The sequence below is a fragment of the Paenibacillus vandeheii genome (assembly GCF_030433635.1).
In the GTDB taxonomy this organism is placed as follows: domain Bacteria; phylum Bacillota; class Bacilli; order Paenibacillales; family Paenibacillaceae; genus Paenibacillus; species Paenibacillus vandeheii.
Genome location: NZ_JAROCD010000007.1, coordinates 288,358 through 340,385, shown reverse-complemented (window position 1 = coordinate 340,385; position 52,028 = coordinate 288,358). Strand labels below are relative to the sequence as shown.

The window sequence follows — 52,028 nt, the reverse complement described above, 5'->3', positions numbered from 1 at the left end:
CGTTACGATCACGGTCATTCACGCTGTTGTTGCGTTCAGATTGAGTCATTGTTTCACTCTCTCCTTCAGCTTTCGCGTTCAGACCCAGATCCAGCGCCCCACGGCTTTCGCTCGTGTAACTGCTGCTATCGTTACGATCACGGTCATTCACGCTGTTGTTGCGTTCAGTTTGAGCCATTGTTGCACTCTCACCTTCGGCTTTCACGTTCAGACCCAAATCCAGTGCTCCGCGGCTTTCGCTCGTGTAACTGCTGCTATCATTACGATCACGGTCATTCACGCTGTTGTTGCGTTCAGATTGAGTCATTGTTTCACTCTCTCCTTCAGCTTTCGCGTTCAGACCCAGATCCAGCGCTCCACGGCTTTCGCTGGCATAGCTAGTGCTGTCGTTACGATCACGGTCCTTCACGCTGTTGCTGCGTTCAGTTTGAGTCATCGTTGCACTCTCACCTTCAGCTTTCACGTTCAGACCCAAATCCAGCGCGCCACGACTTTCGCTCGCATAGCTGCTGTTCACGTTCCGAGTATCGCCGCCTCGTGAATAGTCGTTCATCGTTGTACCTTCTCCCGAAACATTGGTATGGAGGCCAAGGCCCAGGTTACCAGAACTGCTGCGTTCAGCAGCATAGTCGGAAGAATGATCATTGTAACGGCTTGTGTTCTCAGAGGATAGGGCGGCATTCAAACCGAGATCCAGATTCAATGCTCCAGATGCACTGGACGAACCACCATAGATGCCATTGTTGCCGTAACCTGCGTCACGGTGTCCTGACAGAAGAGATCCCAACTCCAGACGCAAACCTGCATTCAGATCCAGATTTCCGCTGCTGTTATTGCTATAGCTATCCGCGTAAGTGGCTTGCGAAGCTCCCAGCAATCCAGCGACCAACGTACCCGACAACACCGACAATTTTACCCAACGATTCACTTTTTTCATGATTATATACACTCCTTCTCCCCTGTCAGCGGAGTGACAAGTGTAATATTCATTAGTTCAATTTATATAGACGAAAAATGATTAAATTTAAATTGCTAAAAATGCAAATCTTGTGACATATCGCATGTTTTTCACACAAACAGACGCTTACAATAAAAACATGGCGACCCTCTGAATCGTCAAATGTCAGTTCATTATCAGCTTCAAACTAATCTGAAAAGGCGGGATCAGCATGCTGGAATTACAGGAAATCGGAACCGAACGTTCTCTTCATCTGTACCGCACCTTGGCCCAGACATTTAAGAGCGTGAATGAACACGCTGTATCCGGAAGCAAAGTGCATGGCTTCAATCCCACTGCTTACGGGGTGCTCGAAGTGTTATATATGAAAGGTGCACAGCCCATTCAACAAGTCGGCGCACAGCTTCTGCTGCAAAGCGGAAATGTCACTTATGTCATTGACAAGCTGGAGCAAAAGGGACTTTTACATCGCAAACACTGTCCGCAGGACAGACGCATTATTTTCGTGGAATTAACCGAGGAAGGCCAACGTACGATGGATGACATCTATCCAGGCTACGCACACAAAATAGATCGTGCTGTCAGTGGCCTTAGCGAGGATGATAAAATATTGCTCTCTGAGCTGTTGGAAAGGCTTGCACACGGTGCGGATCGTTTATCTGCAAACGGCTAAGACCAGAACCATATCACCTGTTCCACTTCAAATAACCGGTTTGCCTATAGAGGCAGTACCGGTTGTTCGTAGTTGTTCATCTAAGGTACCGAATCCACATCAACAACGTGAGGGCAGCGACGACCAATCCACCTGCAATCAGCAAATCGACAATATAACTGGACAGACCTGAGCGGCTGTGACCCTCAATCTCCCTTTGATTCTCTTCGTACTTGCGTTTGGCTTCATCTTCATTGGACGAATTCAGATTATTGGGAAACATCATCCGTGCCTCCATTCAGCATGAGTTGGCTATTTATCAATGATGCTATCTGATCTGTTCTTATCACGGCTCCTGCATAATAACCCGCTCAGCCCTAGTTGCCACAACAGAAAGACAAAGGTCATTATAACGATGTACTGATAATGACCTGTATACTCAAAGGCATCCAACTTGAATACAAAGATCGAGAACAACACTCCACTCCCCACTCCAAGGAGCAAATACGTTAAAATTGCAAATATCACTTGGTTACAAGTCCATTCATTCTTCGGGAAGCAAGCACATTATCCGCAAATAACGATAAAGGCAGAATCAGAAACAGAAGAATAGCCGAGCTGATAAGAATGCTTATGATCAATGTATACCAGAAGGGATAGTAATATGTATGTTCCGCTCGTTCCGCCAAGGGAACATATTCCATGATCCCAACAATCAGAGAAATTGAAGTGCTGGTCAATATGGCTGCCAGACATTTGATTGGGAAAGGTACTACCCAGATCGATCTGGTCCATTGATTTGTCATTTCAACCTGCCTCCCATTTATTGCAAACTCCCTTTTAGAAAATAATAAACCAAAAAAGGCAGCCGTGGAACAGCTGCCTTGATTCTTTTCACGTCACTGCCCGGAAGCTTGGACTTTTGGCGGAGCATCTGCATCTTCGGGAACGATTAGTCGTTTGCGCAAGGCCAGTGTCGTCACCCATGAGATAATGGCAATGACAAACATGATAACAAACAACGAATGCAGACTTCCTTCCAGCACGTTACGCAAAAGTGACCATTTTTCATCCGACAGGGCAGCTTCCGTATGCGGAGCAAGCAGTTGATTCAGGTCCCCATCCGAAATCCCCGCCTCCGCCAGATGCTGCTCGCTCGACAACGTTGATATTCGATAGTTCAACCAAGTGCCGAAGGCTGCTGCACCAATGGTTTGTCCTAGCGTACGCATGAAGGTATGTAACGCCGTGGACGATCCACGCTCTTTATATCCAACCGAAGACTGCGAAATAATCGTGAATATCGTAAAAGCAAATCCGAAGCCAAGTCCGTATATAAAGGTCAAAATAAACAGTACAGACTGGGGCGACGTTCCGCCGACCAGGAAGAGTCCTCCTGAGCCAATGGCGATCCCGGTTAATCCAATCACCGCCGTTAAGCGTGAACCAATCTTCATTAACAGACGGCCCGCAAGAACGCTGCCGATCAGCCAGCCGACTGACATTGGGGCAAGCAACAATCCCGATTCAGTCGCATTACCGCCCCGAACCCCCTGCACCCAAAGTGGCAAATAACTGGTTAGGCCAATCATCAGGGTACTGGTCAACAGTCCGGCGATATTCGCCACCCGGATGTCCCGAATACGGAACAGATGGAGGGGTACCATCGGGGCCTGGGCTCTTTTTTCCACCACAAAAAATAAAATAATAAACAAAATAGCCACAATGCTCAATCCCACAATAACAGGAGAATTCCAGGCGTAATACTGCCCACCCGCCGACAATACAAAGAGCAATGCTGTGATACCGACGGTAAAGGTCAACGCACCAACATAATCAATTTTCGCGGTACGCGGAGACATTTCTTCCTTCAAATAACGAAACACAAACCACATCGCCAGCAGTCCGAACGGCAAGTTGAACCCAAAGATCCACTGCCAGCCCAGATTATCTACAAAATAACCGCCCAGCAGCGGTCCCGCCAGAGAGGATATACCCCATACGGAGCTGATCCAGCCCTGTATTTTGCCTCGTTCTTCAATACGGTAGATGTCACCAATAATCGTAAACGTAACAGGCACAACCGCACCTGCACCAATCCCTTGAATCGCACGAAAAATAATTAACTGCTCCATGTTCTGCGAGAGGCAGCACAGGAGTGAACCTAGTAAAAATAAGGCACAGCCAATCAGGAATACCGGCTTACGCCCGTATATATCACTGATTTTGCCAAAAATCGGCGTACTCACGGCCATCGTGAGCAAATAAGCAGTGAAAATCCAGCTTAACAGCTGTACACTTCCCAGTTCACTGACAATGGTTGGCCCTGCCGGTCCAATTACGGTACCTTCAATGGCCGACAAAAAAGTCGCCAACAACAACCCCGCCAGGATGAAACTGCGGTTCAAACCTCCGGTTGTATTCACACAAACCCTTCTCTCTTCAATTCTCTATATAATTGAAACATTGATTTACACAGCCCGCTACGAACCAGAACAACCTTTCAATCGCTGTTATCCCCAGATTTTTCCATCCCCCTTCAAAGGGGAAATCCGGTGATAAATGCGAACGCTACGCTTCTCCAGCTTTGTTCTGCCCCTTCGTTATTGTGTAAATTTCAATGTAAAAAAATTACATATTGCTTTCTTTTATTTATCTCTCTTACGCAAAAACTCATCGTACAACAGGGAATACATCACCATGTCCTTATATCCGGTAGACGTATGCTGCACCTGACGCAGCAGGCCCTCCCGCGTGAACCCCCGGTTGGTCAGGAACTCTCCGGAAGCGAGATTACGCGGATCTACCAGCGCTTCGATCCGATTGAGACCCATCGTTTCATATCCGAAGGGCAGCAACACCGAGAATGCCTCCGTCATGTAACCGTGACGCCAGTGTTCACGCCCCAACTCATATCCAATTTCTCCCCGGAAGGCGCCTTCAAGCTGCCAGGTGTTATATCCACAACTTCCGATGAGCCGACCCGTTTCCTTCAGTTCGATGCCCCAGCGAATCGCCTCCTCTTCTCCTGCCATTTGGTTCAGCAGCCCAATCATATCTGCGGCCTCGCTTGTCCCAATCATGGGTGCCAGGTTCATATAACGGGTCACATCCCGGTCGGACCAGCAAGCGAACATCTGGGCCGCATCTCGGCGACGCATTTTGCGTAAACGCAGCCGCCCTGTCTCTAATTCGGGAATTCTCCCTTTGCATTTATACATGTAAAGACACTCCGATCCGATCCATCTACACAGACCATAAGATTCAATAGCCATCTAACCATAACCTGCACCGAATGGCAACTGTTCAATCATCTTAATCATGTCAAAAAACCGGGCGCTTCCGCTCCCGGTCTTGTTGTAGTATGGATTAACTCAAGTTTGCATGAAATTCCGGGAGACTTTGTCCGAATGTAGATTCAGGCTGTAGACGTCTTCTTGCCTGTCGCCAGCAATTCCTCACTAACCCGGCCGAGTACGGCTGTAATTTCCTTAAACTCCTCAATGCCAGTCCCGGTCAGACTCCATTGATCTCCATGGGCGGTCAGGAAGTTCTCCTGCGTCAGGTGCTCAAGCTCCTGCTTGATCTCCCGCTCTCCAACGCGGTATCCCCGTTCTTCCAATAGAGGCAATGCGTCGCTAATGGTTAAATCCTGATTTTGGGCCAAATATAAAAGATGAATTCGTACAAAAAGATTCTGTACCTCTGCATGCATAAGCCAAGCTCCTTCCCGGGTTGTAGCCCGCCGTGGTTGCTATGTAATTACCCCACGCAGGAAGATGAGAAACAGGAGGAATATGCAGGCATGACCTGCCTTTTCCGAAATCCTCCGCTTGACTAACCGCATGCTCTGCACTATCTTGAAAATAAGTACCATTTTTGCTCGGGAGGGTGATTCATCATGTTTCAAGCTGTTTCTTATGAAGGAACACGAAGCGAGCAGCAAACCGCCGTCCTGGGACAGTTAAGCGCTCTGATCCGCGATGAACCTAGCGCCATTGCCAATCTGGCAAACGCTGCGGCGCTGCTCAATGTATTTATGACCGATACCAATTGGGTCGGATTCTATCTGTATGATGGAAAAGAACTTGTACTCGGTCCATTCCAGGGACTGCCTGCCTGCATCCGTATTCCACTGGGACGTGGTGTATGCGGCACTTCTGCTGCGGAACGACGTACAATGGTTGTTGAAGATGTGCATGCCTTTCCAGGCCATATCGCCTGTGATGCCGCTTCGAACAGTGAGATCGTTGTGCCGATAATCAAAAACGGCGAATTGTACGGGGTGCTCGACATCGATAGCCCGCTCAAGAACCGTTTTGACGATGAAGACCGCGTCTTTCTGGAAAAGGCGGTAAGCCTGATTACAGAGCAGCTGGAATTATCCTGACTGCCCGAAGTACAGTCATTAAGCCGATGGAGTATTCAGCGGCCATACAATGATGTGCAATAACAAAGAGCGCACTCCTCCCTCGAGGATCTGCGCTCTTTGTTATGATTATTTTCTTCACACCCATGTTCTGCTCGCCCATGATATTTTATGCAATTAGGATATATCCTGTTCCGCCTTAATCATCATCCCGTCTCGTAAAAACTCAGCCAACTTCGGATGGTAGCCATCATACATCTGGCGAAAATTTTTGTGCTCAACATACAGATTGCCCAGATCCCGATAGATTTCGGCCGTGGGTGTGTAATAACCCTTGATCCACTCGAGATGTCTGCCGATAATCTGTTGCACTTCCAGGCTTCCTGGTTCCAATCCATCCTCAATCGCCTGCTGCAAATCCAAATGTATCCGATCAATCTTCGCCTGTGAATCGAGGTAATCTTCCTTAGACTTCATCTCCTGGCCTTGAGGCGTTGTGGATGGCTCCGAGGAATTGACGTCGTGCTTCGAACTAGCCTTTGTCTGCTTGTGTTCGTCATAATCATTCTTTGCGTCATGGTCAGAGGTCGTTCCATCCAAAAGCGGGTGACGCCCCTTATTCAAAAAGCCAGCGTACAGTTCAACCTCATCCAGTTCCTGCTCTCCTCGTAAATAGGAGATCGTTTTGTCCAGTGTCTGTATCATTCCGTGCAGATGAAGCGCCTTCTCCAGCATCTCGATCCGATGCTGCTGCATGATACGAATCATATCCCGGGGAGTATCCCTGAGCATGGGGCCGATTTCGTTCTCCTCCATGCCTACTTCTTTACAAAATAGAATCTGCTGTAATCTCAGCAACTCCGGCTTCTCATAATAGATATCCTCATCCTGACCTACGAAGGCAGGATTCAGCAGACCTGTCTCTGCGTACTGTCCCAATTCACTCAGACTTACACCGGACATCCCGGATACATCAACCATGGAATATGCCATTTGAATATACCTCCTGTCTGGCCTGTAACTTCTAGGTTCAGGCTTGTTTATACTGCATTTCATTTAAATTTAAGTGAGAGATTATAAAACTTTCAACAATTCTGTACCCTTGTAATCCGTTCATTTCTCTGGATGGATACACAACGCTTCAGTGATATGAACAGATGTAATTGGTAGATTTGCGGTATGATAAGTATTTATACCCTTCTCATCAGATGTGAACCCGGGGTCAGTGAAGAAAGGCTATGTATTTTTTTACGTTAAGGACTGATTGTAGAAAAGTAAAAAATCCTGCACCCGCTAACTTGGGCACAGGATCACCTTGTTCTATTTCATCTCGAATATCCGCTCGTCTTATAGGTCGATCTTAATTCTTGTTAAACATAACAAACTTCAATTCCGTCATTTCCTCCACGGCATATTTGACACCTTCACGTCCCATCCCGCTCTGCTTCACACCGCCATAAGGCATATGGTCCACACGGAATGTGGGAATATCATTAATCATTACGCCGCCAGCTTCGATATGGTCCGCAGCATGCAATGCAGTATGAATATCATTGGTGAATACACCCGCCTGAAGGCCATAGATGGAATCATTTACATGCTCAATGCCATCTTCAACCGAATCCACCACATTAATGACGACGATCGGGGCAAATACCTCCTGACAAGATACCTTGGCATCCCGAGGAACGTTAACCAGCACCGTTGGACGCAGTACGCCTCCCTCGGCCTCACCGCCTGCTGCAACCTCAGCGCCTGCCTGCTTCGCTTCATCAATCCAATCCAGCGTACGCTGTACATCTTTGGATGTGATGAGCGCAGAGACGACCGTATCCGGATTCAGCGGGTCTCCGACCACGACTTGTTTCGCTGCTTCAGCAAAACGCCGAATGAACTCATCCGCAATCTCGCTGTGCACATAAATCCGCTGCAATGAGATACATACCTGACCTTGGTAAGTAAAAGCTCCGGTCACACATCTCGGTACGACGTTGTCCAAATTGGCATCCCGATCTATAATGACGGCTGCATTGGACCCTAGCTCCAATGTTACCCGCTTCAGTCCGGCTTTGCTGCGAATGCTTGTGCCTACAGCGGGGCTGCCTGTAAATGTAATATGAGCCACGTCAGGATGCTCTATAAGCACATCACCAATCGTTTTGCCATCCCCACTCACCACGTTCAACGCCCCATCAGGTAATCCGGCTTCCTGAAGCAAGCTGGCGATATAATAGGCGGACAGCGGCGTCTGTTCCGCAGGCTTCAGCACAATTGTGTTGCCTGCCGCCAGTGCTGGACCAACCTTGTGAGCCACCAGGTTCATCGGAAAATTAAATGGCGTAATGGCTCCAATAACGCCCAAGGGCTGCCGCATTGTGTATCCTATTCGCCCTTCTCCACCTTTGGCTGCGTCCATGGGAACGGTCTCCCCCGTAAGGCGCTTGGCTTCCTCCGCAGCGAAACGATACGTTTCCACCGTACGATCAACCTCGGCGAGCGCCGCAGTGATTGGCTTCGCTGCCTCCTGCGCAATAATACGTGCTGCTTCTTCCTTCCGTTCTTCCAGCAGGGCTGACAGCTTATAAAGGATGTCTGCACGCTGATGGGCAGGCATTCTGCGCATCTCTTTACGAGCCTGAACTGCGGCGCCAATCGCTGCTTCAACTTCCTCTGCTGACGCCGAGGATACTTCTGCCAGTGTTTCTCCAGAGTACGGAGCCTGAAGTGCTATATAGTCTACTGATTCGGTGGGCTTGCCCCCGATGAACAGATGTTGTTTTTTCATTGCTGCATCCTCCATTCATGATTTCCGCAGAGTTTCCCCATACCTATTAATACACCACTTTAGCATCATCAACACAAGTCCTACCTTTACAAGTCTTACCTCTTACCTCTACTTGACAGTCATGACCGGACAGCCTGCATGTTTCAAGACGCCGTGGCTGACACTGCCCACCACAATCTCAGCGAGCATGTTTTTTCCGGCCGTTCCCATCACAATGAGATCACAGTCTCTATCCTTCGCTGCACGGCAGATCTCATTCACAGGATCACCAGCAATCAGCAATGTTTCATATTGAACAGAACGACCGGATAACAAGTCATTCACGGGTTGTATGATATGCTGCCCTTCTTCTGCGATCCGCGCTTCCAGATCCACGCCGAGTGCCGGCTCATTCAGCGAAACCGAGGGATTGATATGAACAATAATCAAGGTAGGCGGTTGTTTCATACTCTCTGCCAGAACAACAGCTTGCTCCAAAGCCTTGTGTGCGTGCTCCGACCCATCGACCGCAACGAGTATTCGTTTTAACATTTTCCATTCCTCCTGTTCATTAGTGGTGCGTAATAGCAGCATCGATATCGCGCAGATGTCTGCGGCGTACCAGAAGCACAACGACCCCGATCAGAACCATCAATGCGCCAAAATAAAACGGGGTCTCCGGCAGGAACCACTCGGACAATTTACCAGCAAGCCATGGTGCCAGTGCACCGCCAAGGAACCGGACGAAGCTGTAGGCAGCCGATGCCACAGAACGTTCCACGGGCGCAGCTTCCATGACTGCCGTGGTAATTAACGTATTGTTGATCCCGAGGAAGATCCCGGCGACGATAACGGCCACAATAACGGTTGTGGATGATCCCATCACTGTACCTACTGCCATCACCAGCAAATCTATGGCGAACAGGGTCAGCATAACGCTCATGGAAGGAACGGAGCCGAATCGACGTTGCAGTCTTGGTGCTACGAATACAGACGTAATCGCCAGCATCAGACCCCAACCGAAGAATACATAACCGAGTCCGTGCTCATCCAGGTTCATGACATAAGGTGAATAAGCCATCAGGGTAAAGAAACCAAAGTTATACAGGAAAGCTGTGATTGCCAATGTTTTCAGTGAAGGATAACCCAAAGCCTTGAACGGATCGGACAAGGAGCTGCGTGTTTTGGGTTTGGCCATCTTAGGCAGCATAAACGTAATACTGATAAAAGCAATCGCCATCAGAACAGCTACCCCATAGAACGGGCCACGCCACGAGATGGAACCCAGTTCACCACCGAGCAATGGACCAACGGCAATCCCCAGACCAAGAGCTGCTTCGTACAAAATAATTGCTTTGGCTGTCCCCGACGTGGACAGTCCCACAATAGCGGATAATGCGGTTGCGATGAACAAGGCATTCCCCAGTCCCCAACCGCCACGGTAACCGACCAGTGCACCTACGGTATCAGAGGTTCCGCCCAGGAAAGAGAAAACAATGATTAGCAAAATCCCGCTGAGCAGTGTCCACTTCACACCAATCCGGCTGGATACAACACCCGTAATCAGCATGGCAACCCCGGTAACCGCGTTATAACTTGTAAACAACAGAGATACCTGACTTTTGGAAGCATGCAATTGATCTGCGATCGCAGGCAATATCGGGTCAACCAGTCCCAGACCCATAAAGGAGATAATACAGGCAAAGGCTACCGCCCATACCGCTCTAGGTTGGGACAGCAAACCTCCACGTGATGACGGCAATTCGTCAGGTAATGAGGGTTCTCTTTTCATACGTGATTCCTCCTGATTCAAGATTAATTAATATTGTGAACCATGTTTTGAAAAGCAATGAAATTCTCATCTTTATTTTCAGAAATAAAGAAACAAAACGGCACAAATGACACCGGATCTCCCGGTGCTTGTTGTGGAATACGGATTGAACATTTTGCATCATTTGGTTCAAATCAAATGCTCAGTTATGTGTCATTCTGCTGCCCTTCCAACCGTCGTATGCCGTTCTGAACCCGTTCACGCAATTCCTCCAGTTCCTCCTGCACGGCATGAATGCTCTGAAGTTTCTGCTCAATGAGTTGCAGTTGGTCATCCAGCGTCGTTTCTATCTTGGCGAGCTTCTCAATCCGCTCTCTCACCTCAGTGGTCTGCTGGTAGTCAAAACGCTGCTCGTTCAGCGCATCCGCCGTTGCCACATAGGTATGCAGCTCCTGAAGGGAGAAACCCAGCACTTCCTTCGCACGAACCACCTTTTTCAGATACTCTATATCTTCCCGGGTATATAACCGTGTACCACCATCCGTCCGCTGAGGCGAAGGCATAACCCCAATCTCTTCGTAATACCGAATGGTACGCTTGGTCAAACCACATTCCTTGGCTACGTCATCAATTTTATATAAACTCATTTCCTTCACCTCACTTTCATTATATGTCTATAATGTTATGTACATAATTATATATACTATTAACGTTAACGTCAACGTAAGATTTCCAACTCGAATATGTAGTATGTCTCAAACATGGACGGATTATCTCTATAAATACATTACAATATGTTGTTAAATGCAGTTCCTGTTGTCCTCTGTCTCTATAAGATGCAAAAAAAGATCCGCTCTCGCGGATCTTTCGTTCAGGCCCTATTCACATCATGCGTCTAGGCGCCTTGTTTCTTCTGCCCCTGCTGCTGGACACGCTGCATTTCCTTCAAGCGGCCTTCCACCTTGCTAAACAGTCGAATCGTATAAAATACAACAGCGAACAGACTCAGAACCAGTGCCTGTACATCGGTAAACCAGAAACCGAGAATACCAAACACCGTGATAATGACACCAAACTGCATCATCAGATTGGCGCTATACCGTTGTGCTTCTTCCCACAATTCCGGGTTACTCATCGCACGCGGGGTACGGTAACCATATATGCCATTAATTCTTTTAGGCGGTTTTTTGTAAACCATTAACCCCAGTACGAAATAACATACGCCACATATCAAACCAACAATTGCTCCTGCCACAATGTCCTCCCCTAACTCCATTAAAAATACACCACAGATATTAAAACAAAAAAAACGGCTCTACGTATATACGAAGAGCCGTCTGGATCGTTTCGTAAATCTTAAATGTCCTTCACCCGCAGTACACGCATGGCGTTCAGGACAGCCAGCACGGTCACCCCTACATCAGAGAATACCGCTTCCCACATGGTGGCAATTCCGAACACACCCAGCAGCAGGAAGATCGCTTTGACACCCAAAGCAAAACCGATATTTTGCCACACAATGGTTCGAGTCCGTTTCGCAATCCGGATTGCACTTGCCAGTCTGGATGGCTCATCCGTCATGATGACCACATCTGCCGCTTCAATAGCAGCATCCGAACCGAGTCCCCCCATCGCTACACCTACATCGGCGCGTGCCAGCACAGGCGTATCATTAATGCCATCACCGACAAATACCATTTTCTCTTTCGGTGATTTGGCAGCTTCAAGGCGTTCCAGCTGTTCCACTTTATGCTGCGGCAACAGCTCAGCGTATACTTCATCGACACCCAGCTCACGCCCCACAGCTTCACCAACAGCCTTGGCATCCCCTGTGAGCATCACTGTTTTGCGGATGCCGAGCTTCTTGAGTGCCTGTATGGCTGCCGCTGCATCATCCTTCACCTCATCGGCAATGATCAGGTGACCGACATACGAACCCGATTCGGCAACGTGCACCACCGTGCCCACAGTTTGCGGAGTCGTGTAGGAGATGCCTGCCTGCTCCATCCATTTGGCGTTACCAGCAAGCACTTCCCGTCCATCTACACCAACCTTGATGCCATGTCCGGCAACCTCATCATAATCTTCCACACCCTGGGTGCGAATATCTTTTGCCCAAGCTGTGCGAATGGATTCTGCAATTGGATGGTTTGAATGGGCTTCGGCAATGGCAGCAAGCTCCATCAATTCATCTTCCGTACGCCCAGCTTCTGGGCGAATAGCTGTTACTTTGAAAACACCTTTGGTTAGTGTGCCCGTTTTATCAAAAACAACGACTTTGACATCATTCAATGCTTCAAGGTAGTTACTTCCTTTGATGAGTATGCCGTTACGTGAAGCGGCTCCGATGCCGCCGAAAAAACCAAGCGGAATGGAAACAACCAGCGCGCACGGGCAAGAGATTACGAGGAACACCAGTGCACGATAGATCCAATCTGTGAATGTTGCACCACTAAGCACAAGCGGCGGAACGAGCGCAATCAACGCTGCAAGAATGACAACAACAGGCGTATAATAACGGGCGAATTTGCTAATAAAATGTTCCGTTTTGGCTTTGCGGCTGCTCGCATTCTGCACCAAGTCCAGGATTTTGGATACCGTGGATTCCCCAAAGGTCTTCGTTACCTCAATGGTCAGCATCCCGTTCTTGTTCACGAACCCACTCAGTACATCACTGCCAGGTTCCAGTTCACGAGGCACGGATTCACCTGTCAGAGCAGACGTATCTACCATGGAACGACCTGCCTTGACGATCCCGTCCAGAGGTACCCGCTCACCCGCTTTGACTACGATGCGATCACCAATGCGCACTTCATCAGGAGAAACCCGCTTGGTCTCTGCTCCCGCACCGATCAGCATATTGGCATAGTCCGGGCGAATATCCATAAGCGACTGGATCGACTTCCTTGATCGATTAACTGCCATTCCCTGAAACAGCTCACCGAGCTGATAGAAGAGCATCACCGCAACACCTTCGGGGTATTGACCAATGGCAAAAGCACCAATGGTGGCAACGGACATGAGGAAGTATTCATCGAATACCTGACCGCGAATAATATTTTTGAACGCCTGGAGAACGATATCTCCCCCTGCGATCAGATAAGCGACAACATAAAGTGCAAGCTGCGCCCATCCTTCCAGCGGAGACCAGAGCGCGGCTGCCACCAGAATGGAACCTGCCGCCAGGCGTGCCAGCAGCACCTTCGTCTGCCCAGCCCCATGTTCATGTGAGTGTCCGGCGTGCGCGTCATGGTCGTGACTGTCTGCATGATTGTGATCGTGCCCGGCATGACTTCCATGATCATGCGCTTGCTCTTGAATGCCGTGATGATGGCCGTGGTCATGTGCATGATCATGCGCTCCATGTTGATGGTCATGATCATGGGCATGGCCATCATGATCGTGCCCACTCGAAGCATGTTCATGCCCGTGGGCCTCACTACCTGCATGTGCGTGCACATTGCCGTTAGAATGCTTTAATAAATCGGCAGCAGCACGACTGCGTTGTGACGGTTTGCCTTTTTCCGATATACGAATATGCGGCTCCAACCGAAGGACCTTGCGCTTCGCTTCTTCCACCACCTGCTCATCCATATCGGATGTGGTGTGCATGGACAAGGTTTTGGTTACAAAATTGACCGAGCAATCGGAAATACCTTTAATTTTTTTGACGCCATTCTCAATCTTCAATGCGCAGTTGGCGCAATCCAATCCATCCAGCAGCAGTTCCCTTTTCACCTGTTCCTGTCCGGTTCCCATGTGAACTCTCCCCTTTGCAGTACGTAAAACAAATTATCCGTAATTTTTTCGATGTTACAACCAATATATGAGCAATCATTCATATGTCTTGTTAACCCTATTATATGCACGCTCAAACATGAGTGTCAACAATTCCTGTTGATTTTTCATACAGAATATGCTAATAGTAATCATTTCGCTTTAGACGTTTTTTGGATATAATAGGTTTATCGAAGAACAACACTTAATCAAGGTTGAGTTCATATAGGTGGTGATAGGAAATGGAACAACCGGTTAAAGCTCCTGCCGAATGCGACGCGGCCTGCTCTGGAACAGAGGCTGACGTGCAGACCCTTCGTGCTTCTCTCATGGATCGCGAGACCTCTTCCGAGATGGCGGATTGGTTCAAGGCTTTCAGCGACCCGACACGACTTCGTATTATTGATGCGCTGTTGCAGAAGGAATTATGTGTGCATGATCTGACGGTGCTGCTCGATATGGGACAGTCGGCCATTTCGCACCAGCTGCGGTCACTTCGCAACATGCGGATTGTCAAGCGGCGCAAAGAAGGCAAGACCGTGTATTATTCTCTGGATGATGCACACATTGAGCAGATCTTCCTGCAGACGCTCCAGCATATTAAACATGGCTAGGCATTAGCCTGCCTGTTCAACCAACAGAACCCCCGCCTGTCGGCTATTAGCCGATGGACGGGGGTTCTGTTGTATAAGGGCACCGTTTTGGCAGAAAAAGAAGTGTATTCTCGGGGTTCAGCTTAGGCTTGCCCACTCCGGTTACAATAAATTGTTATTGTTCGGATCATACAGGCCGGATCGTTCCTTGAACCAGTTGAAGATATGCGACACACATACTTTCAGCACCGCGTATCCCGGAACGGCCAGCAGAATGCCCACCACACCGAACAGATTGCCTGAAGTCAGAATGACAAAGATAATCGTGATCGGGTGAATCTTGAGCGTTTTGCCCATAATCTGAGGTGAGATGAATTTACCCTCAATTAATTGCACAATGGTCCACACGGCTACCATCTTCAGCAGCATCACCGGGGAAGTGACCAGAGCTACGATCAACGCAGGCGTAATCGCGATTGCAGGTCCCAGGTACGGAACGACACTTGTGAACGATGCGATAATCGCAAGAATCAGCGCATAGTCCAGACCAATAATCATATAACCAATGTAGAGCAGAATACCGATGCAGAAGCTGACGATAATCTGTCCGCGAATGAACGAACTGATCTGGTGATTGATATCTTCCAGCACATGCATAGCACCCGTACGGCTCTTGATTGGCAGGAATGACAGAATTTTCGCTGGAAGCTTCTTGCCGTCTTTCAGCAGATAGAACAGGATAAACGGAACCGTTACTATGGACAGCACCGTCTCGGTGAACGCTCCAAGGAATCCGCCCAATCGGGTCCAGGTCGAGTTCAGAATCTCAGTGGCTTTCTGGGAAATCGTGCCCCACCAGTCTTGGGAGTTCAGGTTCACCGCTTCCTGGAATTGGCTGAACAGCTGGCTGCCCGTAAGTTCCTCAAACTGATGCTTTACCGTCTCACTATACGTTGGGAAATTTTCGATCAGCCCCGTAATCTGGTTACGCACGACCGGAATGACTGCCAGTACAACGACTGTCAGGATACCTCCGATAGCGAGATACAAGATTAGAATGGACCATCCTCGCTTGATCTTCCACTTTTCCATGACATCCACAATCGGATTCAGCAGGTAATAGAGAATACCCGACAGAATAATTGGCAGCACAATCGTCTTGATCAGCACCGCAAGCGGGTGCAGAACAAAGGATACTTTGGTCAGAACCATCACGTTCAGTCCTACCAGCAGCAGAATTAACAGAAAAAGGACAAACTTGTTATTCAGAAAAAATCGCTTAAACCGATCCGGCCAAATGCGGGGTTGCTCAGGTTGCTCCATAGGCGTGTCTTCCTCTCTTATGTATCCTTTATCAAAGCATAAGCTGTAAACCAGCATGTTTCTTTACTGCACATAAAGTAGCTTGTACAAGCCAACATATGTATAACACATTGAGTTTATACGTACGGCGCTGTTTAACCGTTTCAAATTAGAGCGGTAAGATCATTTTACCCTAAAAAGATCCTTATGCCCCATAGGTCAAGTTGGGTTATCCTGTATATCTTTATAGACTCTCTTCTATTTTTCAAGTAACTTCTATTCTGCAAGGGCGATCGAGATAATTGATAGTATACTTGAATCATAATATCTCCACTCTCTATATGAGTTGATATGAATTACTTGAAGGCCTTCCAGTAACCGAGGTTCTTCTTTATGGTTCTGCTAGATGGAAATCCCGTATCGTTTCTTGCCTTCAGCTTACCTTCCCGATAAATATCATACTGAATCACTGTAAAATCCGAACCGAAGTGGTTTGCAGCTTCCCTTAATGCATCAACACAATTTTTAGGTGAATATAATCGGTTATTCATCTTATTGATTTCATGTACTGGCGCTCTTTGCTCCTTCCTTTCTATTAATTGTTCTCTCGGCTCGTTCGTTACACTCTTTGGGGTTTTTGCTAATATGCGTAAAACAAATGTATTTAGACTTGCCTTACCTTTCAAGAAATCCATAACATGAACATTGGTTTGTGATTTACCACTTTATCTGCCGATGATTAAGCTATATATTAGCTCATTGCTTGTGCCTACTAACTGAGTGAGATGTTCTGATAATTCTATTGAGTTGTCGTGAAGTAATTTTGCAGTTGATAGATGATCTATTATTACATCAACAGTATTCATAATTCCCATCCTTCGCATTGATCTTGATCTTTACAAAAAAAAGCACCTCGCACAGACAGAAAAAAATTCTAATTGTATGAGGTGCTTCCTCGCTTAATTTTGTATGTAATTTTGTACTATCATTGTATGAAAATCACGGGCAAGTGTAAAATCGTCAACTCTTGTTTGTACGACCTGTTATCCCCATGAAAAAATCCCCTCCAGCAGACAACATGTAAGTCCATCTTAAAAGATGTCTCTTTTTCGTTGTATACCATAAGGGGTGTTACCATAACTCAAGCTCTTTTTGATTGATTCGTAAAAACAAAGGCGAAGGCGATTTTTTAGAAGGACTAGCAATGTTAAGCAGAAGAGTAATGTACTTTTTATTCAAGATTAATGTCATTATTTTGACTGCGGCATTCCGAAATTGGCTTGGCTAAACTCTAATGTTTTTAAGTGTTTTCAACAAATCTCTACAATTTAAATAATAGCAATAAACAAACTATCCAAATATTCAAGGTGAAACCAAGGCTTATTATAACTCGATGCGATGTTTTAGTTTTTGTTTTTCGATTTTCATCTGTTAATAATTTTAATAACAAGTAGATACTAATGAATGTTAATACTGGAACAACTGTAAAAATAAAATAAGCCATAATATCAATCATTTATCACAACTCACTCTCTAGTGAAATCAGGTATAGTCTTGACTATATCATACCTAATACCTGATATTTAAGATCACATATCTTTGTGATACCAGTTTAGTGTTCGAGCGTCTGCATTGGATTCAGATACTCCAGCTGTTGTACTAAAAGTAACTGCTGGCGTTTTGGCAACATTCACTTCTCAAGTCAAATTCCACTCTTTATGAAAATACTTAGCTTCAAATGCAGTTACTTCTAATCTTCCTGATTTATCATGCTCTCTATACAGTTGGAAACCCGACCAACCCTTATGGCGATTGACTATATATCTGGCTGTTCCATAACAATGTAAACATTTTCATGAATTATGGTACTTAATGAGGTTTTAAGTGCATGTACCTAATGTTTAGATGCACATCTAATCGGAAATCGATGTCCTTGGCTCGGGACAAACTTGTACCGATAACATAAAAAAGCCGCTAAATTAGCGACTTCAATGGGACTATGTCCTTGTCCTCCGACAATAGGTCTCCTTTGAAAAATATCCCTACCAAAAAACGGCTCGTCTCCAAAAAGAGACAAACCGTTCATATGTCAGCTGCATCCGCATCTATGATTACGTTGGATGTTGCGCTTTAGCTTTTACTTATACTTTTACTTACGTTTATGCTTTTCCCGCCAGTTGAGCGATCAGCTCATACGAGTGTAAGCGTGCCTGATGATCATAGATCATCGACGTAATAATCAGCTCATCCGCTTGGGTCTGAGCGATGAAAGATTCCAGTTGACCGCGCACGGTCTCCGGAGAACCGTTCACAGCTGCTTTCAGCGTCTGCTCTACACCGGCTTTCTCACGATCCGTCCATTTGCCTTCCATATCGGCTGGTGGCTGCACCAATCCTGTTGTGCCACGAATAATGTTCAGGAACTGCTGCTGCATTGTCGTACCGAGCCATACTGCTTCTTCGTCAGTATCCGCAACGACAGCATTTACACCCACAATAACATGGGGTTCCTTCAAGTGATCGGATGGCTGGAAACTGCTCCGATACGTTTCAAGTGCAATCCGGGTGTAATCCGGTGAGAAATGGCTGGCAAAAGCAAACGGCAATCCCAGCTGTCCTGCCAGACGAGCACTGAAATCACTGGAGCCGAGCAGGTAAATCGGGATATTCAAGCCTTCACCGGGTACAGCGCGAACGGGTGCATGATACGATGTAGCAGAAGCATCAAAGTATGCTCTAAGCTCAGCCAGCAATTCTGGGAAATCTTCACCACTGTTGAGGTCTTTACGCAGGGCTAATGATGTGCGACGGTCACTTCCCGGTGCACGGCCCAGTCCAAGATCAATACGGCCTGGATACAGAGACTCCAGTGTACCAAATTGCTCGGCAATCACAAGCGGCGCATGGTTAGGCAGCATGATTCCACCTGAACCGAGACGAATGGTCTTCGTTCCTCCCGCGAGGTAACCAATCACAACCGAAGTGGCTGAAGAAGCGATGCCTGGCATGTTGTGATGCTCCGCTACCCAGTAACGGTGATATCCCCAACGCTCCGCGTGCTGAGCGAGATCCAGACTGTTGCGAAGCGCATCCGCAGGTGTGGCCCCTACAACAACAGGCGCCAGATCCAGAATGGACAATTTAACGTCGTTAATATGTTTTTTATGGGATGCAGCTGTGTTTTCGGTAGACATGATATATAGTCTCCTCTGTAGTTATATTTTTATTTTTGTATATCCAGATATATAGATGTAAAAGCGTGAAAAAATGATGTTCGGAGCTACTCCTCAAGCCGTTTACATCCGGACGGAATACCCGCTTGCACCTGCATTCTTGCTTCCGTCTCGGCGTCCGGCTTATAGCTCGTGCTGTACGTACTCGGCAAATTGACGAATGGTTTCTTCGTTGCGGCGATAATACGTCCACTGTCCTCTGCGCTCGGAGATCAGTAACCCGGCTTTGAGCATGGTCAGCAGATAGCTGGATATGACGGATTGAGCCAGTCCGGCCTTCACCTGAATCGTACCAACACATATGCCGCTCTTTCCTGCATCCGGATGCTGAGATAGCTCCATCGGTGGAAAGTGCTGCTCTGGGTTCTTGAGCCACAACAGAATCTGTCGACGTGTCTCGTTGGATAATGCTTTGAATATGAGTATAGGTTCCATGGGTAGATTATACCGCCTTTCTTTCATTTTGCAAACCAAACAGACCGATTCGACGAACGAACCGGCCTGCCATTAAATTCATGGGTATGCGTTTAGAATAGATTGGTAAGCCGCTGCCTCCAAATAACCGATACTGCTGAAGACAAGTGATCTACCGCTCCAATGCCTACAAAATCAAAGATACCCACACTCGGAAGTCATTTTTATGCCGGCAGTCATGCCGATTTGTTCGTAATCTTAATCAATCCACTGAGTGATTTTTTCCAAAGGCTGACGGGATTTCTCGCGTGGCGGGTCTTCCGCACGATAACCAAAGGCTGCCATAACGGAAACATCCCATAGTCCATCCTCCAGCAGACCTTCTTCTTCCAGAATCGAATGTACGCCCTCATAGTTAAACCCTTCAATCGGGCAAGAATCGATACCAATCAACGCTGCCGCCGTCATCATATTGCCAAGAGCAATGTAGATCTGTTTGGACGCCCAGTCCAATATAGTACGGGGGTTCTCCAGAATCCGTTGGTTATTTTGAAATTTGCCATAAGCTTCACGAGTCAACTCAAATACGTCATCCGGCATGCCCTTGATTTCTTTCAGCATGTATTCCGCGTATGGCGAGTTGTAACTCGCATCGGATCGCGCCAAAATAACAATAAAATGGCTTGCCGCCGCCAATTGTTTCTGTGCCCCGGAAGAGACTTCGGACAGACGCTTGCGCAAGTCCGGGTTCTGCACAATCAGAAATTTCCATGGTTCCAATCCGATCGAGCTTGGCGACAATCTTCCCGTTTCCAGAATATACTCAAAATCTTCTGCCGGAATGAGACGTGAAGCATCAAACTGTTTGGTTGCATGGCGAAAATGGTAAGCGTTCAAGACCGTTTCTTTTGTAATGGCTTTTGCCGAAGATTCCATATGATCTGCACATCCTTTTCTTGTTTATGTTCATGGTTTAAAACTGAATGCCTGAGTATTATTTTAGATTCTATAATCAAAATATAAAAGTACGCACAATGTTGTTTCTTAGTTCATAAAAGTAACTATAACTATCTAACAAGGTTTTTCTATGGTCAAGTGCATGCCCTGTTGTAACCAAAAACAAGTCGCCATGGATCTGCTGCTCCCCAAGGCGACTTATCTGTGGTTCATGTCAGCGATGATGATGATTACAGCTGCTGCATAAACTCATTTTCCGAGATGACCGTAAACCCCTCTTGCCGCAGCAAAGCAGAAGTAACCCCTTCGCCCACAACCTTGTGGTTGGCAAAGTTGCCATCGTAGATCATCTGTGTGCCGCAGGAAGGACTGAATTCTTTGAGTACTACACAGGAGACATTCAGTTTCTGCGCCCATTCAAGTGTCTGATAGGCTCCTTTAATGTATAGATCTGTTACGTCGTTGCCACTCTTCTCAATCACCTTGGCTGTACCTGACAGGACATCCTTGCCCGTACCGCCGATAATTTCAGCCGGCTCCCGCGGGGTGGAAAATCCGCCAAGCAGCTCCGGGCAGACCATCTTCGCCTGTTCCTGCTCTACAAGCTCCTGAATCTTTGCATCCAGACTCGCTGTTCCGTTGTAACGGCAGGCTACGCCAGCAAGACATGAACTCACCAAATATTTCATCGTTATGCTCCTTATGCTCGATCCATCTATTCAATTGATTGTACCATATGGGTCAGGCCTAGAGGTCAATTCTTGTAATCATTGTAATCCGTGCATCGTCTTCATATCGAACCTTAAAAGTATTGTAAATCTTTGTCTCTGCTGAACGAAATGTGACCATTCCAGGCGTATTTGGATCTCTTTCAAGTTTATAATGATCAAGGTCGATATTGAACATTTGTTTGATTACTGGTGCTGCGTTCTGCCTGATTACACTTTCCTTCATGTTACGTAACTTCTCAAAGTAAAGCTCATACTCTTCCCCAGTTTCAAGGTCTGGAATCCCCCTCTGGAAATCCATTACAGTATAGCCGTTGCTAAATCTCCCACCAATTCTACTTACTAAATACCGATCTCCAAAATATAGGTCCGTTATATCTTCAAGCTTCTTGCCATTTTGTTTAAAAATTATATCTTTCAAATCAGGTGCGGGCTCACCAGACAAGGCTTCAATCGACATTCTGGCTTCTGTTATTAATTCTTGTGATACAGTATCAGAACTCACACTACCAGAAACGCATACTGCTTCATCCCTCGTCCATTCGATACTGCCACTGCCCCTACTATTCTCCAAAAACAATGTGGTGAACCATACCGGTTTTTCCTGACCCTGCTTCATTTTTACATAACGTCTGGCTGAGATCGGTTTTAGCGTAGGGTCACTTTTTATCCCTTCAAGCAGTGACGGAATTTGACGGAAATACCGATGCTCAAGCTCATTAGCAGCCATCTCTCGTCCCATTTTCACCTCACGCAGATTGCCTGTTGCCGCATCAAGCCAGATCAACGCGTATTCTGCATCTCCTTCTTTTCCAGCCTCGACGGAGACTCTTCCGGAGACAGGCAGGTCCTTCACTTTGGTTATAAGTAGTTGTTTGCCAAGGTAGTCTCGCATCGTGACGGCTACATTTTTTTTCATCTTGTCTGTGAGCAGGTTCATGCCAGCATCATCCGTATATTGCAGCGCTGCTGTGGGATATACTTGTTCAATGATCGGCTCCACAATCTGTCCGTTCCAAAGAATGACCGCCGCTGCCACGGCTGCAATCGTCGTGCACGCTATAATGGCTTTGCGAGAGCGAAGACTGCGTCTACGCTGATTCGGCCGAACGTGTTGCACGGCAGGCTTACCCCCAGCATCACTCATTTTCTGTGCTGATCCCGATTTAAGCCAGGCTACCTGGCGAAGTACGTTCTGCTTATGCTCTTCGGTAAAAGGAGACGCCGCAAACGGCTCCTGTCTGACTACTTTTTCCCATTCGTCATCGATATGTTTCATTCGCTTCGCTCCTCCCACTGTTTCCGTACTTTGGCCTTCGCTCTGGACAGTCGCGATTTGACCGTTCCCGCGCTGATGCCCAGCATTTCCGCAATTTCCCCCGTCGTAAGCTCATACTTCAGATGCAGCAAAAGCAATTCCCGGAATTTGTTCGGCAGAGCCATGATGATGTCCCAGATTTCATGAACATGCTCCCTGCTGATCGCCTCGGCTTCGGCAGAAGGGTGAACAAATTTTTCGTGCTTCATCTCGCCTTGGCTCGCATTAACCTGTTCCGTGTGGATTGGCAGTGTCTCTCCCCATAAACTGCTGCGAAAAAATCTGGATTTTCGGTATGTAAATGTCGTGTTCCTAGTAATGGTCAGCAGCCATGTCTTCAATGAGCATTCTCCGCGAAAATGGGCGATCCCGGAATATGCCCGGATAAACACCTCCTGTGACAATTCATCCGCCTGCTCGGTACTTTTAGTCAGAAAGTACGCGTAGTTCCATACGTCGTTCCCGTACTCATCCATCATGCTGCTAAGCGTGTAATTGTCGATCGACTGAGCATGTTCCAGATATTGATAGTCCAACTGATGTTCACCTCACTTAATAAGACTGCGTCCATTCGGGTTTGGTTCCCAAACGGTTTATTTCTTCCCCCTCTCCTGCAAAATAAAATAAACCAGCAAGGTCCACATGTGCTGAACGCGCTGGTCTATCTATGATAAAGCTATTTCTCTTCTTTCTTCCTAATCTCGTAGCCACTTATGCCTTAACCGCAGCAATCATGAGAAACATCGGTCGACGACTTTCGTCTCGCATACCGGGAACCTGCTCAATCATCTCCGGGGATGGCTTGGACTCGGCAACCTGTTGAATGACAAACCCGGCCTGAATCAATTCATTCAGATGAGTCGCTACTGTCCGGTGGTATTTGACCACGTCCTGGTTCAAAAAGTTCGCTACCCGCTGCCCTTCCTCATGATAATGATCCACAGGCCAATGCAGTATCTCACCCTGAGGTCCATAATGCCAGTCCTGCTCCGCCCGCGCCGTGAAGATGGGATGTTCCGCAGACAGGACAAACGTGCCTCCTTGGACAAGACATGTATTGATTTTGGCGTATACCTGATCCAGACGCTCGATATAATGCAAAGCCAGTGAACTGATCACCACATCAAATTGTCCGGGTGCAAAATCAATATCCTCAATCGCCATCCGCTGGTACTCGATATGAGGGTCATCCGTCATCTCGCGGGCACGCTGCAACATATTTTCAGACAAATCCACGCCAACCACAGAACGTGCCTCTTGCTCACGTGCATATCGACAGTGCCAACCGAAGCCGCACCCCAGATCCAGTACGTTCTTGCCCTTTAATTCAGGCAGCATCGTTTGCAATTCATGCCACTCGCCAGCAGCCTCCAATCCTTCAGTCGATCGGGCCATCTGACTGTAATTGCCGAAAAATTCGGCTTCATCATATTTGTTTTGCTTCATCAACAAATCCCCTCCCGTGTCATAAAAGACGATCCTCTAACTCTACCATATAAACGATCATCTTTTGAAAAAGTTGCCAACCAAATTCATGGCATGTTATTATACAGAACGAACGTTCAGTATATTAACGGAGGTTCTCATGAACACAAATTGGACGCACCCACTGGAAAGGCAATCTGTAGGTAAGGCTTTTGTAAGCTACCTCGTGCCTTCCGTACTGGGAATGCTGGTTATCGCTTTTAATTTTATTATCGACGGCATTATGGTTGGACACAAACTGGGATCTACAGCGCTGGCCGGGATCGGGATTGCTTCCCCTGTTTACACGCTTTTTGTAGCCATGTCGCTATGGATTGGTATGGGCGGGGCGACCTTATATTCAACCTATATGGGCAAAAAGGATCTCACAACAGCGAAGCAGATTTTCACCAAATCCATTACTATTATTTTGCTGATTACGATGGTCATTGGATATACGGCCTATACATTCAAAGACAAGCTGGTCTACGCCCTTGGTGCCAATACCGAAACATTCCCGTTTGCTGCGGACTATATGAATATCATTTTGTTGTTCGGTTTTGTCTTCACCATTGAGAACGCACTGACTATTTTTGTTCGTAACGATGGAAATCCCAATACATCCATGTATGCTCAGATCACGTTTGCTGTAGCCAATATTGTGCTCAATTATGTAACGTTATACGTGCTGGAATGGGGCGTGCGGGGCGTCGCGATTGGTACAATTGTATCGGCATCTCTGGCGCTTCTTGTCCTGCTGACTCACTTTTTCAAAAAAACGAATAATCTCAAATTTACCCGCTTCAAATGGAATACCAAACTGCTGGCTTCCATTGTGCTCATTGGGTTCCCCAGCTTTCTGGCTGAACTGGGCATGTCCGTCTTCTCCATCGCTCACAACATCTCACTGGACCGGATTGCGGGCACGGATGGTGTGGCATCCTTTACAGTCTTAAACTATATTCATGGCGTTGTACTCCTGGCTTTTCTCGGTCTGGCGTCCGCTGCCCAACCTCTGGTCAGTTATTATCACGGGGCCAAACAGATCGAACGGGAAAAACAGACCATTCGCTTAGCCTCCAGAACAGCTCTGGCGTGTGGGGTGCTGCTGTTACTCGTTGTACAATTGGGCGCACCTTATTTTGTGCAAATCTTCGGAAACTTCAGTACCAGCGTGACGGATAACGCCGTGTACGGTTTGCGAATATTTACTTTTGCATACTTGTTCATGGGTATTAACTTTGTCATGAGCACATACTTCCAATCTGTCGGGAATGCCAAAATGGCCATCTGGATTACAGCTGCACGTGAGATGATTATTATGGTGGTCTTGATTGTTATCCTCCCTTCATTCTTCGGAGTCACTGGCGTATGGCTTGCCGTTCCGCTATCCGAGATGCTGGTTCTGGTCACTATTGGGATGTACTATAGAAAACGATCCATCTCTGAACGGATAAACGGTTTAACGATTGAATAAAACATGTGAACAACCAAAAGACCTGCTTGATCTAATACAGATCAGGCAGGTCTTTTGGCTAAGGCAATCAACTCAATTTTTATCGAATGGCTCGTTTAATATGTTCACATAAGGTTTTACATTAGGTTTAATATTACATCTATACCCGAATATCGAATCGGCCATTGCTGTCCGTCGTGGCATTTGCAATTTCTTGCGCGGATGCGGCTTGCATGCCATTGGTTGGTGGTTTGGCTGGCGGCGCTTCCTTGCTTCCGGTTGTACCGCTGCTCTGAGAGCTTTGCTGCGAGATTTGAGCTTCAATTTGCTTGATTTGCTGCTGCAGCTGCTTCGTTTTGGTCTCCTTGGTCTTCTCATCGTCCTTGCTGGATTGTACTTTCTCCAATTCGGCCTCAAGCTTCGTCTTTTGCTTCTCCAACTCGCTTGTGCTGTTCGAACTGGATGAAGACGTGGATATGTAGGATGTCGTGGAACTTGCTGCTGAAGAAATACTCATCGTTGATCTCCTCCTCTTTCTTGGTTCCACTATATCCCATCCAGACGAAAGGAACGTTAAATTCAACTGAAAGGTTGCTGAATGATTGGCTTCCGGTCGTCTTAAGGCTAACGTTTAAGTCCAGCGCATTTATTTACGCACAACGTTATACCCTTTATCTTTCAGCAGTTGGATAACCCCATCCTTACCCAGGAAGTGGCCTGCGCCCACTACGATGAAATATTCCTCTTTTTTGTCGGATTTCAGGTAGCCATCGATTTTGTCTGCCATCCCGATATTCCGATCAATAAGCATCGCTTTGTTATACTCCGGATCAACAGCCAAGCTATTGGTGAATTCAAGCAATCCTTGGTCATCTCCGGTTTTCCACATTTCAGCCATCTGGTCGACACCATCATCAAGAACAGCGAAATTATCGAGCACAGCGTTCAGATTCTTCTCTTGCAGTTCATTGGAGAAATGATCGAACATGCCTAACTGAGATTCATAGGATTCCAGCTCCAGCACGGGCAATTTTCGTTCAACGGCTTTCTGTATGAAATACAGATCGATACCCGCAGATGCTTCGTATCCGGCCTTCACTGATTTCAGACTGCTGATGGTCGTTTCCGCCACCCATGGTTTGAATGCATCAAGAGCATTGGCTTCCAAGCCACTTTGCTTCAAAATGCCACCGAGTTTAGCATACGTTTCCTTGGACACATGATCCTTCAGCGTTGTCCCGTCCTGATACATCCCCATATCCATAATCAGCTTCTGCTGCGCCTCATCGGCTGCTTTGCTGATATCAATCTCCACACCGAGATAGTCGGCTTCTGCAAAAGCTTCTTCAAATTCCTTACGCAGCGGGTAGAAGCTATCATCTGCAATATGCATGGAACCTACCAGATACACCGTATTTCCATTATGTTCGACTTCCCACATAAAACCACGTGCACCGGTTTGGATGGTTTCCGCTGCTCCACCTTTGGAGACCAGCAGAACGGTGCGCGTTGCCCCATCCCAGCGAACTTCGTAACCTGCTGCATCCCCGACGATACGGATCGGCGCATAGGTTACGCCATTGATACGTGTAAGTTTACTTTTAAGCGTAATTGTTTTGCCATCCACTACGGCCGTGATCATGTCATCCGCTGCAGTCGTCAGCTTCACATCCATCGCGTCAAGCGTGGTACGCAGCGGAACCAATGTCGTTCCCTTATCGATGATTGGCACTCCTGCAGCATATGCTACTGCCTGATCATTGACCTTGACGGAAGTCTCCTGTGTTGCAGCCATAGCCGGTACTGCAGATGCAAGCAAACCTATCGAAATTGTAAGGGACAAGAGCATTTGTTTCCAATTTTTCATATTATGTATTCTCCTTCATTCACAATATATTTCTTTTTTGGCAGCATTATCTGAATTATAACACAGCAAACAGACCGCTCTCTAATTTTAAATAACGGTCTTGGTTAAAAAATCTGCCTTTGTCCGGCGTCCTGAAGGACCTGCGGCAGCATTAATGACGGCAGCGCTTCCATCCTCCCAAAAAAAGGGTTGATAATTGAGAAATCATCCACTATGATAATGTCATTAGGCCGGCCACAAAAGTTAAAGCACTTTAACTTTCAATTACATAACATTAAATTAAACCTTTTATTTAGGTAAACTCTATTACGAAAGTTAAAGCGTTATAATTTTATAACAAATAGAAAGGTTGGTGTTTATGTGACCCATCGCGAAAGCCGACGGCAGACATTTTACATGTACCTCTTCATCTCTCCATGGCTTATCGGTTTCCTGGTCTTTGCCTTGTATCCGATTCTGTCATCCCTTTATTACAGCTTCACGGACTATGACATTATCCACCCGCCGAAATATGTCGGACTCGCGAATTACAACGAAATGTTTCACAATGATTTGTTTTGGAAATCTGTTGTCGTAACGGTGCGCTATACATTTATCAGTGTACCGATCCAGCTGGTGCTGGCACTTGGCTTTGCTCTCCTGCTCAATACGAAAATACCGTTTCGCGGATTTTTCCGAACCGCCATGTATTTTCCAAGCATGGTATCCGGTGTGGCGATGTCCCTCCTGTGGTACTGGATTTTCAACCCATCGATCGGTCTGTTCAATTATGTGCTGTCCTGGTTCGGCATCAGCGGCCCATCCTGGCTCATGAGTCCCGATTATGCGCTTTACGCTTTGATGATTATGTCCTTCTGGACGGTAGGCTCAGGCATGATTTTGTTCCTTGCAGGACTTCAGGGCGTTCCTGCCAGTCTCGTGGAAGCCGCCAAGCTTGACGGTGCGGGACGCTTCCGAATTTTCCTGAACGTGACGCTGCCCATGATTTCACCGGTACTTTTGTTCCAGCTGATTATGGGTGTCATTGATTCCTTCCAGGTATTCACACAGGCATATGTTATGACCCAAGGGGGTCCAAACTACTCGACCTGGTTCTACGTTTACAACCTGTACACCAGTGCCTTCAAGGAATACAGGGCAGGATACTCCTCGGCACTCGCGTGGGTGCTGCTGATCGTCGTCATGGCGTTTACGGCGCTCATTATTAAACTCTCGAACCGTTATGTTCACTATGAAGGAGGCGGACGCAAATGAGTACGATTCCGACTGCCGGCCCAGGGGCTGCACCTTCTGTGAGTAAACGCCGGCGCAAAATTGACGCGGTTAGCATGGCCAGCTTCATTGCCCTGGTGGTCACCACTTTTCTCATGCTCCTCCCTCTGTTTTTCATGGTCTCGACCTCGCTGAAATCGAAGAAGGAACTGCTGAAGTTTCCTCCGACCTTTCTGCCGGAGTCCTGGCAGTGGAGTAACTACAGAGAGATTTTCGACACGCTGAATTTCGGTCAAATGTATATGAACAGTCTCATTATCGGCATTTTGACCGTTGTTGGCACCCTGTTTTCGTCGGCGCTTGCAGGCTATGGTTTCGCCAGATATCGGGGCAAGGGCAGCAACTTGTGGTTCATGCTCATGCTCAGCACCATGATGCTTCCCTATCCGGCGATTATGATCCCGCAGTTCATTCTCTTTTCCAAGCTGAACTGGATCGATACCTTCCTGCCGCTGATTGTCCCTGCATTTTTTGGTTCAGCCTACAACATCTTTTTACTGCGACAGTTCTTCTCCACGTTGCCAGATGAGCTGTTTGACGCCGGACGCATTGATGGCTGCAGCGAGTTTCGGATGTGGAGACAAATTGCTTTGCCTCTGTCCGGTCCGGCGCTTGCAACTGTTGCGATCTTTGCCTTTATTTACAGCTGGAACGATCTTTTGACACCTGTGCTCTACTTAAGCTCATCGGATAAGTTTACGCTTCCGGTCGGTATGTCTTCCTTTACCTCTTCCCGTTTCCGGATTCCGCCATGGCACCTGCTCATGGTTGCCTCCGTGCTCGCCATGCTGCCAATCGTGTCCCTGTTTGCGATAGCCCAGAAGCGGTTTGTGGAAGGAATTGTACTTACAGGCATCAAGTAAAGGCTCCGCCGCAGGGGCGGCAAAAAACTTGAATATATGGGGGACTGTCATTCATGAAAAAGATAAGGATCAAAAAGACTTTTGCACTTTTGCTTGCGACCGGCATACTCGTCGTATTGGCACTGTCCGGCTGCAGCGGCGGTAAATCAGCGGGAGATGTAGTACCTGGTAACGATGGTGATAGCGCTAAATCCGGCTCCTCCGGCGAGCAAGTAACCATAACGCACTACACTATCGATTCCGAGGATCGCACCTTTATTGAGAAGCTGATTCCCGATTTTGAAGCCAAACATCCGAACATTAAGGTAAAAGTCGAAAAAGCTCCTTACGAGCAGTTCGATAGTAAGCTCCAAACGCTGATTGCCGGCGGCAAATCGCCTGACGTCACAAGCCACTATGGATACGGCGGTTTTGCGGAGTATTACAACAAAGACATGCTGCTCGACATGAACGACATGATTAAGGAAGACGGATTTAAGGGGTCCGACTACAGCATCCCGGATGACCTTATGAAAATCTATACTGTTAAAGACCATGTCTACGGTATTCCGGTCAACATGTACGTTACTCTGATGCTCTATAACAAAGACATGTTCGACGCTGCCAACGTTCCTTATCCTCCAAGCGATTACGAGGACAAGAGCTGGACGTTTGACAAAATGGTCGAAGACGCCAAGCAAATGACGCATGTGTCCAACGATATTGCCAAAACCCAATATGGCGTTGACTTCACATGGTCCGAGCGCGATATGCGTCCGCTTTATTTTGGTGCCGAACCTTACTCCCAGGATACCTGGACCAACGGCGGCGTACCATCCGAAACTTATTTCAATTCGCCGGAAGTCATCGCAGCCTATAACAAGCTGTTCAACCTGATCTTAAAAGATAAAGTGTCTCCGACAACGGAATGGAGCAAGAGTGTAGCGGGGCAAAACGGCGATGCATTCGTAACCGGTAAGGTGGGTATGACCGTCAGCGGCTCCTGGAGCCTTGCCGGATCTAATGATTTCCCGTTCAAGGTTGGCGTGGCAGCAGTGCCTGCTGGCGGCAATGACAAGGTCCGCAGCGTGCTTTTCGTCGATCCACTCTTGATTCTGAAGGGCTCCAAACATCCGAAGGAAGCTTTTGAATGGATCAAGTATCTGGTCAGCGACGAGGTTCAGGAAAAATCCATTGACCTGAGCGGCGGCAATCCTCCTGTAAATACGAAGGCAGCCGAGACCTATTACAAGCATTTTGATGGCATCGATCCAGCAGATGTGAAGAAGGTTTACGAAGGCGCTGTGAAATACGGATTTGAATCCTATAACCACCTGATCACCCACTATTCTCAGATTAACGACATGTTCATCAACGAGATGCAGCCGATCGATACCGGACACAACACCGTTGAAGAAGTGATGCCGACGATTCAGAAAAAGGTCATGGAGATTATCAAACGTTAACGCCAGACATTGTGCCGTCCCGAAAGGGGCGGTGCATCTACTAAATTAGCTTCGCGGCTAAGCCTCCGTACATGTATACTAGTGTTAAATCAATATAAAGTACGGAAAATCTGCCGCAAGGAGAATAAACAATGAAGGTTAGTATATTTGATGTAGCAAAAAAATCAGGATTATCCGTTGTAACGGTTTCCCGGGTACTCAATGGTGCCGAATCCGTTCGTGAGAAAAATAGACAAAAGGTACTCGACGCCATTAAGGAGCTTGATTACCATCCCAACGCTGCTGCGCGGAGTTTAGCCCGCGGCAAAACAGGAATCGTCGGTTTGATCATGACCACTCTTCAGGATTCCTTCTTTGACGCTGTCGTTAAAGAGCTGAACGAAGTGCTTTCGCTTCACGGCTATTTTCTCGCCGTTTCGATCTCTACCGGCATTGGTTCCGATGAAACCCATTACCTGATCCAGGAGGACCGGGTGGACGGTCTTATTCTGCTCTCGCCGATAGAAGAGGATAATTACATTGTGGAACTGAAGCGGCGCAATATCCCTTATGTCCTAATCGACAATCAGAAGCCGGAGAATGATGCTTTTTCCGTAACGATCGACAACTACAAAGGCGGCTATGCCGCTACGAAGCATCTGCTTGATCTGGGCCATACCTCCATCGCACACATAAGCGGAGATGACATGTTCCGCAGTACGAAAGAGCGCCGCAGTGGTTTCCTGCAGGCACTTAAGGAACAAGACCTGGCTCCGTTCGACATGATCACAGGCGATTTCGAAATCGATTTTGGTTATGACATCTGCCGCCAATGGCTGCGGGAGGGCCGCCTTCCCTCAGCGGTGTTTGCGGGCGATGACCATATCGCGCTTGGGGTCGTGAACGCGCTCATGGAAGAAGGCATCAAGGTGCCTGAACAGGTAGCCATTGTCGGCTATGACGATCAGTATATTTCATCCAAGCTGCACCCCCATCTGACAACGGTCCGGCAGCCTGCCGACCGCATTGGGATTGCTGCTGCGGATATGCTGCTGAAACGTATGGACGGTACGATGAAGCGCGGGGCTAATGTGCGAATCGACCCTGAACTAATCGTGAGAGAATCTACTGGATCGCCAACAGAAGATACGACCGGATAAAAAATATAACCTTATATATAGGAGTGACGACCATTGACTTACTACTTGGGAATCGATGGGGGAGGAACAAAAACATACGCCCTGCTGACTGATGACTGCGGCAATGTGCTTGGCAAAGGCGTTGGCGGCAACGGCAATCATCAGATTGACCACGCCTTGGCCTCGCAAAGCATACGGGAAGCTGCAGAAGGAGCCCTGAACGAGGCAGGGTTGCAGATTCATGAAATCTCGCACACCTTTTTCGGGCTTGCAGGCGCAGATCGGGAGATAGATTACCGAATTCTGCATCCTCTGGTTCAGGGAATCGGATTCACCCGGAATTACTCGATTGACTGTGACACGATGATCGGCCTGCGCGCAGGCACGAACCGCCCTTACGGGGTCGCATTGATTTGCGGCACAGGCACCAACTCCGCAGGCCGCAATCCGGCAGGAGAACATGTACAGATCGGCGGTTTTGATTATATGTACGGCGATTTCGGCGGCGGGGGTTCCCTCAATATTGAGGTGTTCCGCTCTGTCATCCGTTCTTGGGACGGCCGTGAGCAGACAACACTCCTGACTCCCCTGCTGCTGAACTTCCTTGGATATGATAGTGTCAGCGATATGTTCGATGATTTCCAGGATCACGGCAAGCATGTGCCTGTCCATGCTGCGAAGCTGCTGTTTGAAGCTGCCGCAGAGAACGATGCTGTAGCTCTGGAAATTCTGAACCGTCAGGGCGCCGAGCTTGGTAAATCAGCGACTGCTGTCATCCACAAGCTCGGAATGGAAAAGGACACCTTTGACGTGGTACTGGCAGGAAGTCTGCTAACAAGGGGTGATCGCGGGTGGATTCGCAGCAAGGTTGAACAGGCTGTCGCAAACGTTGCTCCAAATGCGACCATCGTAACCTTGGCCACAGAGCCTGTCGTCGGTGCTTTATGGTCTGCTATGGATGCGGACGGACATACGGTAAGCCATGATGTATATGACACAATGCGGGCCTTCCACGACTTCGAACATATTAAGCAAACAACAAGATAAACGTCCATAGGGACTGTCATCATAAAAAATTCTAAAAAGACTGGAGTGTGCAAAATGTCAAACGAACAAGGACTAAAAATAGCGGTAATCGGCGGTGGATCTTCCTATACTCCGGAGCTCGTTGAGGGGTTCATCCTTCACCATGCCGAGCTTCCGGTACGCGAGCTGTGGCTGGTAGATATTGAGCCGGGACAGCACAAACTGAATATTGTCGGCAACTTGGCCAAACGCATGGTGGAGAAATCCGGTCTTCCGATTGAAGTTCATTTGACGTTCGACCGCCGCGAAGCCATCAAGGGTGCGGACTTCGTCAGCACGCAAATGCGTGTCGGCATGCTTGACGCCCGTGGCCGCGATGAATCCATTCCCCTGAAATACGGCGTCATCGGTCAGGAAACCACCGGTCCCGGAGGCATGATGAAGGCGCTGCGGACGATTCCGGTCCTGCTTGATATCTGCCGTGATATTGAAGAACTCGCTCCTAATGCCTGGCTGCTGAACTTTACGAATCCGGCGGGTATGGTCACGGAAGCGATTCTGAAGTATTCCAACGTAAAAAGCATCGGTCTCTGTAATGCGCCGATCGGCCTGATCAAGCAGACCTCAGCCAAATACGGCGTAGAAGCGGACCGCATCTATGCCGAGTTTGTTGGCCTGAACCATCTGCACTGGATTACGCGTATCGATGTGAACGGAGAAGACAAACTGGATGAGATGCTGGCCGATACGGCCAGTTACAGCGCGAAGAACGTACCTGCACGGGAATGGAATCCGGAATTCCTGCAGTCCCTGCATGCCCTGCCTTCCTACTATCTGAAATATTTCTATATGACCGATGCCATGCTTGAAGAGCAGCTGGATTCCTTACAGAAAGGCGGCAACCGTGCGGAAGTAGTTAAACGTGTCGAGGAAGAACTGTTTGAGCTATATAATGACCCGGAGTTGAAAGATAAACCGAAGCAGCTGGAACAGCGCGGCGGCGCCTTTTATTCCGAAGCAGCCGTGAACCTGATGCGCTCACTCTACAACGGAACGAATGACATTCAGACGTTGAATGTAGCCAATCAAGGCATCATTGATTTCCTGCCGGATGATGCCAGCATTGAAGTCAACTGTGTGGTCACCAAAACAGGCCCGCTGCCCCTGCCGCTAACCAAGATTCCTCCAATGGCCGTCGGACTGATCCATGCGGTTAAAACCTATGAGCGCCTCGCCATCGATGCTGCCGTGACCGGCGATCGTCGATTGGCTATACAGGCATTGGCCCATCATCCTCTGGTCCCTTCGGTCGAAGTCGCGATTCAGATGCTGGATGAAATGCTCGAAGCCAACAAGGACTATTTGCCGCAGTTTTTTACTGAATCTACAGCTAATGCATAATTCGGCTATGGTCCACTCTTCCTGATGCCATTAGAAAAACATCTATCAACGTACTTTCACAAAAGACAGACCCTATTTAAATGTTATTTTTCTAGCGATTATAGAATGGTTATAGGATAGTTCAGCTTCGCTGATATTGATGCATTCTACAATCTTAAACGAAACCGCCATATCCCAGGATTTCCTGAGATATGGCGGTTTGTTGTTTATAGGTACTTGCCCATCTATATCGCTTGCTCAAATTAATCATTAAAACCTTTACTTCGCTCATCGTCGGATGAGTAAACAGTTTAATTCTCTTGTTCATTCCAGACACTTCTGTGGTAAGCTCCTTCTTCTCGCACTGTGAACCAAGAACAGGTAGCATAGTACAGAGCACACGCCTCTGCGCCAGCGATTACCTGGCCTCGTCATGCTTGCATATGAGCATGAATGAACCCATTTCAAATTGCTTAGTATGTCCACCAGTTGCCGGACATCACGATCATGGAGAAGAGCTTGATACTGTCTTCATAGTAGCCCTCATTGGAGCTGCCGGCCGTTTTGGTCCAAACGGAATTCAGCCAGCTTTGGTTCGTGGACGAGGTCATAGCGCTGACACCAAACGGTGCATAGAACGCGCCGCTGCCGCCGGAACCTGTGACCGTGCCGTTGAGTTTATAACCATCTTTCACACTGCTAGGGTTGCCGCTTACTTTGGTCGAGATCCAGCTATTCATTTGGTTGAGTTGATTTAGCGCCCGGCTGTCACCAGTCATCAGGTAATCCGTTGCGATCCGCCAAGGTGTACGACATGAATTGTAATCGTAGTTGCCGTCGTTCGCCCCTTCCAGAAAATCGGCTGCAGCCGGCTTGTACGTCGAGCCCGACAGTACGACGAAGTCTGGAAGCAATCCGGTTGAGGAGCTGTACCCGTTGTATAAGGAGTTGATGATGGTATAGGTTTTGTTGATCACGTTCGTCCATTTGGCATCACCCGTTGCTGCCTGGAACGCCTTCAAGTGATTCAGCATAAAGTCCGATGGACGGGTAGCATTTTTGAACGTGTTATCCGTTGCCCAGTCGCCAAGACGCAGTGTCCATTGCGACTGATTCACGTCACTTTGCATGATAGCATTGATGATGTCCTTGCCGGCCTGAAGGTAGTTAATACTGCCGCTGCTACCCCACTGCTTGTCCGCAAGCAGGAGCGAATAAGCAATGTCCATGTCTCCATCTGTGGCCGAGTCGGCGCCTTCAATGTTCTGGAAGCTGCTGTTTTGTTTCCATGCCATCAGTTTCGAATTGTTGTCGCTCGGATGAGCCTTATAATATTGATAAAGCCCGTCAAAATAGGTCTGCGCATTGCTGTCATAACCGGCCATTAGAACCGTTGCCAGCATTCCGTACCCATGTGCCTCAGATACGGTATCCCCGTTGGACTGATACTTCACATAATACTTGCCTGTGCCCGCCGTTTTCAGATAAGCCGATTTCCAGCTGTCCCATTTCGCTTTCACTGAGCTGTCCATCGCACTTTGCGTAACATGGTTCGGCTTGATCGAACCGTTGGTATATGTTGTGTGCTGCGGGAAAGGCTTGTTTGGAGCGGCGAAAGCAAAGCCCGCCGGAATTAGAAGAAAAGCGAGACAACACATCATAACAGCCTTGCTGCTAAACGAAAATCCCCTATTTTTTCTCATAAACTTACACTCCTTTTAGGTTCATATGGGTCTTGATCCATGACATAACCTTTAAGCCAAAAATTCAGTGCAGCATCTGGATGGTTAAACAATGATTTGATACTCGTGAGACACAATCACCTCCGCCTTAAAGTTTAAGCGCTTTAACTTTTAAAACGCTTACATTTATTTTATATGTTCTTCTAATATTTGTAAATAGATACTTCCACGATTGAATCTAAAGTCCTGAAACGACATTTAACAGTAAAAACCCCGGGAACGAATGTCCCGGGGTTTGCTTGCCTTTATACTCACTGTCTTACGTCCATTACTCATCATTGACGTTACTAACTGTCGTCCTACCACTGTTACTGCATTGTGGATTGTCTGTTCGTAAAATTGGATCAGATTTTATACGCCTTCATCGCTTTGAACAATTCCTTGAACGTTGGGCGTTTACCATACATCAGCACACCTGTACGATAGATTTTCGCTGCCAGCCAGCCGAAGATCATAATCGATACCACGAGAATGGCCAGGGACGTCCAGATCTGCCAGGTTGGCGCAACGCCTGCTCCGATCCGTACCAGAATTGCCGTTGGCGATGTGAACGGAATGAAGCTTGCTACTTTTAAGAGCAAAATATTCGGTGTAGCAATGCTGAAAATCGCAATATAGAAGGAAACCAGGGACAACATTGTAATCGGCAGCACGGCCTGACCCAGTTCTTCTGTCCGACTCACCATCGAACCAATGGCCGCAAACATCACCGCATACAGGAAGTAACCCAGAATGTAGAAGATGAGTCCATATACAATAACAGCGACGTTCACATCACTCAGGTTCATGTTGAAATCACTCAATACATCGCGATTATGCGGTAACAGCATATTACCGGCAACTACTGCACCGAAAATACCGATTTGCAGCAACCCTACCATGAAAATACCGATGATTTTACCAAACATCTGACTGAGCGGAGATACACTTGTAATCAAAATCTCCATAATACGCGAGCTCTTCTCGGCTGTAATCTCGGAAGCGATCATGTTACCTGTCATCATCGTTGATGTGAACAACAGGATAATCAGCAGGTAAACAACTACATAGTTTATGCCGCTCATGCCACCTTCCGACTCCGCAGCAGCTCCGCTTTGGTCAGAATCCAGACTGTGCTCCGTCAGTTTCACCGGCGTACTAATAAGCTGTTTTTGCTCCGCCGTGAGTGTATCCTTCACCACCACATCCAGCTTCACAATTTGCAGCGCAGCTTCAATGGGTGCTATAACCTGCGGGGAAATATCATCGCTTGAATATAAGACCGGCTGTGGGAAATCTTGCCCCGCCACAGGTTCGAACTTCAGGTACCCATCCAGAACCCCAGATTCCACATCGGCCTTGAGTGCCGCTTCATCTTTACTTGCGTCGTTAACGACTTGATACGTCTCATTTCCTTGTGCGGACGAATATGTCTCCAGTTTCTCGGCTACCTCTGTTTGGTTCGTGCTCAGAAGACCGATATTCACTGGCTGATTTCCGCCTGCACCTCCGCCAATGGGACCACCATTAAATAAGGTAATGAAATATGGAATATTGAGTCCAATCGTAATTAAAAGTGCAAGTACAATGGTCGTCACCATGAAAGACTTCGTCTTCACTTTGTTTTTGAACGTAAATCCGATAATCGTGCCCATTTTATTCATTCGACTCACCTACCTCACGAATAAAGATTTGATTAAGCGTTGGTTCCTTGATTTCAAAATGTTCAACGGTCGTCTGAGTCATGGCTGCTCTCAGAATTTCCTGAGCGGCTTCCATCTGACCAATATGGATCAGGTATCCACGCTCATTTTGTTCTACCTTTTTCACACCCGGCAACTGTTCCAGCCCGCCCACATTACCCGTTGTGCTCAGGAATACGTGCTCACGAGGATAACGACTCTTGATCTCCTTGATCTCTCCCTGTACCACAGTGTTGGAGCGATGCAGTATTGTTATCTGACGACATAATTCTTCGACGTGCTCCATTCGGTGTGTCGAGAACAGAATGGCTGTGCCTTCATCACGCAATTCCTTCACCGTGGACTTCAATAATTCCACGTTCACCGGATCAAGTCCGCTGAAGGCTTCATCCAGGATGAGAATTTGCGGTCTGTGGACCACTGCGGCTATGAAACCCATCTTTTGCTGATTTCCTTTGGATAGCTCCTCAATCTTTTTGTCGTAATACTCCGGCACTTCGAATCGGTCCAACCAGTACTTCAGACTTTGATCCGCATCCTTTCCATTCATGCCGCGCAGACGGGCCAGATAGTTGATCTGTTCACTAACCTTTACCTTTGGGTACAAACCGCGCTCTTCCGGGAGATATCCCATAATCTGCTGCAATTCTGTGCTATAGGGTTTGCCGTTGTACTGGATATTTCCGCCGTCCGGGTGGATCAGCCCAAGCACCATACGCATCGTTGTTGTTTTACCAGCGCCATTGGCTCCAAGCAGACCGTAAATCTCCCCTTCTTTTACATTGAGCGTTACACCATTAACTGCTGTTTTGTCTGCGTATTGCTTGACTACCTGTTTCAATTCCAATCGGTTCATCTTGTATCGTCTCCCCTCGGTTATCTCCACTGTGCCGGTGCATACCCGGCAATCCAGAATGCCAAGACTTCATCCAATTCCAGGTTACGGATTTTCAATACCCGGTTATTGGACAGCTCCAGCCTTTCCTGCGCTTCACTGACCCGGGTTGTAATGACGCGGACCAGCCCTCTCTCTTCAGAAGAAGATTCCACAACACCAGGAATACTCTCTGGTCGCAAATCTCCTTCATACCAGACTTCTTTCCACTGATCGAGCACCATATCTTTCTCGGCCATCCCCAGCGACTGACCACGGTGCATCAATACGATGTAATCTGCAAGCCTTTTGACTTCATCCGCAATATGTGTGGCAATCAGAATCGTGGTGTCTCCCTCAGCCATAAAGGTACGGAACTGCTCGACCATCACTTTCCAAGCAAAGGGGTCCAGACCTGATGAAGGCTCATCCAAAAGCAATAATCTTGGGCGAGCTGCGATTGCAGCAGCGATCTCGAATTTCCGCCGTTCACCCTTGGACATCTTGTTGAGCTTCACATCAACGGGTACTTCCATATCGCGAATCAGTTGGTTGAACAACTTCATATCCCAACGCGGGTACCAGTAGGCCCGAAAATCAGCTGCTTCCTGTGCAGTAATCCGGTTCTCTTCGAGCCCAGCGTTGTCAGCCACAAAACCGATCTGTTGTCTCAGTTCAATGGGAAGCGGCCCCTCATGTTCCTTCCCAAACCATATAATCTGCCCGGCATCAGGCAATACCACTTGTTGCAGCATGTTAAGAAGTGTGCTTTTGCCTGAACCGTTATGACCGAGAATAGCAACTACATATCCTTCCGGGATGGTCAGATCAATCGGGCCAATAACTCTGCGTTTTCGCATTTTGGACACGCCGTTCAACTGAACTGCTATGGGTTCCATGTATGAATCACTCCCTCACTTCGAGTAAACAGCCTTCAGAACTTCCCGGAACAGAGCTTCCATTTCTTCTTCCGTGCATCCTACCGATTTTCCAGACTGCACCGCTGCCTGCATTGCTTCCTGCGCGGCCTTCATTCTATAAGTTTCTCTGTCGCTGGCTTCTACCTGGGCCACAAATGTACCCGTCCCCTGCTTCGTACGAAGTAAGCCTTCATTCTCCAGATCCTGATAGACCCGTCTAACCGTAATGACACTGCAATTCAGCGCTCCGGCGAACTCACGAATGGACGGCAAATGTGTCCCCTCCCCCAACTGACCCGTAACAATTAACGATCTTAACTGATTTTCAATTTGGTGATATAAAGGTTCAGCGCTATTTTCATTAATCTGAATGGGTATTTTCACATCTTGCACCTCGCCCTCCGGTACACTCCAGTCTGTTACCTGTCCGTGCCGGTTTCATCCTGTATTCATTTTTTTTGCAATCATCCCTCATACCATTAACTCAAATCCCGAGTGGAAAGTTTCTTCAGCGTCAATCGACTGAAAAGCCATAATCCCGCTAGGCCAGCCACCAAAGCAGCCCACATAATCGGGGAAAGCAGCCCCCATGTTTTACTCATATCAATTACAATCGAAAATCCGTAACTGCCCGATATCCGGATCAGCAAGGATAAGATGATTGTAAGCGGCAAGAACAGCGAACTGAGAAGCAAATATTTTTTACCACTGTACAGAAACTCTCCGTAAATATATAAGCCTGTCATGAGAAGTCCGTAACCTGTACAAGTTATGCCAAAGGCCAGGTACTGATCCCACCGGAACCCTTCCTGATGTAACCCGACCACATACAGTGATCCATAGAAAAAGATACCATTATACGCAAACGCCATCAGAGACTGCTGAAGTCTCGACCACATCACCGTCTCGTTAGGAATGGGAAGTCTGCGATAGTAGGCCAGCATCTGTGTATAGGAATCCTCCTGTATGTAACGGAAAGATCGTCTGCTGAACACAAACCCCTGAAATGGCACCATGATTAAAAAGAAAGTATCTACAACAGGATTAATGAAATCTGTCTTCTGTTGTCCTAATAACATCACACCACTCATGCTGCCAGTGTATATCATAAAAATTGCAGTCCACAGCCATTGGAGCTTATCCTTGTTCATCTCACTACGGGTCAACCACCACGCCTGTTTCCATGCGTTCATATCGCCTGCCTGCCTTTCCATCTTGACTGTGCTCACTGTATCTACTGTATATATCAATATACACAGTATACAGACCACTCTCTTGTCCCGTCAACCCCTTATTTTCCTGAATCAGGAAGTACGGGTGGGATTCATATCAGAGTTACGATAAAATAAAACTTGATTCTGAACTTAAAATGATTCATTGTACATTCATTCGTTCAACTTATAGAGACACATAGAAAGGATTGATTCACCTTAAGATAACTCCTCAAACCCAAAAAAGAGCTGTATCCGATATTGTGCGAACACAATTCGGAACAGCTCTTTCCTGTTTCCCGTCACCTGAATACCAAGGAGGTCTAATCCTTAAATCAGCTCATAACCACTAGGCAGAGTACGATTCCTACGGATCGCACGAATCTCTTCCAGAGTCAGCCGCTGATTGGTAGAGATCAAGGATTCCACGTCATTGCCACGGATCAGGTCATCCAAATCTCTCAAATTGGTGTTCCCACGATAGACGCGGAATCCGCCTTGAAAGTTACGTCTCGTAAACACAACCAGCGTTGCGTTCGAATTTGTCGAGAAGAAACGCAGGCTCTCTACCCCACCCAGGATGTTATCCAGATTACGGAGACCCGTGTTACCACGGTATACCCTGCTCCTTCCACGGTAATCCTCTTCCGAATACACCGTGAGACGTGGATACGTCTGACTTACATGGACTGTTTTTTTCATTTGTTTTCCCCCTCTCGATCTCATTCTATGAAGGAACGAGAGAGGGAGCTTGGACCAATCAACGGATAGATTCATCCATTTTCATATTTTCAAAGAATTCTATTCATCACATAAACTATTAAACGCCCAGAATAACTTCCCATACCGGACGTGTATGTCCACCAGGATACAGCAGGTATAACAGAACGTATACAATAACGCCAGTGATGGCACTGCTGAACCAGATCATGGATGTAAATCGTCCCCAGCGGCGATGCGTCTTGAATTTCTTTTTGAAACCAAGCACCAGAGTGGAGATGCCGAAGACCGCTGCCACCGTGGCGAGGATAATATGAAAGATCAGAAATATCCGATAGAAGATCTCCATCTCCGGGTCCCCGCCCCAAGCCGTATTCCCGACAAAGATGGTACGAGACATATAAATGACAAAGAACAGAAGGGCAGCAATGGCCCCTGCAATCATCGCGGTTTGGTGCGCCTCCCGTTTGCCACGGATAATTAGCACCCAGCCAATTCCAACCAGAACCGCGCTAATCACAATGAAAGAAGTACTGATCGTGGGTAGCAGAAAATACATATCCATCGTGTGTTTCCCCCTCTTGTCCAAACAAGACTTGTGTTATTTCGCTGCAGGATTAAGCGGTCCTCCCGAATTCTCTATAGGATACGGATCATCATCATCTTCCCGTTTTTCTTTACGGTACCATTGGAAAAAGACGTATGCCAGCATAGAGACGAAGATACCTTCCTGTATGAATTTCATCAAAATACCGCCCACCTGCTGATCTTCCTTCGCAGAGGACAGGAAGTTGAAGAACGCCGGTCCACCGAACGAACGCAGCAAAGCCGTAGAATCCCCGGATACACAATATCGCATCGCCTCAGCCCATACCGCCGGGTTGCTGTAAGTCGCATATAAGGGTTCGGAAGCAAAAATAATCAGCCCACAAGCTGGTGTCAGCAGCACCATGTTCAGAAAAATAAATCCAATCTTGGACAGCCCTGACGCCTGTCTGCCTTCCGGCAACGGATTGAGCAGCGTCCACCACATCAGCATGGAAGTGATGAAAAGTACAATGTAGTACAGACGGTGAACCGTGAAATTTAACATCACGTAATCATGTACCACCGGTAAATGATATAACGAGAACAATCCGTTAAACAGCACAGCCGCCACAATGGGATGGGCCAAAAAAGAGAACTGCCGTGTCGGCAGCCACCGAATGATTCCGCGCCATACCCAGAGGGGTAATCCCTTCATCAGTAGCGGTGGCGCTACAAGATAGGACAGAGCCATACTCACCATATGGAAGCTGAACATCACATGACCCAGCAGATTGAAGGGCCCCGCTTGTGCAAGGTACAACACCGTAAGCCCCGTGATAAACATAATCTTCTGTGCAGCTGTCGCCTGATCTGCCCCCTTGATCCGCTCACTGAACGGACCGACGAGCACTAGATAAGCTGCGGCAATGAGCAGAAACAACGCCAGAATAAGTGGACTCCATAAATCGTTGAAACTAAAATATTGCAACCCGAGCATACGGGAAACCTCCCCGTGACCTGTTTTGGTTATTGCCTGAATCCATTACGGGATTGATTCGCCTAAAAGGGGAAAAGACGGCGACACTGCGCCGCCGCCATCTCTTTTACCACCAAACCCAATAGAGTGCCATAATGATGCACGTAAAGGCTACGAAAAATCCGAAGGCCATAAACAGGATCGGCATTAAATGCCCTTTATCCTTCAAGTGCATCCAGTAACCGAGCTGTACAAACACCTGAAGGATCGCCATTACCACCAAAATAATAATGGTGAAGGTCGTATTGACTCCTCCCGCGGCGGCCGCCGCGAACGCAATAAGCGTCAGGATGATCGAGAATATAAAAACAACAACGTGTTTCTGTGGCCCTTCCGTCCGGTGACGATGCTTCACAGGCTGCTGATCACTCTTATCCTGTACCGACATGTGTTACCCCACCTTTCCGAGCAGGTACACGACCGTAAAGATAAACACCCAGACTACGTCAATAAAGTGCCAGTACATTGCGGAGACGTATACTTTAGGTGCAGTTACGACCGTTAATCCTTTTCTGAACAGTTGCCCGATTATGAGTCCAATCCATGTAATACCGAATGCAACGTGGGCTCCGTGGAACCCGACGAGTGTATAGAATGCCGAACTGAAGGCACTTGTCGTCATCCCGAACTCCTTATGCACCACATATTCATAGAACTCATAAATTTCGATACAGAGAAATCCAAGACCCAGCAGAACGGTAATACCAAGCCATAACGCAAGGGCATTACGCTTCCCCCGATGCATTGCCTGGATGGCAAATACACTTGTCAAACTGCTGACGAGGAGAATAAAGGTCGCGGCTGCCACAAGCGGCAGATGGAACAATTCATTCGCCGTTGGTCCTTCATTCGTCTGGCCACGGAGGGCCAAAAAGGTTGCGAAGAGGGTTCCGAACAATACCGTCTCGCCGCCAAGGAACAACCAGAAGCCGATAAGCTTGTTGCGTCCTTCCAGCGTTGCTTTCTCCGGTTCATGCGGCAAATTGCCGTTTACCGGTTCGGCATGTGAAGTTGTCATGTTCTAACCCCCTTCTCATCCTGATCCTCCGGTTCGATATGCCAGCCATGATCATCATAGAGTGAACGCAGTGCCATCGCACCGAATGTAATCAATAGGCCAATAATAACCACAATATAATTGTTGAATAATCCGTTCATAAAGGCATTTCCAAAATCATCCTTGCTGAACATTAGACCCAGTCCGGCAATGAATATACCAACAGACATTACAAACGGCAGTGGAGTTGCAGACGGCATATGAATCGAACCTACAGGTTCAGCCGGTGTCATCTCCGTATGTCCTGCCATTTTTTCTTTCCAGTATGCATCGATTCCGCGTACCAGAGGCGTCTGCTTAAAGTTATATTCTGGCGGAGGAGATGGAATGGACCACTCCAACGTACGGCCATCTTCCCACGGATCATTTGGTGCATCAACTGGTTTTCTTGTTGTAATCACGATGTTCACGAGGAACATGATGACCCCAACACCCATCAGGAATGCACCGATGGAGCTAACCAGGTTGAGCAGATCAAAATCCTGATTCGGCAAGTATGTAACGATCCGGCGCTGCATCCCCATCAAACCAAGGAAATGCTGAACAAAGAACGTTAATTGGAAGCCGATCATGAATGTCCAGAACGTCCATTTTCCGAGTGTTTCGCTCAGCATGCGACCGAACATTTTCGGCCACCAGTAATGTAGTCCTGAGAACAAACCAAGTACTAACCCACCAACGATAACGTAATGGAAGTGAGCTACAACAAAGTACGTATCATGGAACTGGAAATCCGCAGGCGCAGAGGCCAGCATGACACCCGTAACCCCACCCATAACGAAGGTTGGAACGAATCCTACAGCAAACAGGTTTGCTGCCGTAAAACGAATCTGACCGCCCCACATCGTAAAGAGCCAGTTAAATATTTTGATCCCCGTTGGTACAGCAATCAGCATCGTAGATATGGAGAACAATGCATTCGCGACGGTTCCCAGACCTGTTGTAAACATGTGATGCGCCCACACCATGAATCCCAGGAAGGCGATCAGGATGGTTGCAAACACCATGGAGCTGTAACCGAACAGTCTTTTACGTGCAAAGGTTGGAATAACCTCCGAGATAACACCAAATGCCGGCAAAATGAGAATGTATACTTCCGGGTGCCCAAAAATCCAGAAGATATGCTGCCAGAGTACCGGGTTACCGCCACCCGCAACATCGAAGAAATTGGCTCCCAGTATACGGTCAAACGTTAACAATACAAGTCCTACCGTAATGGCAGGGAATGCAAAAAGGATAATGGCTGATGTAATAAATGTCGTCCACGTAAACATCGGCATCCGCATATAGGACATTCCCGGCGCACGCATCGTAATGATGGTTGCGAGAAAGTTAATGCCCCCTATGAGTGTGCCCAGACCTGCGATCTGAAGTCCTATCGTGTAGAAATCCACACCGTGCGTCCCACTGTACTCGCTGCCAGAGAGTGGCGTATACGAAGTCCAGCCGGCATCCGGCGCACCTCCCATCAACCAGCTCAGGTTCAGCAGCAGTCCGCCAAACAGGAACGTCCAGAAACCCAGCGCGTTAACAAAAGGGAAAGCAACGTCCCGCGCTCCAATCTGCAAAGGCACAACGGCATTCATCAGAGCAAAAATAATAGGCATGACACCAAGGAAAATCATTGTTGTTCCGTGCATCGTAATCAATTCGTTAAAGACCTGTGCCGACACAAAATCATTCATCGGTTTCATTAACTGAATCCGAATCAAAATGGCTTCGATACCGCCGATTCCGAAGAAAAATCCACCCGCAATCAAATAAAGAACGGCGATTTTTTTGTGATCGACGGTGGTGATCCAATCCATCAAGCCCCTATACCGCTTGACGCTATGAGCATGAGCCAAGGTTGTGTACCCCCTTCTTCGTCCTTGCTGTTCTATTCATAGTCCAATTTGTAGTTGGCCAGATATTCGGCAATTCCGTCGATTTCTTCATCGGTGAGTCCAAGGTCTTTCGGATTAGGCATCGTGTTGCCCGGCTTCACGGATTGTGGATCATGGAGCCATTCTTTCATGTTGTCGAGTACCGGATTGCCGTCTTCCTGTCCTTCACCCTGGTTCAACAGAATGCCTGCCACGGATTGCTTGCCGCCGATTCCCGTCAGGTTAGGCGCAACTGGCCCGCCCTGATCACCAACTGCATGGCAAGAAAGGCAGTTCGTTTTGAACTTCTCAGCCAATTGGGTATCTTCCGGAAGTACCGCCGGGGCTTTCATTTCATTGACCCATTTGTCAAAGGATTCCTGGCTGACCGCTTTTACCTTGAATTCCATGAAGGCATGCGACCTGCCGCATAATTCAGCACATTTACCTCGGTAAACGCCTTCATTCGGCGCAGAGAAGCTGAACTTGTTAAGTGTTCCATCCGGGTTTGTGTCCATTTTACCCGCAAGTGACGGCACCCAGAAGGAGTGAAGCACGTCAGCGGTTTTCAATTCGAATGCGATTTTCTTTCCGGTCGGGATGATGAGATCTTGAGCGGTGGTTACATCATATTGAGGATAAGTGAATTCCCACCAGTACTGATGCGAGGTGACTTTGACCTGAATTGCATTTTTGTCGTTGGACAGATCTTCGCCTTGGGCAAAAATCGTTTTTACCGTCGGTACTGCCAGAACGATAACAAGCAACAACGGAATGGCTGTCCATATTACTTCCAGCTTGAAATTACCTTCAACCTGTTCGGGCATTTCATTCTGCCCGGCTCGTCTGCGAAACCGGATCAACACATACGCAGCAATAGCAAATACAATGATGAGCACCACGATCATAATCGTAATGGACAGCTTCATCAGATCATATTGGCCTTGCGCCACAGGACCCTGAGGTTTCATTACCGACAAGTCTTCCCGCCCGCATGCGGATAGCAGCAAAGAGAACACCGCCAGCAAGGGGAGAATTCGCTTTGCAACCTGCCACTGTTTCATCATTGATCTACCCCACTTTTTTAACATTTTCGTAGATTTCCGTTTTCGCCCAAAATAAACTCAAATTAAGTTCATTTCAGCACGATACAGGTAATCCTGTCCGACATACAGAACGCTTACAAAAATAACGCTTCCACCACTCCCGTCTTTTCCTGCTAAGGGCATGTCTGCGCATTCTTCCAATTCATTCTATATGGTTCAATCACTTATTAAATATAAGTTGAGGGTATGATTTTGTCAATCTTTGGACACATGTTCACAAATTGTTCACTATATGTAAAAAACCGCACCACAACTTGATTTGTAACCGATTTCAGTTAAAAGTATTACTCTCTACTTTTGAAAAATTTTGCCAAATTTCGGTGATGAAATTGATTTTTTTGCCGATTTTTCTCACATTGAAAACATGCAGTATTATGCAAAAAAGAAAAGCATGCATCAGGTGATCTCCCTTACAACTCCTGGAAGGAGCAGTGAAGCTCCATACCGCCTCCATTTAGAATCAGACGGTATGGAGCCTAAACCCATTGTATATCTTGACACCGTTATACAGCCCCACTACCAGCCTGCAAGTGATTCAGCACTCATGTCCCATCCGTCAGTATAAGGGGTCCATCCCCTGTGATAGCCACCGTATGCTCATACTGGACGCCCCAGCTTCCATCAACGGTTCTTACCGTCCAGCCGTCTTCATCCCATACAACCGCTCCAGAGCTGCCTTTTGTAAATATGGGCTCGATGGTAATAACCATGCCCTCTGTCAGTAACATACCCGTTCTGCGTTTCCCGTAAGGAAGCACGTTTGGGGGTTCATGGATGTATTGACCAATGCCATGACCAATGAGAGGCTTCACAATACCGTAACGATACATCTTCGCTGTCCGCTCAATCGCATTCCCGATATCCCCCAGCGTATTTCCTGGTACTGCCAGTGCTATCGCCTTATGCAGTGCCCTCTCCGTTCGCTTCATCAGCTTGCGGATGGACCTACGTTGTTCCCCGATCCCATACGTCCATGCAGAGTCGGCAAGCCAGCCGTCTTTGTTCACCACCATATCAATGGTCACCACATCTCCTGTGGACAGTTCCCGGTCATCAGGGAAGCCGTGGCAAACCACTTCATTAACGGAGGCGCATGTGGCGTATGGATACCCTTTGTATCCCTTTTGCTCAGGTGTAGCTCCTCTTTCAGCCAAAAAAGCTTCCACCCGCTCGTTAATGTCACCTGTGGTTACACCAGGGGCGAGCCACTTTTCAATTTGCTCGTGACAGCTTCGCAGAATGCGTCCTGCTTCCCGCATGTAGCCAATCTCTTCTTTTGTTTTCAAAATAGGGTCCACATGCATTCATCCTTCCTGCCATATGTGTACTTCCATGTATATGCAGCAGGAGCAGAACAAAGCCCCCCAAAAGTGCAGCGAAGATCGGAGGCTTATTCCAAATACTCTTTGGGAACCCATTACCCATTAGAAATATATACATATCATTTCCAAACAAAAAAAACCGCCTGCCGGAGCCTAATGCCCGGGAGACGGTTCTATTCATATCGGAACAGTATATTCAGAGTTGTGTGTGTTTCAGGACACGGAAGAATCCATCTTGACAAGCTCATGCTCGACCACAGAAGTCAATTCTTCCTCGTATCCACCCGTAATCCGGTATTTTCTCACGTACTCCTTCACGAATTTTTTTGGATCTTTAGGACGGAAAATCCGAGTCATTTCCCTCAAACTTTCTTTGACCTCATTGTGACCTTTCGTTGCCATTGTAATTCCCTCCCAAAACGTTGAAAGTGAATGCTCCGTTTAGAGAATGCCGAATAAGTCTTAAATGCCATCCATGAAGTTGTGTGCGCGGCTCAAAGCAAGCTTTAGGTCGGGAACCCTGCTTAAGCAAGTACCTGACACTATAAATACCCGATATGATTCGGTGTGAATCATAATCTTATTGTAGCATATTCGGAAGTATCTTACGACTTGACAATCTTACCTAATATTTATAACGGTTTTTATGCCCAAAAAGTTTAATTCCGAATCTTATGTTATAAATACGACACTTCTATACGGAATTAATATATCCAGCATAACACTCAACTATTCGGGGGATATTATCACGGACAACCCATACAGTTAAAATACTGGGATCTAAGGAGGCGTTGTTTTATGGATCAGAAAGACAAAGAAATGCTGCCCCTTTCGCATGAAAAGGTGGAAGTGGACGGAATATACACCAACGAAGCGGGACAAGAAGAGCATCTGCATCGCGGACAACACTTCCCGGCTGACCCTGTTCTCGGTAAGACCGAATGGGAACTGACTGAATTCGCTTTTGACAATCATCACGAAGGTCGTACCGACGAACGTTTGGTTCCCAAAGAGAATGACACCGACAAGATTGGCAAGATTACCCATCCACGAAGACACTTTCAGCGTGGTGACCGTTAAGTTATATAATGAGGCGAGAAAGGGGCATGTTCCAGGGCAGCATTAGGAACATGTCCCTTTTGAATGAGCAAAGATACATTTCGTCCCATCCGGTTCAGTTCTGTCCACCTTCCTCATAGCCTATATAAAAAGGACAAAGGAGGCTGGACCGGATGTCCCCCATGAAATCATCAAGCGGTCTGGATGAAAATATTGCCGGCATGCTCTGTTATCTGTTCACTTTTGTAGGCGGAATCGTCTTTCTGGCTGTAGAGAAACGCAGCCGTTTTGTTCTGTTTCATGCACTTCAATCCGTCACGGTATTTGGCATCATCATGGTCGGTCATGTGCTATGTGCATTCCTCCCGCTGTTTGGCCCACTGCTGGCATCACTGTTGTCCCTGCTTGGCGTGGTGATCTGGCTCCTCATGGTGGTCACCAGTCTGCAAGGCAAATGGCTGAAGCTCCCTTGGGTCGGAGACTTTGCAGAGAAACAGATGCGGCATCTGTAAGATATAACGTGTCGATCGGCTTTACCCCCAAAGTAATTCATCCCGTGAGTCAACATAATAATCCATCTTGTTTTCTAGCAAAAAAAAGCAAAAACACCGGATATCCTGCCCTTTCGAGCATGAGTTTCCGGTGTTTTGTTTATTATCCTCAATAACGATTCACAGCATAGATGATTCATCCCCTGAATCGTTCAAGTCGTTTATCTTTTTTATTCACAGCATTTATTATTCATGCCATGAAGCATTTGAAGTTAACATAACATACATATTGGATGCATTGAGGTAATGATAATGACGATTTCATCTTTACATTTTACGCCGACTTGCCGTTATCCCCGAGAATTACATCTGCTTGTCGTTCTGCCATTTTGGCAGCTGTTGCTTGAGTACCCAGACCATTAAACAGCAAATTCATGAATATGGCGGTGAAACTACCTGCAATGATTCCGTTGCCGAGCATAATCTGTGCCCAGTCCGGTGCACCTGCGAACAATTGAGGCACAACCGTTACCCCCAGCCCCATACCTACAGAGCAAGCGATGATGAACAGATTCTCATGACGGTTCAGATCGACCTGACTGCCCAGAATACGAATACCGGACGATACTACCATACCGAACAATGCAACCATGGCTCCACCAAGAACAGAACCTGGAACAAGCTGTGCGAGCGCTGCAATCTTCGGTACAAAGCCGATGACCACAAGCAGTCCTCCTGCTACAACGATCACATCACGCGTTTTGACGCGGGTCATCTGCACAAGCCCAACATTTTGAGAATAGGTCGTGTATGGAAATGAGTTGAAAATACCGCCCAGTACTATCGCCAAGCCTTCTGCACGATATCCACGGGCCAGATCTTTGGAAGACAGGTCTTTATCTAAAATTTTGCCGAGAGCCATAAATACACCAGTGGATTCAGCTACGCTGACAATCGCCACCAGAATCATGGTCAGAATCGGTACAATCTCAAACGTCGGTGTGCCAAAGTAGAACGGCTGTACGACGTGGAACCAGCTCGCTTCGCGAATTGGTGCAAAGTTAACTTCACCCATAATTCCTGCTGCCACGGTACCCGCGAGAAGGCCGATCAGCACTGAGATGGAACGAACGAATCCTGTAGTAAACCTTGTCATCAGAATGATGAACAACAATACGCCAAAGCCGAGCAGAAGATGAACTCCACTGCCAAAATCTTCTGCACCCTGACCGCCGCCGAGATCGTTAAACGCTACCGGAATCAGGGTCAGACCAATAATGGTTACTACTGATCCGGTGACGACTGGCGGAAAGAGTCGAATCAACTTGCCGAAGATACCCGAAAACAGCACAACGAATATCCCTGACGCAATGATTGCACCATAAATGGCAGACACGCCGCTCTTCATCCCAATTAAGATCATCGGTGATACGGCCTGGAATGCACAGCCAAGCATGACAGGCAGCCCCACTCCGAAGAAACGGTTGCCCCATACCTGCAATAGTGTTGCCACACCACAGGCGAGCAGGTCAATCGCAATCAAATAGGTTAACTGCTCCGTTGTAAAACCTAGTGCCTTGCTGACAATAATCGGTACAACGACAGCTCCTGCATACATCGCCAGCACATGCTGGAGACCCAAAGAGAAGGTTTTGATCGGATGCCGATGCCGCTGAAAAATACGTTCG

The 52,028-nt window shown here is 47.5% G+C and carries 52 protein-coding genes (1 of these 52 running past the window's edge); 12 read left to right on the top strand and 40 right to left on the bottom strand.

Annotated elements, in window-relative coordinates:
* Positions 1 to 1,169: 1,169 nt before the first annotated feature.
* Complete coding sequence (locus P5G61_RS16225; RefSeq protein ID WP_301247475.1) at positions 1,170 to 1,631, top strand: MarR family winged helix-turn-helix transcriptional regulator; 462 nt, start codon at positions 1,170 to 1,172, stop codon at positions 1,629 to 1,631.
* A 76-nt stretch (positions 1,632 to 1,707) separates the two neighbouring features.
* Here the strand turns inward: P5G61_RS16225 and P5G61_RS16220 are convergent, their stop codons facing one another.
* The 5 genes from P5G61_RS16220 to P5G61_RS16200 all read right to left on the bottom strand — a co-directional run bounded on the left by P5G61_RS16220 (position 1,708) and on the right by P5G61_RS16200 (position 5,325).
* Positions 1,708 to 1,893 carry a hypothetical protein gene (locus tag P5G61_RS16220; protein WP_301247474.1) on the bottom strand — a complete coding sequence of 62 codons (186 nt, stop codon included), beginning with the start codon at positions 1,891 to 1,893 and terminating at the stop codon, positions 1,708 to 1,710.
* A gap of 241 nt (positions 1,894 to 2,134) precedes the next feature.
* A complete protein-coding gene (locus tag P5G61_RS16215) occupies positions 2,135 to 2,416 on the bottom strand; it encodes a hypothetical protein (RefSeq protein ID WP_301247473.1) in 282 nt (93 codons plus the stop codon).
* 93 nt (positions 2,417 to 2,509) lie between these two features.
* A complete protein-coding gene (locus P5G61_RS16210) occupies positions 2,510 to 4,018 on the bottom strand; it encodes an MDR family MFS transporter (protein WP_301247550.1) in 1,509 nt (502 codons plus the stop codon).
* A gap of 240 nt (positions 4,019 to 4,258) precedes the next feature.
* On the bottom strand, positions 4,259 to 4,831 hold the full coding sequence (locus P5G61_RS16205; protein WP_301247472.1) for a GNAT family N-acetyltransferase: 573 nt from the start codon (positions 4,829 to 4,831) through the stop codon (positions 4,259 to 4,261).
* Positions 4,832 to 5,028: 197 nt separating this feature from the next.
* Complete coding sequence (locus P5G61_RS16200) at positions 5,029 to 5,325, bottom strand: hypothetical protein (protein ID WP_301247471.1); 297 nt, start codon at positions 5,323 to 5,325, stop codon at positions 5,029 to 5,031.
* Between the two features lie 186 nt (positions 5,326 to 5,511).
* On the opposite strand from P5G61_RS16200, the gene P5G61_RS16195 reads away from it, so the two are divergent.
* Positions 5,512 to 6,000, top strand: a complete 489-nt coding sequence (locus P5G61_RS16195; protein ID WP_064642430.1) for a GAF domain-containing protein — start codon at positions 5,512 to 5,514, stop codon at positions 5,998 to 6,000.
* A gap of 156 nt (positions 6,001 to 6,156) precedes the next feature.
* On the opposite strand, the gene P5G61_RS16190 is transcribed toward P5G61_RS16195, so the two are convergent.
* From P5G61_RS16190 to P5G61_RS16160, 7 genes are all read right to left on the bottom strand, one after another.
* The gene (locus P5G61_RS16190) at positions 6,157 to 6,972 is read right to left on the bottom strand and encodes a MerR family transcriptional regulator (protein ID WP_301247470.1); all 816 of its coding nucleotides are present in this window, start codon (positions 6,970 to 6,972) and stop codon (positions 6,157 to 6,159) included.
* Positions 6,973 to 7,339: 367 nt separating this feature from the next.
* Positions 7,340 to 8,764, bottom strand: a complete 1,425-nt coding sequence (locus P5G61_RS16185; RefSeq protein WP_301247469.1) for an aldehyde dehydrogenase family protein — start codon at positions 8,762 to 8,764, stop codon at positions 7,340 to 7,342.
* Between the two features lie 108 nt (positions 8,765 to 8,872).
* Entirely contained in the window at positions 8,873 to 9,295 is a 423-nt protein-coding gene (locus tag P5G61_RS16180; RefSeq protein WP_301247468.1) for a universal stress protein, read from the bottom strand.
* A gap of 19 nt (positions 9,296 to 9,314) precedes the next feature.
* A complete protein-coding gene (locus P5G61_RS16175) occupies positions 9,315 to 10,535 on the bottom strand; it encodes an MFS transporter (RefSeq protein ID WP_301247467.1) in 1,221 nt (406 codons plus the stop codon).
* Between the two features lie 185 nt (positions 10,536 to 10,720).
* Positions 10,721 to 11,161: a MerR family transcriptional regulator gene (locus P5G61_RS16170; RefSeq protein WP_301247466.1), complete on the bottom strand. Its 441-nt coding sequence runs from the start codon at positions 11,159 to 11,161 to the stop codon at positions 10,721 to 10,723.
* 248 nt (positions 11,162 to 11,409) lie between these two features.
* Positions 11,410 to 11,769 (bottom strand): SdpI family protein, encoded by a 360-nt coding sequence (locus P5G61_RS16165; protein WP_301247465.1) that lies wholly within the window; start codon positions 11,767 to 11,769, stop codon positions 11,410 to 11,412.
* A 101-nt stretch (positions 11,770 to 11,870) separates the two neighbouring features.
* Positions 11,871 to 14,273 carry a heavy metal translocating P-type ATPase gene (locus P5G61_RS16160; RefSeq protein WP_301247464.1) on the bottom strand — a complete coding sequence of 801 codons (2,403 nt, stop codon included), beginning with the start codon at positions 14,271 to 14,273 and terminating at the stop codon, positions 11,871 to 11,873.
* A 260-nt stretch (positions 14,274 to 14,533) separates the two neighbouring features.
* On the opposite strand from P5G61_RS16160, the gene P5G61_RS16155 reads away from it, so the two are divergent.
* Complete coding sequence (locus P5G61_RS16155) at positions 14,534 to 14,905, top strand: ArsR/SmtB family transcription factor (RefSeq protein WP_024632971.1); 372 nt, start codon at positions 14,534 to 14,536, stop codon at positions 14,903 to 14,905.
* A gap of 141 nt (positions 14,906 to 15,046) precedes the next feature.
* On the opposite strand, the gene P5G61_RS16150 is transcribed toward P5G61_RS16155, so the two are convergent.
* The 9 genes from P5G61_RS16150 to P5G61_RS16110 all read right to left on the bottom strand — a co-directional run bounded on the left by P5G61_RS16150 (position 15,047) and on the right by P5G61_RS16110 (position 24,282).
* A complete protein-coding gene (locus P5G61_RS16150; protein WP_301247463.1) occupies positions 15,047 to 16,207 on the bottom strand; it encodes an AI-2E family transporter in 1,161 nt (386 codons plus the stop codon).
* A 335-nt stretch (positions 16,208 to 16,542) separates the two neighbouring features.
* Entirely contained in the window at positions 16,543 to 16,881 is a 339-nt protein-coding gene (locus P5G61_RS16145) for a hypothetical protein (protein WP_301247462.1), read from the bottom strand.
* Between the two features lie 1,464 nt (positions 16,882 to 18,345).
* A complete protein-coding gene (locus P5G61_RS16140; RefSeq protein WP_301247461.1) occupies positions 18,346 to 19,380 on the bottom strand; it encodes an LLM class flavin-dependent oxidoreductase in 1,035 nt (344 codons plus the stop codon).
* A gap of 162 nt (positions 19,381 to 19,542) precedes the next feature.
* On the bottom strand, positions 19,543 to 19,854 hold the full coding sequence (locus P5G61_RS16135; RefSeq protein ID WP_301247460.1) for an ArsR/SmtB family transcription factor: 312 nt from the start codon (positions 19,852 to 19,854) through the stop codon (positions 19,543 to 19,545).
* Positions 19,855 to 20,091: 237 nt separating this feature from the next.
* Complete coding sequence (locus P5G61_RS16130; RefSeq protein WP_301247459.1) at positions 20,092 to 20,769, bottom strand: NAD(P)H-dependent oxidoreductase; 678 nt, start codon at positions 20,767 to 20,769, stop codon at positions 20,092 to 20,094.
* A 251-nt stretch (positions 20,770 to 21,020) separates the two neighbouring features.
* Positions 21,021 to 21,479: a 2-thiouracil desulfurase family protein gene (locus P5G61_RS16125; RefSeq protein ID WP_301247458.1), complete on the bottom strand. Its 459-nt coding sequence runs from the start codon at positions 21,477 to 21,479 to the stop codon at positions 21,021 to 21,023.
* Between the two features lie 58 nt (positions 21,480 to 21,537).
* Positions 21,538 to 22,797, bottom strand: coding sequence for a hypothetical protein (locus tag P5G61_RS16120; RefSeq protein ID WP_301247457.1), 1,260 nt, complete (start codon positions 22,795 to 22,797; stop codon positions 21,538 to 21,540).
* Complete coding sequence (locus P5G61_RS16115) at positions 22,794 to 23,372, bottom strand: RNA polymerase sigma factor (protein WP_301247456.1); 579 nt, start codon at positions 23,370 to 23,372, stop codon at positions 22,794 to 22,796. The genes P5G61_RS16120 and P5G61_RS16115 overlap by 4 nt, the downstream gene beginning before the upstream one ends.
* Before the next feature lie 175 nt (positions 23,373 to 23,547).
* Positions 23,548 to 24,282, bottom strand: coding sequence for a class I SAM-dependent methyltransferase (locus P5G61_RS16110; protein ID WP_301247455.1), 735 nt, complete (start codon positions 24,280 to 24,282; stop codon positions 23,548 to 23,550).
* A 139-nt stretch (positions 24,283 to 24,421) separates the two neighbouring features.
* Between P5G61_RS16110 and P5G61_RS16105 the strand changes: the two genes are divergently transcribed.
* Positions 24,422 to 25,777 (top strand): MATE family efflux transporter, encoded by a 1,356-nt coding sequence (locus P5G61_RS16105; RefSeq protein ID WP_301247454.1) that lies wholly within the window; start codon positions 24,422 to 24,424, stop codon positions 25,775 to 25,777.
* A gap of 139 nt (positions 25,778 to 25,916) precedes the next feature.
* Here the strand turns inward: P5G61_RS16105 and P5G61_RS16100 are convergent, their stop codons facing one another.
* Entirely contained in the window at positions 25,917 to 26,273 is a 357-nt protein-coding gene (locus P5G61_RS16100; protein ID WP_301247453.1) for a FlxA-like family protein, read from the bottom strand.
* Between the two features lie 129 nt (positions 26,274 to 26,402).
* Positions 26,403 to 27,623: a TraB/GumN family protein gene (locus tag P5G61_RS16095; RefSeq protein WP_301247452.1), complete on the bottom strand. Its 1,221-nt coding sequence runs from the start codon at positions 27,621 to 27,623 to the stop codon at positions 26,403 to 26,405.
* A gap of 396 nt (positions 27,624 to 28,019) precedes the next feature.
* On the opposite strand from P5G61_RS16095, the gene P5G61_RS16090 reads away from it, so the two are divergent.
* The 6 genes from P5G61_RS16090 to P5G61_RS16065 all read left to right on the top strand — a co-directional run bounded on the left by P5G61_RS16090 (position 28,020) and on the right by P5G61_RS16065 (position 34,748).
* Positions 28,020 to 28,877, top strand: coding sequence for a carbohydrate ABC transporter permease (locus P5G61_RS16090; RefSeq protein WP_435874201.1), 858 nt, complete (start codon positions 28,020 to 28,022; stop codon positions 28,875 to 28,877).
* Complete coding sequence (locus tag P5G61_RS16085) at positions 28,874 to 29,758, top strand: carbohydrate ABC transporter permease (protein ID WP_301247450.1); 885 nt, start codon at positions 28,874 to 28,876, stop codon at positions 29,756 to 29,758. The genes P5G61_RS16090 and P5G61_RS16085 overlap by 4 nt, the downstream gene beginning before the upstream one ends.
* Positions 29,759 to 29,811: 53 nt before the next feature.
* Positions 29,812 to 31,203 carry an ABC transporter substrate-binding protein gene (locus tag P5G61_RS16080; RefSeq protein ID WP_301247449.1) on the top strand — a complete coding sequence of 464 codons (1,392 nt, stop codon included), beginning with the start codon at positions 29,812 to 29,814 and terminating at the stop codon, positions 31,201 to 31,203.
* A 131-nt stretch (positions 31,204 to 31,334) separates the two neighbouring features.
* Positions 31,335 to 32,342 carry a LacI family DNA-binding transcriptional regulator gene (locus P5G61_RS16075; RefSeq protein WP_301247448.1) on the top strand — a complete coding sequence of 336 codons (1,008 nt, stop codon included), beginning with the start codon at positions 31,335 to 31,337 and terminating at the stop codon, positions 32,340 to 32,342.
* A 33-nt stretch (positions 32,343 to 32,375) separates the two neighbouring features.
* Positions 32,376 to 33,368, top strand: coding sequence for an N-acetylglucosamine kinase (locus P5G61_RS16070; protein ID WP_301247447.1), 993 nt, complete (start codon positions 32,376 to 32,378; stop codon positions 33,366 to 33,368).
* Positions 33,369 to 33,422: 54 nt separating this feature from the next.
* Positions 33,423 to 34,748: a 6-phospho-beta-glucosidase gene (locus P5G61_RS16065; protein ID WP_301247446.1), complete on the top strand. Its 1,326-nt coding sequence runs from the start codon at positions 33,423 to 33,425 to the stop codon at positions 34,746 to 34,748.
* 154 nt (positions 34,749 to 34,902) lie between these two features.
* Here the strand turns inward: P5G61_RS16065 and P5G61_RS16060 are convergent, their stop codons facing one another.
* The 16 genes from P5G61_RS16060 to P5G61_RS15985 form a co-directional block, all read right to left on the bottom strand.
* Positions 34,903 to 35,055 (bottom strand): hypothetical protein, encoded by a 153-nt coding sequence (locus P5G61_RS16060; protein ID WP_301247445.1) that lies wholly within the window; start codon positions 35,053 to 35,055, stop codon positions 34,903 to 34,905.
* Between the two features lie 145 nt (positions 35,056 to 35,200).
* Positions 35,201 to 36,430 carry a family 8 glycosyl hydrolase gene (locus P5G61_RS16055; protein WP_301247444.1) on the bottom strand — a complete coding sequence of 410 codons (1,230 nt, stop codon included), beginning with the start codon at positions 36,428 to 36,430 and terminating at the stop codon, positions 35,201 to 35,203.
* A gap of 383 nt (positions 36,431 to 36,813) precedes the next feature.
* Positions 36,814 to 38,112 carry an ABC transporter permease gene (locus P5G61_RS16050; RefSeq protein ID WP_301247443.1) on the bottom strand — a complete coding sequence of 433 codons (1,299 nt, stop codon included), beginning with the start codon at positions 38,110 to 38,112 and terminating at the stop codon, positions 36,814 to 36,816.
* The gene (locus P5G61_RS16045) at positions 38,105 to 39,007 is read right to left on the bottom strand and encodes an ABC transporter ATP-binding protein (protein ID WP_301247442.1); all 903 of its coding nucleotides are present in this window, start codon (positions 39,005 to 39,007) and stop codon (positions 38,105 to 38,107) included. The genes P5G61_RS16050 and P5G61_RS16045 overlap by 8 nt, the downstream gene beginning before the upstream one ends.
* 20 nt (positions 39,008 to 39,027) lie before the next feature.
* Positions 39,028 to 39,924 carry an ATP-binding cassette domain-containing protein gene (locus P5G61_RS16040; protein ID WP_301247441.1) on the bottom strand — a complete coding sequence of 299 codons (897 nt, stop codon included), beginning with the start codon at positions 39,922 to 39,924 and terminating at the stop codon, positions 39,028 to 39,030.
* Positions 39,925 to 39,939: 15 nt separating this feature from the next.
* Positions 39,940 to 40,329, bottom strand: a complete 390-nt coding sequence (locus P5G61_RS16035; protein ID WP_301247440.1) for a GntR family transcriptional regulator — start codon at positions 40,327 to 40,329, stop codon at positions 39,940 to 39,942.
* Positions 40,330 to 40,424: 95 nt separating this feature from the next.
* Positions 40,425 to 41,138: a hypothetical protein gene (locus tag P5G61_RS16030; protein ID WP_301247439.1), complete on the bottom strand. Its 714-nt coding sequence runs from the start codon at positions 41,136 to 41,138 to the stop codon at positions 40,425 to 40,427.
* A 348-nt stretch (positions 41,139 to 41,486) separates the two neighbouring features.
* Positions 41,487 to 41,858 (bottom strand): hypothetical protein, encoded by a 372-nt coding sequence (locus tag P5G61_RS16025; RefSeq protein WP_301247438.1) that lies wholly within the window; start codon positions 41,856 to 41,858, stop codon positions 41,487 to 41,489.
* A 118-nt stretch (positions 41,859 to 41,976) separates the two neighbouring features.
* Positions 41,977 to 42,441 carry a DUF420 domain-containing protein gene (locus P5G61_RS16020; protein ID WP_024632131.1) on the bottom strand — a complete coding sequence of 155 codons (465 nt, stop codon included), beginning with the start codon at positions 42,439 to 42,441 and terminating at the stop codon, positions 41,977 to 41,979.
* 36 nt (positions 42,442 to 42,477) lie between these two features.
* On the bottom strand, positions 42,478 to 43,401 hold the full coding sequence (gene ctaG, locus P5G61_RS16015) for a cytochrome c oxidase assembly factor CtaG (RefSeq protein WP_024632132.1): 924 nt from the start codon (positions 43,399 to 43,401) through the stop codon (positions 42,478 to 42,480).
* Between the two features lie 106 nt (positions 43,402 to 43,507).
* Positions 43,508 to 43,828 carry a cytochrome C oxidase subunit IV family protein gene (locus P5G61_RS16010; protein ID WP_079348834.1) on the bottom strand — a complete coding sequence of 107 codons (321 nt, stop codon included), beginning with the start codon at positions 43,826 to 43,828 and terminating at the stop codon, positions 43,508 to 43,510.
* 3 nt (positions 43,829 to 43,831) lie between these two features.
* The gene (locus tag P5G61_RS16005) at positions 43,832 to 44,458 is read right to left on the bottom strand and encodes a cytochrome (ubi)quinol oxidase subunit III (protein WP_301247437.1); all 627 of its coding nucleotides are present in this window, start codon (positions 44,456 to 44,458) and stop codon (positions 43,832 to 43,834) included.
* Positions 44,455 to 46,305: a cytochrome c oxidase subunit I gene (gene ctaD, locus P5G61_RS16000; protein WP_435874199.1), complete on the bottom strand. Its 1,851-nt coding sequence runs from the start codon at positions 46,303 to 46,305 to the stop codon at positions 44,455 to 44,457. Before ctaD ends, P5G61_RS16005 begins: the two co-directional genes overlap by 4 nt.
* A 71-nt stretch (positions 46,306 to 46,376) precedes the next feature.
* Positions 46,377 to 47,429 (bottom strand): cytochrome c oxidase subunit II, encoded by a 1,053-nt coding sequence (gene coxB, locus P5G61_RS15995; RefSeq protein WP_079348831.1) that lies wholly within the window; start codon positions 47,427 to 47,429, stop codon positions 46,377 to 46,379.
* A 581-nt stretch (positions 47,430 to 48,010) separates the two neighbouring features.
* A complete protein-coding gene (map, locus tag P5G61_RS15990) occupies positions 48,011 to 48,772 on the bottom strand; it encodes a type I methionyl aminopeptidase (protein WP_024632137.1) in 762 nt (253 codons plus the stop codon).
* A gap of 231 nt (positions 48,773 to 49,003) precedes the next feature.
* Entirely contained in the window at positions 49,004 to 49,192 is a 189-nt protein-coding gene (locus tag P5G61_RS15985; RefSeq protein WP_017690840.1) for a hypothetical protein, read from the bottom strand.
* Between the two features lie 396 nt (positions 49,193 to 49,588).
* Between P5G61_RS15985 and P5G61_RS15980 the strand changes: the two genes are divergently transcribed.
* Both P5G61_RS15980 and P5G61_RS15975 read left to right on the top strand, forming a co-directional pair.
* Complete coding sequence (locus P5G61_RS15980) at positions 49,589 to 49,870, top strand: transposase (RefSeq protein WP_301247435.1); 282 nt, start codon at positions 49,589 to 49,591, stop codon at positions 49,868 to 49,870.
* 152 nt (positions 49,871 to 50,022) lie between these two features.
* Positions 50,023 to 50,361 (top strand): DUF4870 domain-containing protein, encoded by a 339-nt coding sequence (locus tag P5G61_RS15975; RefSeq protein WP_053779715.1) that lies wholly within the window; start codon positions 50,023 to 50,025, stop codon positions 50,359 to 50,361.
* 313 nt (positions 50,362 to 50,674) lie between these two features.
* Here the strand turns inward: P5G61_RS15975 and P5G61_RS15970 are convergent, their stop codons facing one another.
* Positions 50,675 to 52,028, bottom strand: partial view of a nucleobase:cation symporter-2 family protein gene (locus tag P5G61_RS15970; RefSeq protein WP_301247434.1) — the 3' portion only. 8 nt of this gene lie beyond the right edge of the window; 1,354 of the gene's 1,362 nt are visible here — the last part of the coding sequence; its start codon lies beyond the right edge, outside the window; it ends in the stop codon at positions 50,675 to 50,677.

Bases quoted from the DNA above. Each gene is read 5' to 3' on its own strand.
- P5G61_RS16225 (WP_301247475.1), top strand. From the start codon at position 1,170: ATGCTGGAATTACAGGAAATCGGAACCGAACGTTCTCTTCATCTGTAC.
- P5G61_RS16220 (WP_301247474.1), bottom strand. From the start codon at position 1,893: ATGTTTCCCAATAATCTGAATTCGTCCAATGAAGATGAAGCCAAACGC.
- P5G61_RS16215 (WP_301247473.1), bottom strand. From the start codon at position 2,416: ATGACAAATCAATGGACCAGATCGATCTGGGTAGTACCTTTCCCAATC.
- P5G61_RS16205 (WP_301247472.1), bottom strand. From the start codon at position 4,831: ATGTATAAATGCAAAGGGAGAATTCCCGAATTAGAGACAGGGCGGCTG.
- P5G61_RS16200 (WP_301247471.1), bottom strand. From the start codon at position 5,325: ATGCATGCAGAGGTACAGAATCTTTTTGTACGAATTCATCTTTTATAT.
- P5G61_RS16195 (WP_064642430.1), top strand. From the start codon at position 5,512: ATGTTTCAAGCTGTTTCTTATGAAGGAACACGAAGCGAGCAGCAAACC.
- P5G61_RS16190 (WP_301247470.1), bottom strand. From the start codon at position 6,972: ATGGCATATTCCATGGTTGATGTATCCGGGATGTCCGGTGTAAGTCTG.
- P5G61_RS16185 (WP_301247469.1), bottom strand. From the start codon at position 8,764: ATGAAAAAACAACATCTGTTCATCGGGGGCAAGCCCACCGAATCAGTA.
- P5G61_RS16180 (WP_301247468.1), bottom strand. From the start codon at position 9,295: ATGTTAAAACGAATACTCGTTGCGGTCGATGGGTCGGAGCACGCACAC.
- P5G61_RS16175 (WP_301247467.1), bottom strand. From the start codon at position 10,535: ATGAAAAGAGAACCCTCATTACCTGACGAATTGCCGTCATCACGTGGA.
- P5G61_RS16170 (WP_301247466.1), bottom strand. From the start codon at position 11,161: ATGAGTTTATATAAAATTGATGACGTAGCCAAGGAATGTGGTTTGACC.
- P5G61_RS16160 (WP_301247464.1), bottom strand. From the start codon at position 14,273: ATGGGAACCGGACAGGAACAGGTGAAAAGGGAACTGCTGCTGGATGGA.
- P5G61_RS16155 (WP_024632971.1), top strand. From the start codon at position 14,534: ATGGAACAACCGGTTAAAGCTCCTGCCGAATGCGACGCGGCCTGCTCT.
- P5G61_RS16150 (WP_301247463.1), bottom strand. From the start codon at position 16,207: ATGGAGCAACCTGAGCAACCCCGCATTTGGCCGGATCGGTTTAAGCGA.
- P5G61_RS16145 (WP_301247462.1), bottom strand. From the start codon at position 16,881: ATGGATTTCTTGAAAGGTAAGGCAAGTCTAAATACATTTGTTTTACGC.
- P5G61_RS16140 (WP_301247461.1), bottom strand. From the start codon at position 19,380: ATGTCTACCGAAAACACAGCTGCATCCCATAAAAAACATATTAACGAC.
- P5G61_RS16135 (WP_301247460.1), bottom strand. From the start codon at position 19,854: ATGGAACCTATACTCATATTCAAAGCATTATCCAACGAGACACGTCGA.
- P5G61_RS16130 (WP_301247459.1), bottom strand. From the start codon at position 20,769: ATGGAATCTTCGGCAAAAGCCATTACAAAAGAAACGGTCTTGAACGCT.
- P5G61_RS16125 (WP_301247458.1), bottom strand. From the start codon at position 21,479: ATGAAATATTTGGTGAGTTCATGTCTTGCTGGCGTAGCCTGCCGTTAC.
- P5G61_RS16120 (WP_301247457.1), bottom strand. From the start codon at position 22,797: ATGAAACATATCGATGACGAATGGGAAAAAGTAGTCAGACAGGAGCCG.
- P5G61_RS16110 (WP_301247455.1), bottom strand. From the start codon at position 24,282: ATGAAGCAAAACAAATATGATGAAGCCGAATTTTTCGGCAATTACAGT.
- P5G61_RS16105 (WP_301247454.1), top strand. From the start codon at position 24,422: ATGAACACAAATTGGACGCACCCACTGGAAAGGCAATCTGTAGGTAAG.
- P5G61_RS16100 (WP_301247453.1), bottom strand. From the start codon at position 26,273: ATGAGTATTTCTTCAGCAGCAAGTTCCACGACATCCTACATATCCACG.
- P5G61_RS16095 (WP_301247452.1), bottom strand. From the start codon at position 27,623: ATGAAAAATTGGAAACAAATGCTCTTGTCCCTTACAATTTCGATAGGT.
- P5G61_RS16090 (WP_435874201.1), top strand. From the start codon at position 28,020: ATGTACCTCTTCATCTCTCCATGGCTTATCGGTTTCCTGGTCTTTGCC.
- P5G61_RS16085 (WP_301247450.1), top strand. From the start codon at position 28,874: ATGAGTACGATTCCGACTGCCGGCCCAGGGGCTGCACCTTCTGTGAGT.
- P5G61_RS16080 (WP_301247449.1), top strand. From the start codon at position 29,812: ATGAAAAAGATAAGGATCAAAAAGACTTTTGCACTTTTGCTTGCGACC.
- P5G61_RS16075 (WP_301247448.1), top strand. From the start codon at position 31,335: ATGAAGGTTAGTATATTTGATGTAGCAAAAAAATCAGGATTATCCGTT.
- P5G61_RS16065 (WP_301247446.1), top strand. From the start codon at position 33,423: ATGTCAAACGAACAAGGACTAAAAATAGCGGTAATCGGCGGTGGATCT.
- P5G61_RS16060 (WP_301247445.1), bottom strand. From the start codon at position 35,055: ATGAACAAGAGAATTAAACTGTTTACTCATCCGACGATGAGCGAAGTA.
- P5G61_RS16055 (WP_301247444.1), bottom strand. From the start codon at position 36,430: ATGAGAAAAAATAGGGGATTTTCGTTTAGCAGCAAGGCTGTTATGATG.
- P5G61_RS16050 (WP_301247443.1), bottom strand. From the start codon at position 38,112: ATGAATAAAATGGGCACGATTATCGGATTTACGTTCAAAAACAAAGTG.
- P5G61_RS16045 (WP_301247442.1), bottom strand. From the start codon at position 39,007: ATGAACCGATTGGAATTGAAACAGGTAGTCAAGCAATACGCAGACAAA.
- P5G61_RS16040 (WP_301247441.1), bottom strand. From the start codon at position 39,924: ATGGAACCCATAGCAGTTCAGTTGAACGGCGTGTCCAAAATGCGAAAA.
- P5G61_RS16030 (WP_301247439.1), bottom strand. From the start codon at position 41,138: ATGAACGCATGGAAACAGGCGTGGTGGTTGACCCGTAGTGAGATGAAC.
- P5G61_RS16025 (WP_301247438.1), bottom strand. From the start codon at position 41,858: ATGAAAAAAACAGTCCATGTAAGTCAGACGTATCCACGTCTCACGGTG.
- P5G61_RS16020 (WP_024632131.1), bottom strand. From the start codon at position 42,441: ATGGATATGTATTTTCTGCTACCCACGATCAGTACTTCTTTCATTGTG.
- ctaG (WP_024632132.1), bottom strand. From the start codon at position 43,401: ATGCTCGGGTTGCAATATTTTAGTTTCAACGATTTATGGAGTCCACTT.
- P5G61_RS16010 (WP_079348834.1), bottom strand. From the start codon at position 43,828: ATGTCGGTACAGGATAAGAGTGATCAGCAGCCTGTGAAGCATCGTCAC.
- P5G61_RS16005 (WP_301247437.1), bottom strand. From the start codon at position 44,458: ATGACAACTTCACATGCCGAACCGGTAAACGGCAATTTGCCGCATGAA.
- ctaD (WP_435874199.1), bottom strand. From the start codon at position 46,305: ATGGATTGGATCACCACCGTCGATCACAAAAAAATCGCCGTTCTTTAT.
- coxB (WP_079348831.1), bottom strand. From the start codon at position 47,429: ATGATGAAACAGTGGCAGGTTGCAAAGCGAATTCTCCCCTTGCTGGCG.
- map (WP_024632137.1), bottom strand. From the start codon at position 48,772: ATGCATGTGGACCCTATTTTGAAAACAAAAGAAGAGATTGGCTACATG.
- P5G61_RS15985 (WP_017690840.1), bottom strand. From the start codon at position 49,192: ATGGCAACGAAAGGTCACAATGAGGTCAAAGAAAGTTTGAGGGAAATG.
- P5G61_RS15980 (WP_301247435.1), top strand. From the start codon at position 49,589: ATGGATCAGAAAGACAAAGAAATGCTGCCCCTTTCGCATGAAAAGGTG.
- P5G61_RS15975 (WP_053779715.1), top strand. From the start codon at position 50,023: ATGTCCCCCATGAAATCATCAAGCGGTCTGGATGAAAATATTGCCGGC.